General features: G+C 66.8%; 56 protein-coding genes and 1 pseudogene (2 of these 57 running past the window's edge). 12 read left to right on the top strand and 45 right to left on the bottom strand.

Annotated features, from left to right (window positions below; all coding sequences use genetic code 11):
- The 6 genes in view from AC5Y4N_RS13690 to AC5Y4N_RS13665 are tightly spaced (at most 42 nt apart) and all read right to left on the bottom strand, a layout consistent with a single transcriptional unit that may run on beyond the window.
- Positions 1–217: the 5' portion of a M24 family metallopeptidase gene (locus tag AC5Y4N_RS13690; protein ID WP_499909089.1), read on the bottom strand. It extends 923 nt beyond the left edge of the window; 217 of the gene's 1,140 nt are visible here — the first part of the coding sequence; the start codon lies at positions 215–217; the stop codon falls past the left edge of the window.
- Positions 207–1,442 carry a M24 family metallopeptidase gene (locus AC5Y4N_RS13685; protein WP_499909091.1) on the bottom strand — a complete coding sequence of 412 codons (1,236 nt, stop codon included), beginning with the start codon at positions 1,440–1,442 and terminating at the stop codon, positions 207–209. The genes AC5Y4N_RS13690 and AC5Y4N_RS13685 overlap by 11 nt, the downstream gene beginning before the upstream one ends.
- Positions 1,439–2,608: an amidohydrolase family protein gene (locus tag AC5Y4N_RS13680; RefSeq protein WP_499909093.1), complete on the bottom strand. Its 1,170-nt coding sequence runs from the start codon at positions 2,606–2,608 to the stop codon at positions 1,439–1,441. Before AC5Y4N_RS13680 ends, AC5Y4N_RS13685 begins: the two co-directional genes overlap by 4 nt.
- A gap of 42 nt (positions 2,609–2,650) precedes the next feature.
- Positions 2,651–3,892: a cytochrome P450 gene (locus AC5Y4N_RS13675; protein WP_499909095.1), complete on the bottom strand. Its 1,242-nt coding sequence runs from the start codon at positions 3,890–3,892 to the stop codon at positions 2,651–2,653.
- Between the two features lie 10 nt (positions 3,893–3,902).
- Positions 3,903–4,097 carry a ferredoxin gene (locus AC5Y4N_RS13670; RefSeq protein WP_499909097.1) on the bottom strand — a complete coding sequence of 65 codons (195 nt, stop codon included), beginning with the start codon at positions 4,095–4,097 and terminating at the stop codon, positions 3,903–3,905.
- On the bottom strand, positions 4,094–4,891 hold the full coding sequence (locus AC5Y4N_RS13665) for a TetR/AcrR family transcriptional regulator (protein ID WP_499909099.1): 798 nt from the start codon (positions 4,889–4,891) through the stop codon (positions 4,094–4,096). The genes AC5Y4N_RS13670 and AC5Y4N_RS13665 overlap by 4 nt, the downstream gene beginning before the upstream one ends.
- Positions 4,892–4,990: 99 nt before the next feature.
- Between AC5Y4N_RS13665 and AC5Y4N_RS13660 the strand changes: the two genes are divergently transcribed.
- Positions 4,991–5,962, top strand: a complete 972-nt coding sequence (locus AC5Y4N_RS13660; protein WP_499909101.1) for an enoyl-CoA hydratase/isomerase family protein — start codon at positions 4,991–4,993, stop codon at positions 5,960–5,962.
- Between the two features lie 16 nt (positions 5,963–5,978).
- On the opposite strand, the gene AC5Y4N_RS13655 is transcribed toward AC5Y4N_RS13660, so the two are convergent.
- The 11 genes from AC5Y4N_RS13655 to AC5Y4N_RS13605 are packed head-to-tail and all read right to left on the bottom strand — an operon-like array spanning position 5,979 to position 17,479.
- A complete protein-coding gene (locus AC5Y4N_RS13655; protein ID WP_499909103.1) occupies positions 5,979–6,803 on the bottom strand; it encodes an SDR family oxidoreductase in 825 nt (274 codons plus the stop codon).
- Positions 6,803–7,618 carry an SDR family NAD(P)-dependent oxidoreductase gene (locus tag AC5Y4N_RS13650; RefSeq protein ID WP_499909105.1) on the bottom strand — a complete coding sequence of 272 codons (816 nt, stop codon included), beginning with the start codon at positions 7,616–7,618 and terminating at the stop codon, positions 6,803–6,805. Before AC5Y4N_RS13650 ends, AC5Y4N_RS13655 begins: the two co-directional genes overlap by 1 nt.
- Positions 7,611–8,477 (bottom strand): alpha/beta fold hydrolase, encoded by an 867-nt coding sequence (locus AC5Y4N_RS13645; RefSeq protein WP_499909107.1) that lies wholly within the window; start codon positions 8,475–8,477, stop codon positions 7,611–7,613. The genes AC5Y4N_RS13650 and AC5Y4N_RS13645 overlap by 8 nt, the downstream gene beginning before the upstream one ends.
- A gap of 3 nt (positions 8,478–8,480) precedes the next feature.
- Positions 8,481–9,095, bottom strand: a complete 615-nt coding sequence (locus tag AC5Y4N_RS13640) for an NADPH-dependent FMN reductase (protein WP_499909110.1) — start codon at positions 9,093–9,095, stop codon at positions 8,481–8,483.
- Positions 9,096–9,101: 6 nt separating this feature from the next.
- Positions 9,102–10,091 (bottom strand): cyclase family protein, encoded by a 990-nt coding sequence (locus tag AC5Y4N_RS13635; protein WP_499909112.1) that lies wholly within the window; start codon positions 10,089–10,091, stop codon positions 9,102–9,104.
- Positions 10,091–10,906 carry a coniferyl-alcohol dehydrogenase gene (locus AC5Y4N_RS13630; protein WP_499909114.1) on the bottom strand — a complete coding sequence of 272 codons (816 nt, stop codon included), beginning with the start codon at positions 10,904–10,906 and terminating at the stop codon, positions 10,091–10,093. Before AC5Y4N_RS13630 ends, AC5Y4N_RS13635 begins: the two co-directional genes overlap by 1 nt.
- A gap of 17 nt (positions 10,907–10,923) precedes the next feature.
- Positions 10,924–12,276 (bottom strand): LLM class flavin-dependent oxidoreductase, encoded by a 1,353-nt coding sequence (locus AC5Y4N_RS13625; RefSeq protein ID WP_499909116.1) that lies wholly within the window; start codon positions 12,274–12,276, stop codon positions 10,924–10,926.
- 3 nt (positions 12,277–12,279) lie between these two features.
- Positions 12,280–14,058, bottom strand: coding sequence for an FAD-binding protein (locus AC5Y4N_RS13620; protein WP_499909118.1), 1,779 nt, complete (start codon positions 14,056–14,058; stop codon positions 12,280–12,282).
- Entirely contained in the window at positions 14,051–14,980 is a 930-nt protein-coding gene (locus tag AC5Y4N_RS13615; RefSeq protein ID WP_499909334.1) for a 3-carboxyethylcatechol 2,3-dioxygenase, read from the bottom strand. The genes AC5Y4N_RS13620 and AC5Y4N_RS13615 overlap by 8 nt, the downstream gene beginning before the upstream one ends.
- A complete protein-coding gene (locus AC5Y4N_RS13610) occupies positions 14,928–16,616 on the bottom strand; it encodes a bifunctional 3-(3-hydroxy-phenyl)propionate/3-hydroxycinnamic acid hydroxylase (RefSeq protein WP_499909120.1) in 1,689 nt (562 codons plus the stop codon). Before AC5Y4N_RS13610 ends, AC5Y4N_RS13615 begins: the two co-directional genes overlap by 53 nt.
- Positions 16,613–17,479 (bottom strand): alpha/beta fold hydrolase, encoded by an 867-nt coding sequence (locus AC5Y4N_RS13605; RefSeq protein WP_499909122.1) that lies wholly within the window; start codon positions 17,477–17,479, stop codon positions 16,613–16,615. The genes AC5Y4N_RS13610 and AC5Y4N_RS13605 overlap by 4 nt, the downstream gene beginning before the upstream one ends.
- Before the next feature lie 116 nt (positions 17,480–17,595).
- Here AC5Y4N_RS13605 and AC5Y4N_RS13600 point away from each other — a divergent pair, with 116 nt between their 5' ends.
- Entirely contained in the window at positions 17,596–18,300 is a 705-nt protein-coding gene (locus tag AC5Y4N_RS13600; RefSeq protein ID WP_499909124.1) for an IclR family transcriptional regulator, read from the top strand.
- A 26-nt stretch (positions 18,301–18,326) separates the two neighbouring features.
- Entirely contained in the window at positions 18,327–19,943 is a 1,617-nt protein-coding gene (locus tag AC5Y4N_RS13595) for an FAD-dependent oxidoreductase (protein ID WP_499909126.1), read from the top strand.
- 95 nt (positions 19,944–20,038) lie between these two features.
- On the opposite strand, the gene AC5Y4N_RS13590 is transcribed toward AC5Y4N_RS13595, so the two are convergent.
- Genes AC5Y4N_RS13590 through AC5Y4N_RS13575 form a run of 4 tightly spaced genes read right to left on the bottom strand, consistent with a single transcriptional unit; the run spans position 20,039 to position 22,428 of the window.
- Entirely contained in the window at positions 20,039–20,311 is a 273-nt protein-coding gene (locus AC5Y4N_RS13590; RefSeq protein ID WP_499909128.1) for a cytochrome C oxidase subunit IV family protein, read from the bottom strand.
- 4 nt (positions 20,312–20,315) lie between these two features.
- Positions 20,316–20,918, bottom strand: a complete 603-nt coding sequence (locus AC5Y4N_RS13585) for a cytochrome c oxidase subunit 3 family protein (RefSeq protein WP_499909130.1) — start codon at positions 20,916–20,918, stop codon at positions 20,316–20,318.
- A gap of 14 nt (positions 20,919–20,932) precedes the next feature.
- Positions 20,933–21,685, bottom strand: a complete 753-nt coding sequence (locus AC5Y4N_RS13580) for a hypothetical protein (protein ID WP_499909132.1) — start codon at positions 21,683–21,685, stop codon at positions 20,933–20,935.
- Complete coding sequence (locus AC5Y4N_RS13575; RefSeq protein ID WP_499909134.1) at positions 21,682–22,428, bottom strand: hypothetical protein; 747 nt, start codon at positions 22,426–22,428, stop codon at positions 21,682–21,684. Before AC5Y4N_RS13575 ends, AC5Y4N_RS13580 begins: the two co-directional genes overlap by 4 nt.
- 96 nt (positions 22,429–22,524) lie before the next feature.
- On the opposite strand from AC5Y4N_RS13575, the gene AC5Y4N_RS13570 reads away from it, so the two are divergent.
- Together AC5Y4N_RS13570 and AC5Y4N_RS13565 are read left to right on the top strand one after the other, a co-directional pair.
- The gene (locus AC5Y4N_RS13570) at positions 22,525–23,115 is read left to right on the top strand and encodes a TetR/AcrR family transcriptional regulator (RefSeq protein ID WP_499909136.1); all 591 of its coding nucleotides are present in this window, start codon (positions 22,525–22,527) and stop codon (positions 23,113–23,115) included.
- 71 nt (positions 23,116–23,186) lie between these two features.
- A complete protein-coding gene (locus AC5Y4N_RS13565) occupies positions 23,187–23,639 on the top strand; it encodes a universal stress protein (protein WP_499909138.1) in 453 nt (150 codons plus the stop codon).
- A gap of 6 nt (positions 23,640–23,645) precedes the next feature.
- On the opposite strand, the gene AC5Y4N_RS13560 is transcribed toward AC5Y4N_RS13565, so the two are convergent.
- From AC5Y4N_RS13560 to AC5Y4N_RS13545, 4 genes and pseudogenes are all read right to left on the bottom strand, one after another.
- Entirely contained in the window at positions 23,646–24,014 is a 369-nt protein-coding gene (locus AC5Y4N_RS13560; RefSeq protein ID WP_499909140.1) for a hypothetical protein, read from the bottom strand.
- 100 nt (positions 24,015–24,114) lie between these two features.
- Positions 24,115–25,662, bottom strand: a complete 1,548-nt coding sequence (locus tag AC5Y4N_RS13555; protein WP_499909336.1) for an acyl-CoA synthetase — start codon at positions 25,660–25,662, stop codon at positions 24,115–24,117.
- Between the two features lie 93 nt (positions 25,663–25,755).
- Positions 25,756–26,550 (bottom strand): annotated as a pseudogene (gene meaB, locus AC5Y4N_RS13550) (methylmalonyl Co-A mutase-associated GTPase MeaB); the annotation flags it as partial.
- 26 nt (positions 26,551–26,576) lie between these two features.
- On the bottom strand, positions 26,577–27,716 hold the full coding sequence (locus AC5Y4N_RS13545) for a thiolase family protein (RefSeq protein ID WP_499909142.1): 1,140 nt from the start codon (positions 27,714–27,716) through the stop codon (positions 26,577–26,579).
- 77 nt (positions 27,717–27,793) lie between these two features.
- Between AC5Y4N_RS13545 and AC5Y4N_RS13540 the strand changes: the two genes are divergently transcribed.
- A complete protein-coding gene (locus AC5Y4N_RS13540; protein WP_499909145.1) occupies positions 27,794–28,558 on the top strand; it encodes an SDR family NAD(P)-dependent oxidoreductase in 765 nt (254 codons plus the stop codon).
- The gene (locus AC5Y4N_RS13535) at positions 28,555–29,298 is read left to right on the top strand and encodes an SDR family NAD(P)-dependent oxidoreductase (protein WP_499909147.1); all 744 of its coding nucleotides are present in this window, start codon (positions 28,555–28,557) and stop codon (positions 29,296–29,298) included. Before AC5Y4N_RS13540 ends, AC5Y4N_RS13535 begins: the two co-directional genes overlap by 4 nt.
- A gap of 93 nt (positions 29,299–29,391) precedes the next feature.
- Here AC5Y4N_RS13535 and AC5Y4N_RS13530 read toward each other — a convergent pair whose 3' ends face one another.
- Genes AC5Y4N_RS13530 through AC5Y4N_RS13515 form a run of 4 tightly spaced genes read right to left on the bottom strand, consistent with a single transcriptional unit; the run spans position 29,392 to position 33,405 of the window.
- Complete coding sequence (locus tag AC5Y4N_RS13530; RefSeq protein WP_499909149.1) at positions 29,392–30,159, bottom strand: enoyl-CoA hydratase/isomerase family protein; 768 nt, start codon at positions 30,157–30,159, stop codon at positions 29,392–29,394.
- A gap of 1 nt (position 30,160) precedes the next feature.
- Positions 30,161–31,249: an acyl-CoA dehydrogenase family protein gene (locus tag AC5Y4N_RS13525; RefSeq protein ID WP_499909151.1), complete on the bottom strand. Its 1,089-nt coding sequence runs from the start codon at positions 31,247–31,249 to the stop codon at positions 30,161–30,163.
- Positions 31,236–32,051: an acyl-CoA dehydrogenase family protein gene (locus AC5Y4N_RS13520; RefSeq protein WP_499909153.1), complete on the bottom strand. Its 816-nt coding sequence runs from the start codon at positions 32,049–32,051 to the stop codon at positions 31,236–31,238. Before AC5Y4N_RS13520 ends, AC5Y4N_RS13525 begins: the two co-directional genes overlap by 14 nt.
- Positions 32,029–33,405, bottom strand: coding sequence for a class I adenylate-forming enzyme family protein (locus AC5Y4N_RS13515; protein ID WP_499909155.1), 1,377 nt, complete (start codon positions 33,403–33,405; stop codon positions 32,029–32,031). Before AC5Y4N_RS13515 ends, AC5Y4N_RS13520 begins: the two co-directional genes overlap by 23 nt.
- A 71-nt stretch (positions 33,406–33,476) precedes the next feature.
- On the opposite strand from AC5Y4N_RS13515, the gene AC5Y4N_RS13510 reads away from it, so the two are divergent.
- Entirely contained in the window at positions 33,477–34,478 is a 1,002-nt protein-coding gene (locus AC5Y4N_RS13510) for a 2Fe-2S iron-sulfur cluster-binding protein (protein ID WP_499909157.1), read from the top strand.
- On the opposite strand, the gene AC5Y4N_RS13505 is transcribed toward AC5Y4N_RS13510, so the two are convergent.
- The 4 genes from AC5Y4N_RS13505 to AC5Y4N_RS13490 form a co-directional block, all read right to left on the bottom strand.
- Positions 34,469–35,521, bottom strand: coding sequence for a CaiB/BaiF CoA transferase family protein (locus tag AC5Y4N_RS13505; RefSeq protein WP_499909159.1), 1,053 nt, complete (start codon positions 35,519–35,521; stop codon positions 34,469–34,471). The genes AC5Y4N_RS13510 and AC5Y4N_RS13505 overlap by 10 nt on opposite strands.
- Positions 35,518–36,477 (bottom strand): LLM class F420-dependent oxidoreductase, encoded by a 960-nt coding sequence (locus AC5Y4N_RS13500; protein ID WP_499909161.1) that lies wholly within the window; start codon positions 36,475–36,477, stop codon positions 35,518–35,520. Before AC5Y4N_RS13500 ends, AC5Y4N_RS13505 begins: the two co-directional genes overlap by 4 nt.
- 103 nt (positions 36,478–36,580) lie before the next feature.
- The gene (locus AC5Y4N_RS13495; protein WP_499909163.1) at positions 36,581–36,982 is read right to left on the bottom strand and encodes a cobalamin B12-binding domain-containing protein; all 402 of its coding nucleotides are present in this window, start codon (positions 36,980–36,982) and stop codon (positions 36,581–36,583) included.
- Positions 36,982–38,559: a methylmalonyl-CoA mutase family protein gene (locus tag AC5Y4N_RS13490; protein ID WP_499909165.1), complete on the bottom strand. Its 1,578-nt coding sequence runs from the start codon at positions 38,557–38,559 to the stop codon at positions 36,982–36,984. Before AC5Y4N_RS13490 ends, AC5Y4N_RS13495 begins: the two co-directional genes overlap by 1 nt.
- A 121-nt stretch (positions 38,560–38,680) precedes the next feature.
- Between AC5Y4N_RS13490 and AC5Y4N_RS13485 the strand changes: the two genes are divergently transcribed.
- Genes AC5Y4N_RS13485 through AC5Y4N_RS13470 form a run of 4 tightly spaced genes read left to right on the top strand, consistent with a single transcriptional unit; the run spans position 38,681 to position 42,727 of the window.
- Positions 38,681–39,511, top strand: coding sequence for an SDR family oxidoreductase (locus AC5Y4N_RS13485; protein WP_499909167.1), 831 nt, complete (start codon positions 38,681–38,683; stop codon positions 39,509–39,511).
- Positions 39,512–39,531: 20 nt separating this feature from the next.
- On the top strand, positions 39,532–40,020 hold the full coding sequence (locus AC5Y4N_RS13480; protein ID WP_499909169.1) for a MaoC family dehydratase: 489 nt from the start codon (positions 39,532–39,534) through the stop codon (positions 40,018–40,020).
- A complete protein-coding gene (locus tag AC5Y4N_RS13475) occupies positions 40,017–40,823 on the top strand; it encodes an HpcH/HpaI aldolase/citrate lyase family protein (protein ID WP_499909171.1) in 807 nt (268 codons plus the stop codon). The genes AC5Y4N_RS13480 and AC5Y4N_RS13475 overlap by 4 nt, the downstream gene beginning before the upstream one ends.
- Positions 40,820–42,727: an acetoacetate--CoA ligase gene (locus AC5Y4N_RS13470; protein ID WP_499909173.1), complete on the top strand. Its 1,908-nt coding sequence runs from the start codon at positions 40,820–40,822 to the stop codon at positions 42,725–42,727. Before AC5Y4N_RS13475 ends, AC5Y4N_RS13470 begins: the two co-directional genes overlap by 4 nt.
- Here the strand turns inward: AC5Y4N_RS13470 and AC5Y4N_RS13465 are convergent.
- The 12 genes from AC5Y4N_RS13465 to AC5Y4N_RS13410 form a co-directional block, all read right to left on the bottom strand.
- On the bottom strand, positions 42,715–43,431 hold the full coding sequence (locus tag AC5Y4N_RS13465) for a dienelactone hydrolase family protein (RefSeq protein ID WP_499909175.1): 717 nt from the start codon (positions 43,429–43,431) through the stop codon (positions 42,715–42,717). The two genes, AC5Y4N_RS13470 and AC5Y4N_RS13465, sit on opposite strands and share 13 nt — an antisense overlap.
- Positions 43,432–43,521: 90 nt before the next feature.
- Complete coding sequence (locus AC5Y4N_RS13460) at positions 43,522–44,664, bottom strand: thiolase family protein (protein ID WP_499909177.1); 1,143 nt, start codon at positions 44,662–44,664, stop codon at positions 43,522–43,524.
- 12 nt (positions 44,665–44,676) lie between these two features.
- Positions 44,677–45,093: a Zn-ribbon domain-containing OB-fold protein gene (locus AC5Y4N_RS13455; protein ID WP_499909179.1), complete on the bottom strand. Its 417-nt coding sequence runs from the start codon at positions 45,091–45,093 to the stop codon at positions 44,677–44,679.
- 45 nt (positions 45,094–45,138) lie between these two features.
- Complete coding sequence (locus tag AC5Y4N_RS13450) at positions 45,139–45,948, bottom strand: SDR family NAD(P)-dependent oxidoreductase (protein WP_499909181.1); 810 nt, start codon at positions 45,946–45,948, stop codon at positions 45,139–45,141.
- Positions 45,948–46,868, bottom strand: coding sequence for an LLM class F420-dependent oxidoreductase (locus tag AC5Y4N_RS13445; RefSeq protein ID WP_499909183.1), 921 nt, complete (start codon positions 46,866–46,868; stop codon positions 45,948–45,950). The genes AC5Y4N_RS13450 and AC5Y4N_RS13445 overlap by 1 nt, the downstream gene beginning before the upstream one ends.
- 36 nt (positions 46,869–46,904) lie before the next feature.
- A complete protein-coding gene (locus tag AC5Y4N_RS13440) occupies positions 46,905–48,341 on the bottom strand; it encodes an aldehyde dehydrogenase family protein (RefSeq protein WP_499909185.1) in 1,437 nt (478 codons plus the stop codon).
- 16 nt (positions 48,342–48,357) lie between these two features.
- Positions 48,358–50,064 carry a thiamine pyrophosphate-binding protein gene (locus tag AC5Y4N_RS13435; RefSeq protein WP_499909187.1) on the bottom strand — a complete coding sequence of 569 codons (1,707 nt, stop codon included), beginning with the start codon at positions 50,062–50,064 and terminating at the stop codon, positions 48,358–48,360.
- A gap of 15 nt (positions 50,065–50,079) precedes the next feature.
- Positions 50,080–51,153: an acyl-CoA dehydrogenase family protein gene (locus AC5Y4N_RS13430; RefSeq protein ID WP_499909189.1), complete on the bottom strand. Its 1,074-nt coding sequence runs from the start codon at positions 51,151–51,153 to the stop codon at positions 50,080–50,082.
- A complete protein-coding gene (locus AC5Y4N_RS13425) occupies positions 51,153–52,331 on the bottom strand; it encodes an acyl-CoA dehydrogenase family protein (RefSeq protein ID WP_499909191.1) in 1,179 nt (392 codons plus the stop codon). The genes AC5Y4N_RS13430 and AC5Y4N_RS13425 overlap by 1 nt, the downstream gene beginning before the upstream one ends.
- A complete protein-coding gene (locus AC5Y4N_RS13420) occupies positions 52,328–53,245 on the bottom strand; it encodes an acyl-CoA dehydrogenase family protein (RefSeq protein ID WP_499909193.1) in 918 nt (305 codons plus the stop codon). Before AC5Y4N_RS13420 ends, AC5Y4N_RS13425 begins: the two co-directional genes overlap by 4 nt.
- Entirely contained in the window at positions 53,242–54,378 is a 1,137-nt protein-coding gene (locus AC5Y4N_RS13415) for an acyl-CoA dehydrogenase family protein (RefSeq protein ID WP_499909338.1), read from the bottom strand. Before AC5Y4N_RS13415 ends, AC5Y4N_RS13420 begins: the two co-directional genes overlap by 4 nt.
- 20 nt (positions 54,379–54,398) lie before the next feature.
- On the bottom strand, positions 54,399–55,361 hold the 3' portion of the coding sequence (locus AC5Y4N_RS13410; RefSeq protein WP_499909195.1) for a CaiB/BaiF CoA transferase family protein. Its footprint extends 219 nt past the window's final position; 963 of the gene's 1,182 nt are visible here — the last part of the coding sequence; the start codon falls outside the window, past its right edge; the stop codon is at positions 54,399–54,401.

Below are 55,361 nucleotides of genomic sequence, written 5' to 3'. Positions count from 1 at the left end.
TCAGATAGATTTCACCGGTGGCGCGGACCACAGTGCAGATCGGTCCGAACGGCCGCGTACCCGCCACCCAAAGTTGAGGCGCCCCAGTGAAATACCGGACGTTGGCTTGTCGACCCAACACCAGCACGTCGAGCTCGTGGGCCGCCATCGCGGCGAACGCCCGCTCTCGGCGGCTGATCCGCAATGCCCGCGCATCGGGCAGGATTTCAGTCGCCATACGGCGCATACGGGTAGTCGGTGAGCGACATCCAGCCGTCGTCGGTGATGACCACGATCTCCTCGCTTCGGTAACCGCCGGTGCCGTCCTTCCACACCACCGGCTCCAGCACCAGGACCATGCCGGCCGGGAACACGAAGTTGTCGTCGAACTCCTCGCCGAGGTCAGTGCCGATCATCGGAGTTTCGGCCGCGTTGGTGCCGATGCCGTGGCCCAGGTAGAAATGCGGCAACCACGGTTTGCGCCCGCCGTTGGCGGCGATCGCTGCTCGGGCCAAGTCTCCTGACGTCGCGTCGGCTTTCGTCACGTCGAGGACCGCCTCGAGGATGTGCCGCCACCGGTGGAACTGCTCGGCCTGCCGCGGCGTCGGCTGCTCGCCCACGAGCCAGGTCCTGCCGAAGTCCGAGCAGTATCCGGCGTAGGTGATGCTGACGTCGGTCCAGAGCACATCGCCCTTCCTCAGCGCTCGCTCCGTGGTGAGCAGCGGCAGCGCGAGGTCGCCGTGGGTGGTCCAGACGCCGTCGGCTTTGGTGCCGGGCATCACCTGCCAGATCGCCTCGAGCATGTTGGTGGTGGCGCCGAGTTCGAAGGCGCGGCGCACGAACCTCGCCGACAGGTCGATCTGCCGTACCCCCGGCACCAACTCCTTCTGCACCTCGGCCGCCGCCCGCTCGGTGATGCGGCAGGCGGTGCGAATACAAGCGATCTGGTCGACGGTTTTGACCAGCTTGGCTGCCCCCACCACCGACGCCGCGTCCGACGGCGCGCCGCCGGGAAAAAGCCTGCCGGCTGCGCGACGCATCGCACCGGTCAGCTCGTCGACCGCCATCGTCGCTTCCGGCGGGACGAGCTCGGCCAGCACCCGCGCCAAATGCTCGATACCCTCGTCGAATTCGAGGTAGAGCGGCGGGTGGAGGTGATCGGCCGGAACCTGCGACCAGAACGAGGCTCCTTCCCGGAACGGCATGAACAGGTGAGGATGCTCGTCGGCGGCCAGCACGATGGCCACCGGCCGTTCGACATGCGACAGACCGGCGTCCAGCAGCGGCCAGGCGGCCCCGGTCGCGTAGACGACGTTGCCGTTGCCGAGCAGAAGCAGCGCGTCGATACCGCTGTCGGCCATCGCCGACCGGAGCCGGGCGCCGGTTTCGCGGTACATCCGCGCGAAGTCCGGTTCGACCGGAATCTGCAAGCCAGACGACGCCGGGGAGACGGAGGTGGTCATGCGAGACTTAGGAACTCCTTGATGTTGCCGCTGCAGATTCGCGCGGCGTTCTGCGGCCCCACCGCCTCCACGACCGCGGCCAGCGACTTCTCCGAGTACCCGAACGTGCTCTCGTTGTGCGGATAGTCCGACGACCACATCACTTTGTTCACACCGATCCTGTCGATCAACTGGAGTCCCAGCGGATCGACCATGAACGACGCGCTCATGTGGGTGTCCCAGTAGTACTGGATGTCATGATCGAGTTTGTGGTTGAACATGTGCTGATATGAGGCCAGCAGATGTTCGGCATCCTGCAAAGCCCATGGCACCCAGGCGATCCCGCCCTCGAACCAGCCGATCCGCAGTTTGGGGTGCCGGTCGAGAATGCCGCTGAAGATGTACTTGGAGAACACCTCGCGGAAGCCGTCGACGTTGACCATCATGCCGACGACGACGCTGTTGAACTCGCACGGCGTCTTCGGCGGAGTCTCGCCGATGTGGTGCGATACCGGTAAGCCGGCTTCTTCGATCTCGTCCCATACCGGTGACATCGCGGTGCTGCCGTAGTCGATCACGTTGCCGTCGTCGTCCTTGCCGGGATTGACGGGCATCAGGAAAGTCTTGAGTCCCAAAGACTTCAGCTCGGCGAGCGTGCGGCGCGTGCCATTGGCATCCCACCAGTTGATCAGTCCGACGCCGTAGAAGTGACCGTTGGACCGCTCCTGAAGATCGGCGATGTACTCGTTGTAGATGCGAAACACACGTTCCCGAATCTGCTTGTCGGGGAAGTGGAACAACGCGAGCACGGCGTTGGGGAACGCGAGCTCCTTGTCGACGCCGTCTTCGTGCAGTTCGCGGATTCGCGCCTGGATGTCCTTGGTGGCCGCGCCCGGCAGGTCGTCGTACTGCATGAGCACGCGGCTGAAGTCACCCGGCAAGAAGTTCTGGCCCTTGCGGCCGACCATGTAGGCGCCGTCCTCGTACCAGATCCGCGGCGCCTTGTCTTTGAGGTCGTCGGGGAAGCGCTCGTAGAAGATGTCGTCGGCCAGCGAGATGTGGTTGTCCGCCGAAAACACCTCGGTACCTTCGGGAAGACCGACGGACCCGGCCGCGTGGCCCCGGCGGTCCTTGGGCGCGCCGAAACCGCCCGGTGGATACAACGTGGCGGTAGTTGAAGGGGACATCTGTTTGACCTCCGTTGTCGAAATCTCGGGAACGTCGCCGGATCACCAGACGACCGGCAGTTCGTAGACGCCGTATGCAAGCCGGTCGTGCTTGAACGGGATTTCGCCGATCGGCTTGGCCAGCCGCAGCGTCGGAACCCGCCGGAACAGCGTGGCGAAGACGATCTGCAGCTCCGCGCGGGCGAGCTGCTGGCCGACACACTGGTGCCGGCCGTATCCGAACCCCAATTGTGCGGCGTCGGACCGCCGCAGATCGAGCTTGTCGGGTTCGGGAAAAGCCTTGGGATTCCAGTTCGCCGGCGCGAGGTCGATGATGATGCCCTCGCCGGCTTTGATGACTTCGCCGCCGATCTCGATGTCCTCGACGGCGACGCGCCGCTGCCCGTTCTGGATGATCGACAGGTAACGCATCAGCTCCTCGACCGCGGCCGCCACCACGCCTGCGTCGTCGGTGTCGCGGATGACCGCCAGCTGGTCCGGGTGTTCGAGCAGGGCCAGCACGCCCAACCCGATCATGTTCGCGGTGGTCTCATGGCCGGCGATCAGCAGGCCGGTGCCCAGCTGAGCAGCCTCCCGGACGCTCAGCTCGCCTGCCTTGACCCGCTCGGCCAGATCGGATACCGCGTCCTCGGCGGGGTTGTCGATCTTGGCTTGCACCAGATTGGCCAAGTACTTGGCAAGTCCCGCAGCGCCTTTCGCGGTGTCCTCGGCGGTGGCATAGCGGGCCAGCCCGATGTTGGCGTGCTGCTGGAAGAACCCGGCGTCTTCGTATGGCACCCCGAGCATCTCGCTGATCACCAGCGACGGGACGGGCAACGCGAGCGCCGTGACGATATCGGCCGGCTGCGGCCCGGCGAGCATCGCGTCGATGTGGTCGTCGGTGATCTTCTGGATCGCCGGCCGCAGACCCTCGACGCGCTTGAACGTGAACGGTTTGGACAGCATGCGGCGAAAGCGGGTGTGCTCCTCGGCGTCGGACGTGAACACCGACCGCGGCCGCCTGTGGACGGTGGCGAGCATGCCTTCGTTCCAGTGCGGGAAGCCGGGGCGCCGGTCGTCGACGCTCACCCGCGAGTCGGCGAACAACGTGCGTGCCTCCTCGTAGCCGGTGATCAGCCACGGTGTGCTGCCGTCCCAGATCTTGACCCTGCTCAATCCTTTTCGGGCGGCGAGTTCGCGAACTCCTGGCGGCGGAGCGAACGGGCACGCCGGCGAGCGCTCCATCGGGTAGTCGGGAATCTCGGCGGTCGTGCCGGCGGCCGTCGCGGTCAGCGTGTCAGACATGGCACTGTTCTCATTCCTCGATGGCGATGGCCTGCGCCGGACACGCGGCGGCCGCCTTGCGGGCGTTCTCTTGCTGATCGGCAGGCGGGTGCTCGGTCAGCAGCACCACCACCCCGTCGTCATCGCGCTGGTCGAACACGATGCTTGCGTTCAGCACGCACTGGCCTGATGACACGCACTTGTCTTGATCGACAACAACTTTCATCGTCCCCGCCTCCCGGTGTTCGTCACCCGCGCCAGCCACAGGCCCACGATCGCGTCGATAAGACCGGATGCGGCCGCCTGCCAGCCCGGCCGCGCCAGCGGCGCGTTCTCCGCCATCGCGCGTTCCCGTTCAGCGCAGGTGTGCATCAACAGGTTTCGCGCCATCACGCTGCGTTCGGTGTGTACGTGTTTGGGAAGGTCGGGAAGGCAGCGGTTGATCCGGCCGATGACCTGCACCAGCGACGGCGAGCTGAGCGCGTCCTTGACGACGATCTTGTGGTAAGCAGGGTCGGCCATCACCTGTGCGGCGAACCGCGCATACCAACTCGGGTTGCCGAGCTCGGCGAGATGATCGGTGAGCGGGCACACCAGGCACGCCACCCAGTCGCGCAGCTCGGCGGAGTCGCCGGTCTCGGCGACCATCTGCTCGCGGAGCCGTTCGATGGGCACGCGGTGCCGGTGCTCGATCTCGCGCACCAGATCGGTCTTGGTGCCGAAGTGGTAGCCCACCGCGGCGTTGTTGCCCTGGCCCGCAGCCTCGCTGACCTGACGATTGGACACGGCATACACGCCGTGCTCAGCGAACAGCCGCTCCGCGGCAGTCAGAATCGCTTCGCGGGTGCCGTTGGCGCGATCACTGCGCAGCGCTCTGGGCGTGGTCATCGCGACGACGCCCGCGAGGCGGTACTCATGGCGCTCAGTCCAGCACGCCCGGCCAGTTAAGTCAAGCGACTGATTTAACGGGTGGGCAGCCGAGCTCTCGCGTGCTAAGCGGAGAGTAGAAACAGCCCGCATGGGCAGCCGACGCTGAGACACTGACGGCGGCTCCCGCCGCATGCGCCGAGATCGACGACATCGACGACGTCAACGCAAACCATCTGACCGGAGAGGGATATGCCTGATTACGACTACGAAGAGATGAAGCGCGAAGCCGCTCAATACATCAAGTTCGAGAAGGACGTCGAGAACAGGATCGCCTACATCACCTTCGACCGCCCGGAGGCGCAGAACTCCACCACGTTGGGCATGCGTCACAACTACGCCGACCTGATCCACAAGTGCAACGTCGACGACGAGGTGAAAGTCGTCGTCATCCGGGGCGAGGGCGATGATTTCGGCAGCGGCGGCGACCTACCCGAGCAGCGCGACATGCTGGAGAACCCGGGCATGCCGCTGTTGCACGAACTCGCGATCAACGACGACAACGTCAAATACCCGCCGGGCGGCTCGTACCGCTATCTGTCCACCGTCACCGACTTCTACGCGAAAGCCCGCGCAGGCAATCGGCCGCTTCAAGAGTTGCGCAAGATCAGCATCGTCGAAGCCAAGGGCTACTGCTACGGCTGGCACTTCTATCAGGCCGCCGACGCGGACCTGGTGGTCTCCTCCGACGACGCCCTGTTCGGTCACCCCGCATTCCGCTACGTCGGCTGGGGACCTCGGCTGTGGTGGTGGGCCGAGACCATGGGATTGCGCAAGTTCTCCGAAATGTTGTTCACCGGACGGCCTTTCAGCGCCAAGGAGATGTACGACTGCGGCTTCGTCAACAGCGTGGTGCCGCGCGAGAAGCTCGAGGACGAGACACTCAAGTACGCGATGGCGTGCTCCCGTTCGCGCCCGACGGACACGGTTGCGGTGCAGAAGACGTTTCTGGAGCTGTACAAGCAGTACAAGGGCGAATACTTCGGCAGTCTGCTGACCGGCATGATCGAGGGAATGCTGCCGTTGATCGCCAATGATCAGGACGACGAAGTCGACCTCACCGAAGGGACATTCGGCAAGGGCCTCAACAACGTGGTCAAGGACAACGACCTCAACTTCCCGCCGGAGTGGCGGCTCAGCCGATCCGGGCGCAAGAAACCATAACCCGCTTGACAACGAATCACCCGAGGGCGCCGGACCTCATCGCCGCGACGACCCCGCCGTCGACGAGAAGGTCGGTCCCCGTGACGAACGACGATTCCGGGCCGAGGAGAAACGCCACCGCGTTCGCGATGTCGAACGGCGTACCGACCCTCGCCGTTCCGGACGCGTCGACCATCGCGCGCATGACTTGGCCGCTTTCTCCTTCGAGTTCGGCGCGTCCCATCGGCGTGGAGATCACCCCGGGACTGACGGAGTTCACCCGGGCGCCGCGCTTGCCCCATCGAACGCTTTCGGCCATGACACGCAGGCGGTTTGCGTACTTGGCGAGCGCATAGGCGTGTCCTGGCTGCGAGATGTGGTCGGATTGCAGGTAGGGAAGCGTCAGCAGCCGGTCCGGGGGTGCGGTGGCCAGCTCCTTCTGCTGGTCCGGCGGAAGTTCTCCCAGCATGTGGCCCGCCATGCTGGCGATCACCACCCCGGTCCCCTGCGGTGCGATCACGTCGCCGAAAGCCGCCAATACCGCCGCGACACCGTAGAGGTCCACGCGCAGAATGGCTTCCACGCTCGCCTGCACCGGCGACAGACCCGCGGTGTGGACGACCTGACTCACCGCTCCCTTGGACGCGGCGGTGTTCACGAGCGCGGCGACCGAGTCCGCGTCACCGACGTCGACCCGCTGGGCCACGACGTCGTACCCGTCACCCTCGAGGCTCGACGCCACAGCGTCCAGCGCAGTGGTGTCGAAGTCGGCGAGCAGCACGGTGCGGCCGGTCCCCTGCCGCCGGGCGATCGCGTCGCCCATGCCGCCCACGCCGATGACGACAACGACGGACGATGTCATCACCCATCTCCTTTCAGCCGGCGCCGAATCGGCGTGCCTGCGACGGTGCCGCCGTCGACCGGTAACACGGTGCCGGTGACGTAGGCCGAGCGGTCACTGGCGAAATAGAGTGCCGCCTCGGCCACGTCCTCCGGTGTGCCTTCGCGCTGCAGCGGCCGGTTGTCCCGCATCCTCTGTCGCGACGCCTTGACGAACGCCTCGCGTGCCCCTTCGCTGAACTGCTTGGCCGACGCCGCGAGAATGGGTGTCGGAATGCTGCCCGGCGCAAGGCAATTGACGCGAATTCCGTACGGGGCCAGTTCGATCGCCGCGCACTTGGTGAAGTACAACACCGCAGCCTTCGACGCTCGGTACGTCATCACCCCACCCCCGGCCTGGATGCCGCCGATCGATGACACGTTGACGATCGACCCGCCGCCGTGCTGCGACATGTGCTTGCCGGCTTCGCGGGTTCCGATCATGACACCCAGCAGGTTGACGGCCATCACTCGCTGGAAGTCCCCGAAATCGTCGTGCAGCAGGCTCTTGTGCATCCGGCTCGGGATTCCGGCGTTGTTCACCATGATGTCCAGACCGCCGAACGTGTCAACGGCGGTCGCCACCAATGCGCTCACCTGCTCGCCGTCGGACACGTCGACGCGCCGGAACACGGCTTGGTCGCAACATTTGTCTGCCAACGCCGCACCGTTGTCTTCGTCGAGGTCGGCGATCACCACTCGTGCCCCCTCCGTGATGAATTTCTCCACGGTGGCATACCCGAGTCCTGAGGCACCGCCGGTGACGATGGCCACCTTCCCCGCCAGGTCGCTACTCATCGCGCTGTCCCTTCGCGTCGGCCGGTACACCGAACTTGCTTGCCTCGCAGAAGAACTGCAGAAGAAGCGAGTTGACCACTTCGGGTTGCTCGATCTGCGGGCAGTGACCGGCGGCCTCGATCACCGCGGATCGGCCGTGCGGAATCTGATCGGCGATTTTCGCCGCCCAGCCCGGGGCAAGCAGCTTGTCGCATCCGCCTTCGACGACGAGCGTGGGCACCGCGATGCGCTCGTAGGCACGGGCACTCGACGGCGACGGCGGCGGCTCGAGCCCGGGACGCCGAAATCTGGCCGCCGCCAGCGCTTCCCATGCACCGGGCGCGATGCTCGACTCGTAGCGCCGCCGCACGTAGTCGTCGTCAGCGGGGAACGACGGGTCGAAGAACAGTGCCTCGACGATGCGGCGCATGCCCTCCAATGTCGCGTCGTACTCGTACAGCGCATCGACGTAGGAGTTGCGCTCGATGTCCCCGCCGCCGCAGATCGCGACGATGCTGCGGGCAGGCAGCACCGGTGCGTCGGACGTCGCGTCGACGAGCAGGTTGATGGCGCCCATCGAGTTCCCGACGAAATGTGCTGACGCGGCGCCTACTTCGGCGCAGAACCGGGCGATGTGCCTGATCCGCATGCCGCGCCCGTCGGTGAAGTCGACTACCTTCGCCGACTGCCCGAAACCCAGCATGTCCGGGGCCAGCACGCGGTAACGCTCGGCCAAGGCGCCTATGTTGCGCTCCCAGCCCAGTTCGGCGCTCGCCCCGAATTCGCCGCCGTGCAGCAGCACCACCGGATCGCCCTGTCCGGCTTCGAGATAACTGGTGGCAAGCCCACCGACGTCGACGGTTTTGCGCTGCGCCGGCACTGCTCAGCTCGCCCCGCCGGCGGACTGAGCGAAGGTCAGCACCTGGGTGGCCATCAATTCGAGCTGGCTCTTGATGGTCTCGTCGATCAACTCGCCGTTCTCGTCGAAAATCTTGTCCGCTGAGTTGATCGCGACGCCCAGCGGGGTAGGCCACGCGCGCAACGCGTGCCCGATGCTGCGCAGGTGGGTGAGCGTGCCGACGGCGGCCTGCCAGCCATAGGCGCATGTGATGCATCCCCACGGCGTGTTGTCCAGGTACACCCGCTCGTCTTCCCGCAGATCTTCGATGTAGTCCAACGCGTTCTTGATCAACCCCGACACGCTGCCGTGGTAGCCGGGCGAGGCCACCACTACCGCGTCCGCGTCACGCAGCGCGTTGACCAGCTCTGCGGCCTTCGGTGTGCGGGACAGTTCGTGCGGCGCGTACATCGGCAAATCGATGTCGCGCCCACAGAACAGCCTCGTGCGGCCGCCTTGCCGCTCCACCGCCTCCAGGCAGTACCGCAATGCCCGCTCGGTCGACGAGTTCGCCCGCAGGGTGCCACCGAGCCCCACGATGAGGGGCCTACGCCGGTCGTCGTCGAAGGTTCCGCTGGCGGTTGTTGAGCTTGCCGTCATGTCCACCTACTTGATCGCAATCGGATTGAGTGGAGACCCGACGCCTCCGGTAACACGCAACGGCGGTGCGACGAGCTGGAATTCGTAAACGCCGTCGGCAGCGCAGTCCTCGGCCAGCGCGGTGAGGTTCCAGTACTCGCCGAGCATCAGACCCATGTCGCGAAGGCACAGCATGTGCATGGGCAGGATCGCGCCGTCGACACCGGACACGGGATCCTCGACCATCAGGTTGTCGGCGGCCACCGCCGCGACGTCGTGGTCGTGCATCCACGACGCGCAGCGCCAATCCAGACCGGCTCCCGGCTCCGATCCGTCGCCGGTTTCGAGAAACCTTGCCCACCAACCGGTTCGGACCAGCACAATGTCGCCGCGTTGCACCGTGACGCCCTGAGTGCGAGCCGCTTGGTCGAGCTCTTCCGGTGTGATCGGATCGCCCAGTTCACAGAACGTCGCGACACCGCGCAGCCGCACGATGTCCAGCAGGACGCCGCGCGACGTGATGCCCTTGACGTCGACCTTGTCGATGCCGCAGTGAAACGCTCCCAGGCTGGTCACTGAACTGGCCGGGAAACCGTTGTAGAGCTGGTCGTCGTAATACACATGCGACAGCGCGTCCCACTGGGTGGCCGCTTGCAACGGCATGATGATCATGTCGTCGTTGAATCGCATCGGCCCGCTCTCGGCGTAGCCGCTCAACTGCACGGCCGTCGGGTTTCGCAACCATTTGGGCCCGTACTCCACCAGTGTGCGGGCGTCCCCGCCGTCGACGGTCATCACGTGCAGCGGGTTGGGCCGGTAGTGGAATGCGCCCTGCGGACCCGACGAGCCGAAGTCGACGCCGAGCGGGAACACCTTGCCGTGTTTGACCAGACTGGCGGCCTGCTGCACCTTCTCGGCGGTGATGAAGTTCAGCGTGCCCAGCTCGTCGTCGTCACCCCAGCGGCCCCAGTTGCGCACGTCGTCGGCGATGCGGCGGAAGTCGTTGAGAGTGGCCACTATTCGCGTCCTGCCAAGGTGGCGGCGATGCGGCTGGCGACGTTGCCGCCGTCAACCCACAGCACCTGACCGGTGATGTAGCTGGCGGCAGCGCTGTTCAGGAACACCAGCACCGCCGCCTGTTCGGACGGCCCCGACACCCGGCCCAACGGCTTGGCGATGGTGTCGAGGTACGCCTGCCCGTACGACGCGCGCAACTGGTCCAGGATCGGCGTCTCCGTCACCCCGGGCGCGGTGCAGTTGATGCGAATGCCCCGGGCGCCCAGCGGGGCGGCGTTGGTCATGCAGTACAAGATGATCGCTTCCTTCGACAACCGGTATCCCCCGTCGGCCAGTTCCTCCGGGTGGCGCCGGCACCAGTCCAGCCCGTCCTCGAACGATCTCGTCCGCACCAGCCCGGCGGTGGCCTGTCGGTGGTCCAGATAGTCAGCCGCGGCCAGCGACGAGACGCACACGACCGACGAGCCGGCGCGCATCGCGGGCAACAGCGCCTCGGTGAGGTGGCGAGTCCCGAGGAAGTTGATCGTGGTGACCAGCAGCGGGTTGCCGATACCCGACGACACGCCGGCGACGTTGAACAGCGAGTCGACGTGGGCGCCGACCGCCGACGCTGCACGGTCGATCGACACCGGTTCGGCGAGGTCGACTTCGTGAAACTCGTTGAGCTGCAGGGCCGGCCGATGCCGGTCGAGGCCGACGACCTCCGCCCCGAGCTGTGACAGCTGCCGCGCGACGTGCTCACCGATCCCAGAAGCACAGCCGCTGACGACGACCCGCTTGCCGTCGTAGCGCCACAGCTGCTCGATTTCTTCCATCGATCACGAGTTTTGCACTAGACCTGTTGTCCTTTGCGGGTCCGGGTATCGGCATCCGGGTTTCTGCTGGTCCAGCCCTCCCCTGACTTGAGCTTCTTGGCGGCCTCCTCGATGCCGGCGGTCATCTCGTCCATCGCCAACGACACCTCGTTGGCGGTGTAGCTGTTGCGGCCGGTGGGCAGTCCTCCGAATGCATAACTCTCGTCGAACTCCGGAGCGGTGGCGGCAGGCCGGCGCGCTTCGAGCTTCTCGATTATCGGTTCCAGTCGCTTGGCCTTCTCGGCCCTGGCCTTCTCGTCGCGCTCGATGAACTCCGGCAACACCTGCTTGCCCATCAGCTCGATGGATTCCATCGTCGCCTCGTGCGTGCGCGGTGTCAGCAGCAAGATGAGTTCGTCGACCCCGCTCTCCTCGTAGCCGCGCAGGAACTCACGCACCGTCGCGGGACTTCCGATTGCCCCGCGGCCCGGGCCGTACGCGACCGTCGGATCCTTCTCGATCTCCTCGAGGTACCGCTTCCAGACGCCGGTCCGACCGGGCGTGTGCATTCCGGTCATGTAGTAGTGCATGATTCCGAACGCGAAGAATCCGCCGCCTTTGCCTAGGCGTTGCACGGCCTGCTCGTCGGTCGGCGCAACCATCATCGACAGGTCGCCGCCGATGGCGAGGATGTTCGGGTTGACCTGCGGCGTGACAGGAACGCCGTTCTCCTCGAGCTCCTTGTAGTAGCCGTTGACGCGTTCGGCGAGAGGGCCGGGGCCGGTGTAGGCGAAACTCAGTGCGCCCAAGCACTTTTGGGCGGCCATCTGCACCGACGCCGGCCGGGTGCACGCCACCCACACCGGCGGGTGAGGCTTCTGCAGCGGCTTGGGGATCACGTTGCGGGGCGGCATTTCGACGTGCTGGCCTTTGAACCCGCTGAACGGCTCTTCGATCATGCAGCGAATCGCAACCTCGAGGGCTTCCTCCCACATGGCACGCTTGTCTGCCGGGTCGATCCCGAAACCACCGAGCTCGCCGACGGACGACGACTCACCGGTGCCGAATTCGACGCGGCCGTTGGACAGCAGATCGAGCGTGGCGATGCGCTCTGCCACCCTCGCCGGGTGGTTGACCGCCGGGGGAAGATGCATGATGCCGAAGCCCAGGCGGATGTTCTTGGTGCGCTGACTGGCGGCGGCCAGGAAGATCTCCGGCGCCGTCGAATGGCAATACTCCTCGAGAAAGTGGTGCTCGGTCAGCCACACCGTGGAGAAGCCGGCCTTGTCGGCCAGCTCCACTTCGTCGAGCCCGTCTTGAAACAGCTTGTGCTCGTCGTCCGGCGCCCACGGCCGCGGCAAGGGAAACTCGTAGAAAAGCGATATCTTCATGTGCTACCTCCGGTTGAGCGTCGAATCGCTAGTCGCACTGGTGTTTTGGTGAGCCGGTAGATGAGCCGCGATGTGCTTGGCTGCCACGTAGCCGAATGTCATGGCCGGACCGATGGTGGCACCGGCGCCGGCATAGCTGCGTCCCATGACGGCAGCCGAGGTGTTCCCGGTCGCATACAGTCCGGGAATCGCGGTGCCGTCGTCGCGCAGCACCCGGGCGAATTCGTCGGTGCGCAGCCCGCCCGACGTGCCGAGGTCGCCGAGGATGATCTGGAACGCGTAGTACGGCGGCTCGCCCAGCGGATACAGATTCGGATTCGGCAGTGTCGGATCGCCGTAGTAGTTGTCGTAGGCGCTGTCGCCGCGGTTGAAGTCGTCGTCGTGGCCGTTGCGCGCCAGCTCGTTGAATCGCTCGGCCGTCCGGCGCAGGTTATCGGGCGGCACTCCGATCTTGGCGGCCAGCTCCTCGAAGCTGTCGGCTTCCTTCACCACGCCCGAGTCAAGCCATGCCCGAGGCACGTTGCGGCCGGTGGGTACCGGCGCGAACGGCACTTTCGGTATCGGCAGGTGCCCGGCCACCACATAGCGGCGAAACGACCTGATGTCGGTGATCAGCCAGCACGGGATGTGCCTGACGCCCGACTTCTCGCCCTCGATCATCGCGTGCGCGAAATCCATGTACGGCGCGGCCTCGTTGACGAACCGCTCGCCGTCGCCGTTGACCACGAACTGCGACGGCATCATCCGCTCGTTGAGCATGAACTGCAGCCGGCCATCGGGCCAGCAGATCGCCGGAAACCACCACGCCTCGTCGAGCAGATCCGTTGCGCCGCCGACCTTTTCACCGGCGCGGATGCCGTCGCCCAGCGCCAGCGGGTTGCCGAAGCTCCAGTCCACCTTGTCGCCGCTGACCTCGCGCACGCGGTCCAGCACCGGCAGGTGCTGCCTGCGCCAGGCCATGTCGTGGTCGAAGCCACCGGCGGCAAGGATCACCCCGCCGCGGGCGCCGATCCGCAATGCCCGGCCGTTGCGCTCAACGACCGCGCCCACCACCGCACCGTCAGGACCGGTGATGAGCTCCGTCATCGGCGCACCCAGCCACAGCGGAATGCCGCGGTCCTTCATCGCCAGACGCATCCGGGCCGCCAGCGACTGGCCGATCGCGGCCATCCGCTCCCCGAACACGCGCGCCCGAAACACGCGCCAGATCAGCTTGACCAGAACGGCTTTGCCGCGCCACGACTGGCGCACCTGGTAGAACAGCCGCAGATCCTTGGGTCCCAGCCAGATGCCTCTGGGCGCCAACGCCAGTGGCTGCAGCAGGTTCTGTTCGTCGTCACCGAGCTTGCGCAGATCGATCGCCGGCACATTGATGGTGCTGCCCCGTTCGGAGCCGCCGGGAAGTTCGGGATAGTAGTCGGCGTAGCCGGGCTTCCAGACGAACTCGAACCACGGGCTGAGCTTCTCCAAGAATTCCATCATCTCCGGCGCGGCGTCGACGTACTGGCGCAGGCGGGCATCGCTGACGAGGCCGCCGGTGATCTGGCGCAGATAGTCGAAGACTTCGTCCGGTGAGGGTCGATAGCCTTGTCGGCGCTGCGCCGGAGCGCCCGGAACCCAGATGCCGCCACCCGACAGGGCGGTGGATCCCCCAAAGCAGTGCGCTTTTTCGACCACCAGCGTGTCGAGCCCGAAGGCGTCGGCGGCCAGCGCCGCGGTCATTCCGCCGCCGCCGGAGCCGACGACGAGGACGTCGACGACGCGGTCGAAGTCCTCACTCATCGGCAGCCCTGCCGACTCCCGTCCGCACCGCGAAGCCCGCGATCAGGTCGGGTGCCGCACGGTAGTAGCGGACCTGCGTCTGGTACGGCCCCTGGCTGGCGAGTGCCGCGAAAGCCGCCAGCCATGTGCGGATCTCGTGGGCGGAGTTGCCGGCCTCGCGCGCGATCCAGTCGTTCGACCAGCTGTCGAGCTCGATCAGGTCACCGCGGTCGAAGATGTCCAGGAGGCGTTGATCCCATTGGGGATTCAGCGGGTGCATCGGGCCGCGGCCCGCAGCGAACTCTTGGGAAAGGCCGATCACCGCGGTCTGCCGCGCCTGGCGTTGTTCGGTCGTCATCGGCCGTCCGTGCAGGATGCGCTCCAACGCAGGGGCGGGCGCCGTTGCGAGCGTCGGGACCGGCGGATCATGCGACAGCCCACCGGATCCCACGATCAGCACACGCTTGCCCAGTGTGGCGGCGAACCGGCCGACGGCGGTACCCAGCGCGCGGGCGCGCTTGACCGGCCCGAGCGGCGTGGCGACCGAGTTGATGAAGATCGGCACCACCGGGCGGCCCGTGGCATCGCCGAACAAGATCTGCAGCGGCTGCACGGTGCCGTGGTCCACGTCCATGCTCGCCGAGATCGCGACGTCCACGCCCGCGTCGAGCACGGCTTGGGCGCAGTCCGTCGCGATGTCGTCGGGTACGTCGAGCGGACCGGCCTGGGTGCCGAAGTCGCCGACGCCGGTGGCCGCGGTTCCTATGCAGAACGGTGGCATCAGCTTGTAGAAGAAGCCGTTGTAGTGGTCCGGCGAGAAGATCACGACGAGCTCTGGATCGAACTGCCGCACGAACTCTCGCGCAGCCGACAGTGCGGTGTTGACGTCATCAAGGAGATCTTGCGACGGTCCGGGAAGGTTCAGCAGCGGGCTGTGCGACATACAGCACAGCGCCAGAGTCGCCTTCATGGAATCCTTTGCCTCCTCTCTGCGTCAGACCGAGGACGTCGAACAGGGCGGTGCTGATCTCGGGTGCTCGCTGCGCAATGCACGCTCCGGCGATGCAGCGGTCCGGGCGCAAAAACAGCACGGATTCGGTGTGCGCGTCGAACCACGCCTTCAGCCCGCCCGTACGGTCTCCGACGACCACGACGTCGGGGTGATCGTGCCCCGGCCAGTGCAGCTGGGTGAGCGGACGTCCTTCGACGAACCTGGTGCCCAGCGTTTTCCAGCGCTCGAACGCGTCGGCTCCGAGCAGCGCGCGGGGATCGTTGTTCCAGCACAGCACCGAGAATCGGGGCCCCAGCACGTCGTCGAGCAGCACATCCCGGCGGTCTCTGGTGTCCACCCGCGGCTGCACGAACAGGGTGCCCACCGGGGAAGCCGCTGAGCGCGGCTCCTCGTGGTACACCGCCCCCTGCTCGTAGCGCGGCATCGGCTTGAACCGCATCTCGAGGACGTAGCGCTTCAGCGTGGGCACCACCGAGGCGGCTCGAATCACGTTGTCGCGCAGGCGCGCAACGCGGCGGTTGGTCGGCGAGATCACCCGGCCCACCATCGTCGACAAGTCGATCATGGCCCTGGCGTGCTTGCGGCGCTCGACGTCGTAGGTGTCCAGTAGCGCGTCCCCGGCTTGGCCATTGACCACCGCGGCGAGTTTCCAGCCCAGATTCGCTGCGTCGCGGATGCCGCTGTTGTAGCCCTGTCCTTGCCAGACCGGCATCAGATGGGCGGCGTCACCGGCCAGCAGGAGTCGTCCGCTGCGGAACGCGCCGGCGATGCGCGAGTGGTGGGTGTAGACCCGGTGGCGGATCACGTCGACCCGTTCGGGGTGCGGTACCAGTCGGGCCAGCATGCGTCTGATGAACGCGCGGTCCTCGGCGACGTCGTCGGATTCGTCGGCGTGGATCATGAACTCGAAGCGCCGAATGCCGTGGGCAATCGAAATCGACGCGTAGGGTCGCTCGGGGTCGGCGCCGACCTCGCTGTTGGGATGGCCGAGCGGGTCGTTGGCGACGTCGACCACCAGCCAGCGCGTCGACGACGTGGTGCCGTCGAAAGAGACACCCATCAGCCGGCGGGTGGCGCTGCGACCGCCGTCGCAGCCGATCACGTACTGCGCGTCGACGTTCGACGATCCGGCGCTCGACACGAGGCGGACCGTGACACCGTCAGGCGACTGTTCGCAGCCCTCCATGCGGTGCCCCCACCTCAACTGCACGTGGTCGAATCTGTCCAATCCGGCGAGCAGTTCGGCATCGACCATCGGTTGCACGAAGCCGTTGCGCTTGGGCCAGCCGAACCGCGCGTCGGGTGGCGCCATCTCGGCGAGCAGCCGACGTTTGGCGTCGAAGAACCGAAGGATCTGGTTGGGCACGGTGTGCGGAAGAATCTGATCCACCAGGCCGATCGACTGGAACGTGCGCAGTGCTTCGTCGTCGAGGCCGACGCCGCGCGGATAGTCGATGAGCGTGTCGCGCTCCTCCACCACGAGGGTCCGAACCCCTTGCAGCCCAAGGATGTTCGCCAACGTCAGGCCGACCGGGCCGGCGCCGACGATCACGACATCCGGATTCATTGCCGCCCCAGCAAGAACTCGATGTGCAGCCTGTTGAACGTCTTGGCGTCCTCGTACTGCGGCCAGTGGCCGCAGCCCGACATGACCTCGAAGCGCGCCCCGGGAATCATCGACGCGATCCGGCGCCCCTCGGTCACGTCGGCGGTGGGGTCGTCACTGGTCCACAGCACAAGCGTCGGCGCGGTGATAGACCCGTACTCGTCGGGACCGAGGATGTTGCGCGCGCGGATTCTCGGATCCTGCAACGCCATGATGTCGCGCATCGCGGCGACGAACCCGGGCTGGCGGTACACCCGCTGCCGGCTCGCGACGAGGTCGTCGTAATCCTTCGACTTGTCGGCCATCAGCCATTTGATCCGCGCCTGCACCGTCTCCCAGCTCGGGTTCTCGGCCGCCGCCATCGACAGCGTGATGATCCGGTGCATCACTGCGGGATCGGCTTGCGAGCCGCCTGCGGTGTTGAGGACCAATCGGTGCACACGCTCGGGATGGTCGATGGCGATGCGGGCGGCCACCCAGCCGCCCAGCGACTCCCCGGACACATGCGCACGGTCGGCACCGATCGTGTCGAGCACCGCGACCAGGTGGTCGACATAGTGGCGCACCTCCAATGGGTGGCCGGGCTTGTCGGTATAGCCGTGGCCGAGCATGTCGATCGCCCACGTCGAAAAGTGCTCCGCGTGCGCCTCCAAGTTGCGGACGTAGGCCTCGGCGTGGCCGCCGGAACCGTGCAGCAGCACTAGCGCCGGCTTGGCCCGGTCACCGACGTGCAGGTAGCGCGTGCGTACGCCGCGCGCGTCGAGGTAGCCCTGTGAGAACGGGACGCCCTGGAGATCGCTCCAGATGCTCTCGTAATCCGCCACTTGCCACCTCGCCGTCGCCCCGCGCCCATCGCCGCGGAAATCTTGTTCTCGCGATGCGCGAACCGAATGTGCTAAAATCGCACATTGATGTGCACTATGCATAGAGCATCATCCTCATGACCAGGTCTGTCAAGCAGCCGGGCGACGAGCGAATGACCGCTGGATCGCAGACCCTGGCCCGCGGGCTCAGCGCCCTGCAGGCAGTGGCCACCGCCCCGTCGGGAGTCACGGTCCAGCAGGTCGCCGACTACGTCGGCGTGCACCGCACCATCGCCTATCGCCTGCTCGGCACGCTGACGCAATTCCGCTACGTCACCAAGGGGGAAGACGGCAGGTACCGGCCGGCGGCGGCGCTCGCGGTGCTGGGCGCCGCGTTCGACAACAACGTGCGTCAGCTCAGCCTGCCGACGCTGCGCGCGCTGGCGGACAATCTCGGCGCGACGGTGTCGCTGCTGGTCGCCGAGGGTGACCAGCAGGTCGCTATCGCGGTCATCGTCCCGACACACGTGATGTATCAGCTGTCGTTCCACGAGGGCAGCCGATACCCGCTGGACCGCGGCGCCGCCGGTATCGCGTTGCTGGCCAGCATGCCGCCGCGGCCCGGTGAGCGCGAGCTGGTGGCGCAGACCCGCAACGAAGGGTGGGTGGTGACCCACGGTGAGATCGAGCCCAACACCTACGGGCTCGCGGTTCCGGTGCGCCGCCGGCCGCCGTCGCCGCCCACGTGCATCAACCTGATCTCCCACCGGGAAGACGTCGTCATGGCCGGCCGCGACGCAGTCGTAAAGGCAGCGCAGGAACTGTCGGCGATCCTCAGCTGAGGACCGGCCGGCGAGAGGAGACTCCGATGAGCACGTGGGACCACGTGGTCGACGTCGTGGTGCTCGGCAGCGGAGGCGCCGGCCTCACGGCTGCCCTGACCGCCGCGGTCAACGGCGCCTCGGTCGAGGTGTACGAGAAGGCCCCGACGGTGGGCGGAACCACCGCGGTGTCCGGCGGCATCGTCTGGATACCGGCGCATCGCCGCGCGCCCGACGGTGAACTGACGGTCGACGACGCGATGAGATATCTGCGCGCGCAGTCTCTCGGCTATATGGACGACGATCTCGTCGAGACGTTTGTGCGGACCGGCGCACCGATGCTCGATTTCGTCGAGGCGTACAGCGAGCTGCGGTTCGAGATCGCCGATGGCTTTCCCGACTACAAGCCGGAGCTGCCGGGTGGGCGGCCAGGAGGCGGCCGGTCGCTGAACGCAAAGCCGTACGACTTATCGCAGCTCGGCGAATGGAGCGACCGCATCACGTCGTTCCCGGCCGACTTCAGCAACGTCGGGATCGACGCCGAGACACGCGCGAGGATCCACGCGTCGGTGGATGACGCGGCCGGCGATCTATGCGTCGCCGGCACGGCATTGATCGCCGGGCTGCTCGAGGCATTGCTCGACCGGGACGTCACACCACGCACGAATGCCCGTGCGGTGGAACTGGTTTCGGACGGTAACGCCATCACCGGTGCCCGAATCAGCCTGCGCGGCAGCGAGGTCCGGGTGCGCGCCCGTCGCGGCGTGGTTCTGGCCACCGGCGGCTTCGAATGGGACGACCGACTGGTCGAGGCCTACCTGCGCGGCCCGATGCACGGCGCGGTGTCGCCACCGAACAACACGGGCGACGGGCTGCGAATGGCCATGGCCCACGGCGCCGACCTGGCCAACATGGGTGAGGCGTGGTGGGTGCCGATCGTGCAGATTCCCGGCGACACCATCGGGGGCAAGCAACGCAGCCGAAGCGTGCGACTGGAACGCACACGACCCCGCAGCATTATCGTCAACCGCGCGGGCAGACGCTTCCTCAACGAGGCCGGCGAGTACAACTCGATGGCAGGCGCGTTCCAGTACCTCGATCCCAAGGACGGATACTTCAACGACCCGGCGTGGATCGTGTTCGACGCGCTCCATCTGAAGCGTTACGGATTCCTCGGCGTCACGCCGGGAGAGGCTGCGCCGGAATGGTTTTCGCCGTCGTCCGACATCGCCGAGCTCGGCGCCAAGACCGGAATCGACCCTGACGGGCTGGCGCGCACGCTCGAGGACTGGAACAAGAACGTCGCACAGGAGCGAGACCCGCAATTCGGTCGCGGCGCGAGCGCCTACGACGGCTACTGGGGCGACGACAAGGCCGCCACCCGGGCCGGCAGGACACTCGGGCCGATCGACACGCCGCCGTACTACGCGGTGCCGGTGAAGATCGGCGCGATGGGGACCAAAGGCGGGCCGCGCACCGACCGCGACGGGCGGGTCTTGCACGTCAGCGGGGCCGTCATCCCCGGGCTGTATGCAGCCGGCAATGCGATGGCCGGTGTGACCGGCAAGGCCTACGGCGGCGCAGGTGGAACGCTGGGCCCCGCAATGGTTTTCGGCTACCGCAGCGGCTATACCGCGGCCACCGGCCGATCGTTGAAGGTGTAACGGACCTCCGAGCGATCCCCCTCGCCGAGCGTGAGCTCAGTGCGACATTTCGGCCCATTTTTCGCAGTGCCCTCACGTTCGGCGCACATGGCGGCTCAGTACAGGTAGATCCCCAGGATCGCGCCGAAGAGCACGACGAGCCAGACGTCGGTGAACAGCCGTAGCCACCGTGGGGCGGTGCGCACCTCCATGAAGTGCTGAATGATCAACCGCACCTTGACCAAGGCCATCGCCAGGACGCCAATGGTGATCGACGCGCTCGCGTGTACGCTGCCGTGTACTCGTCCCGGCGCGAAGAACCACGACAGCACCGTGATCGCCGAAAGCGCCAGCCATACATAGGTGGTCCGGGCGGTGGCGGTGTTCATCGGTTCACCTCATCACGTACAGCAGCGCGAAGATGACGACCCACAGCAAGTCGACCATGTGCCAGTAGGTGGCCCCGGTTTCCGCGACGACGACGTGGCGGGCGTGCGGCCTTCGGAGCTCGCGCAATACGATGCCCAGAATCACCAGACCGAGCAGCACATGGCCCAGGTGCACACCGGTCAGCATGTAATAGAACATGAAGAAGTCGTTGCTCGGAAATGTCAGCCCCGCAACCACTTTCGAAGTCCACTCGTAGGCCTTGACGGCCGCGAAAACCAGCCCGCAGACGCCGCCCAACACGGTCAACCGCACCGCGCGCGGACGGTTGCCGTCTCGGGTGGACTGCACACCGAGCGCGACGAACCATGAGCTGGTGAGCAACAACAGCGTGTTGACCAGACCGATGGTCAGGTCCAGATGCTGTTGCGATTCCAGAAACAGCGCCCGCTCCTGGGTGCGGTGGACCATGAAGATGAGGAAGTATCCGGAGAAGATGACCAGGTCGCCGATGACGAAGACCCACATGCTGCTTTCGCCGGGCAGGTGTGGGGCAGGACCTGGTACGGCCTCGTCCCGGGCGGCCACGGCGTTGTCGGTGTTCGTCATGAAACTCAAAGTCCTTAATCTGCAAGCACTTCACCAGCCGGCTGGCGCGCGACTGCCCTGCGCAGCGTGACGATGATGCAGGTCTGCCAGAACGCGAAGATCGCCGTGCCCATCCAGAAGCTGATCGACCCGTTCCAGGACAGCGGTCCCGACCTGAAGACGAACACCGGTGCCGCAAGCACTTCGGTGACGATCTGCCAGACCGTCACGTACGCGAGCCATTTCGGGAAGATGCCGTTGCGGTCCAACAGGATCGCCAATGCGAACACCAGGTACGCGGCGGAGAAGCACCCCAGCGAGCCGACGAACGACAGCAGCGCGGTGTCATAGAGCAGAGCCTGAAGCTGTGGGTCGCGGTCCGGCCGAAACGCCGCAGCCAGAAAGCAAAACGCCGCGAACAGACAACCCGGCAGCGCGCCCACGTTCAGCGCACCAATATAGGCGTAGGCGAACGCCGGGCTCACCGACATCCGGCGCATCTGATACGCGACGATGCCGTTGGCCACCCCGGCGAACCCGATCACGACCATCAACATCCCGAAACCGATCTGGATGGTCAGCGCGTGCGCGTGAAAGAACGCCACGATCTCCTCGGTGGTGCGGTCGGGTCTCGGCGGTGGCATCACCCGCGCCAGCGGAACGAAGATCACGCCGAACACCATGTAGAAGATCGGCACCACCCACCAGCAAATCCAGAGATCGCGCTTTGATCCGGGGCCGCTCTGATCCCCTTGGGCGACAACCGGTTCTGCGGGAGCCAGGCTCATGAGTGCGCCCGTTCCTCCGCGGCTTGGCGGTTGATCGCTGCGCGGACGACGAAGAACATGACCACGACGAAGACGGCGAAGGCGCCGATCCGCAGCCAGAAAGACACGGCGCCGTCCCACGCCAACGGTCCGGTCTTGACGACGGCTGCGCACGCGGCGGGTGTCATCGCGAACGCGGTGAGCACGCTGAATGGCGCCACCCAGCGCGGAAAGATCGGCTCGGCGCTGCGGTCGAGATACACCGCCAGCGCAAGGCAGAGGTTCTGCACCACCAGCATGCCGACCGGCGCGACGAACGTGATCCACGCCAAATCGTTGAGCAGCATGGTCAATTCGGGATTGCGCTCGGGGCGAAACGCCGCGATGAGCCAGAAGAGATCGGCAAGAGCGAACAGCGTGGCGCCACTCACCAGCGCGGTCAGGTAGCTGTACGCAAGCACCTGGGTGGGCGTGCCCATGCGCTTCATCTGCGCGACGATCAGCGCGAAGAACGGAACCAGCATGATGCCGAAGAGGTTGTAGGTCACCATGCTGAACCGGATCATCGTCGTGTTCTCGGCATAGAACGACGCCACCTGCTGCGGCGTCAGCCGCGGCGACATCGGCGGGAAGAACCCGGGAAATGACACGAACGCGACGAGCAATACGGCGGCCGCAACCGGTGTGATCCAGAGGATGAGCGACTGTCCGTTGACACGGGCGGACACCACGGTTTCCGCCTCGTTGTCGGCGACGCTGGTCATGTGAACTCCCGGATCGCGGTAACTAGCCGATTGGCTAGGCGCGAGGCTATCCGCCGGTTCGGGCACGGTCAATAGCCGATCGGCTACCCTCAGGGCATGGCCTCGTCGGCGCCGTCGATCACGTCGGGACTGGCCGATATGCGGCGCAGCGCCGCGCAGATCCGCATCTTGGATGCGGCGCTCGAGTTGATCGCCATGCACGGCGTCAGCGGAACGTCGTTGCAGATGATCGCCGACGCGGTCGGAGTCACCAAAGCCGCCGTGTACCACCAGTTCAAGACCAAAGACGAGATCGTCATCGCGCTGACAGAACGTGAACTCGGCCGGCTGGCGGCCGCGCTGGAGGCCGCCGAGGCCGAGCAGTGCAAACCGCGGGCGCGCGAGATGCTGCTCACCCGGGTGGTCGACCTGGCCATCGAACGGCGCGGGATGGTGAGCACGTTGCAGTTCGATCCCGTGGTGGTGCGGCTACTTGCCGAGCACCAGCCGTTCCAGCAGTTCATCGGCCGGCTTTACGCGGCGCTGCTGGGCGAGGATACGGGCGCCGAAGCCAGGATCGAGGCCGCGATGCTGTCAGGCGCGATCAGTGTTGCGGTGATGCATCCCTTGGTCGAAGACATCGGCGACGACGAGTTGCGCCGGCACCTGCTGCACTACATGCGGCGGCTGATCGACCTGCCCGGATAGCCGCCGAATCGGGCCGCGGACGTGCGTTCGCACGTTAGGGTCTGGCCAATGCCGAGACCCTGGGAGGCCCGATGAACACCTATCGAACCGTGGTGGTGGGAACTGACGGCTCGGAGTCGTCACTGCGTGCGGTCGACCGGGCGGGCGAGATCGCCGCTGAGAGCGACGCGACGCTCTACATCGCGACCGGCTACTTTCCTCAGCGAGAAGACTTGCGGGCCGCCGACATCCTCAAAGACGAGGGCTACAAGATGCACGGCAGGGCACCAATTTTCGCGATCTTGCGCGAGGCGCACAGCAGGGCAGCCGCCGCCGGGGCCAAGAACATCGAGGAGCGGCCGATCGAAGATGCGCCGGTCGACGCGCTCGTCGACCTCGCTGAACAGGTCAAAGCCGATTTGCTGGTGGTCGGCAACGTGGGCCTCAACGCGCGGTCGGCGATCCTCGGGCGGGTGTTCTCGATTCCGGGAAGCATCGCGAGCCGCGCCCAGATCGACGTGCTGATCGTCCACACCTCCGGCTGAGCGCGCTTACTGCGGTGCGGTGTCATTGCCGGCGGCTTTGACCTCGCGCTCGTCGGCGGCGCCGTCCTCTGCGGCTTCCTCGATGTCTTGGTCATCGAAGGTTTCGTCGTAGGGCACGTCGGGCTCGAACTCGTCGGGTTCCAGCGCGGCTTCGTGTGCTACGTGCGGATGTTCGGCGACGTCCTCGGCGCGCTGCGCCTCGATAGGAGGCTGCTCGGGGCGGCGACGTTCGGCCAGCCAGTCGCGCGCCAGCAGGACCAGGCCCACCGCGGCCAGCGCAATGGCGGCCAGCGCAATGATTGTGTTCTCGGTCAGCACCGCCGCGGCCAGCAGGGCGATGCCGACGACAGCCACTGCGAGTACGACGGTCAGCATCGATCGTCCCTTCCTGAGGGGCGGCTTTCGTAGGCGCCTCTTCTTGGTTACCCCGGTTGCATCGCCGAATCGCAATTCGACGGGAAAGTCAGCGAATGCCTCAGATGACCCGGGACTCGTGCCCCTGCCAATACCGCTCACGCAGAAGCCGCTTGTACAGCTTGCCGCTGGGGTCGCGCGGCAGTTCGTCGACGAAGTCGACGCTGCGCGGGCACTTGTACGTCGCCAACTCGGACCGGCAGTAGGCGATCAATTCGGTTTCGAGGTCGTCGCCGGCGGCCGCCGGGTCGGTCGGCTGCACCACGGCCTTGACCGCCTCCCCCATCTCGTCGTCCGGCACGCCGAACACCGCGACGTCGGCGACGGCGGGATGAGCGGCCAGCACATTCTCGGCCTCCTGCGGGTAGATGTTCACGCCTCCCGAGATGACCATGTGGGCCTGACGATCAGTGAGGTAGAGGTATCCGTCCGCATCGAGGCAGCCGATGTCGCCGAGGGTTCGCCAGCCCTGCGCATTGGTCACCGACGCAGTCTTGTCCGGGTCGTTGTGGTACTCGAACGCGCGGCCGCCGCCGAAGTACACGACGCCGACCTTTCCGGCGGGCAGCTCCTTGCCGTCAGGGCCGACGATGTGGCACTCCTCGAACGGTCGGCCCACCGAGCCGGGATGGGCCAGCCACTCTTCGGCGGCGATGAACGTGGAGCCGATGTCCTCGGTGCCCGAGTAATACTCGTCGATGATCGGACCCCACCAGTCGATCATCTGCCGTTTGACCGCAACCGGGCACGGTGCCGCGGCGTGGGTGACGCGGCGCAGACTCGACAAGTCGTAGCGGCGGCGCTCGGCTTCGGGCAGCCGCAGCATGCGGATGAACATCGTCGGGACGAACTGTGCATGGGTGACGCGGTAGCGCTCGATCAGCTCGAGGCACTCCCGTGGATCGAACCGTTCCATCAGTACCACCGTGGCGCCCAGCCTCTGCCAGGACATCGAAAACACAAGGGGCGCAGAGTGATACAGCGGAGCCGGGCACAGGTACACCGAGTCGGCGCCTGCGTCGCCGTTGGTGCCGAGCAGCCCCCGCGCGATCTGCACCGGTGCGCAACTCGGATCACCCAGCGGGGTGGCGGGCAGTGGCTTACGCACACCCTTCGGTCGGCCGGTAGTGCCCGACGAGTAGAGCATTTCGCGGCCCTCGCACTCGTCGTCGAGGGGCGTCGCGGGCTCCGCGGCAACCACGTCGGCGTAGCGTTCGAATCCGCCGAGCCCCGCTCCGACCGCGATACGCACCGGTATCCGCGAGAGGTCCAGATCGGCGGCCACCTGCGCCATCGTGTCACTGGCCACCAGTGCCTTGGCGCCGCAGTCGTCGAGCACGTACTGCACTTCACCGGCGCGCAGATGCCAGTTGACTGCGGTGTAGTACAGCCCGGACCGCTGTGCGGCCCAAGCGGTTTCGAGGAATTCCGGCCTGTTCTCCACCAGGAGCGCAATGTGGTCGCCAACGCGCAGCCCGCGCGATCGCAGCGCTCGCGCCAGCCGGGTGGAGCGCTCCTCGAGTTCGCGGTAGGTCACCACGTCGCCGCGGGTCCCCATTACCAGCGCGGGGCGGTCCGGGGTGCGGGCGGCATGGAAACCAGGCGTCATCTCGGCCGGGGCGGCCGCCGTGTCAGAACCGCTGAGCAGCTTGCCCGCGGCGGTGTAGGCGTCCTGGCGTCCGTCGGCGACGGCCGCGGCAAGGCGATCGAGGTTGTGGTGCGCGCGCAACATCGTCTGCGCCAGCGACAGGATCTGCGCGCGCGCCCGCGCGGCCCTGCGGGCCGGGGTGTCGTTGCGGAAGTGGGCGTCAATGGTCTCGACCAGTTCAGGCACGCCCTCACCTTGTGCCGCGACCAGCAACACGATGGGGGCATCGGTCTCGGCCCGCAGGTCGCGAACCGTCTGCTTTGCGCCTTCCCGGTCGGCCTTGTTGACCACGACGATGTCGGCGACTTCGAGCAGTCCCGCTTTGGCGGCTTGGACGGCGTCGCCAGCGCCGGGATTGAGGATGACAACGGTCGGATCGGCGACCGCGGCGATCTCGATCTCCGACTGGCCGACACCCACGGTCTCGAGCAACACCACGTCGTAACCCAATTCGGCGAGCACCCGAATCGCGGCCGGCACCGCCGCCGCGAGTCCGCCGAGGTGGCCGCGGCTGGCCACCGAGCGGATCAGGACGCCGGGATCGTTGATGTGGGCGGCCATCCGGATCCGGTCGCCAAGCAGCGCTCCGCCGCTGTACGGCGACGACGGGTCGACCGCGAGCACCGCGACGCGAAGTCCCTGCTGCCGGTAGGCGCCGACCAGCGCCGCGATCGTCGTCGATTTCCCCGCCCCCGGCGGTCCGGTGATCCCGATGACGCGCGCCGTCGAGCTGCCCAGCGCGGCCAGCACCTCGTCGCGGCGCGCGCTCTCGACGAGGGTGAGCAGCCGGCCGGCGGCCCGAGTGGAGCCACCTCGGGCGGCCGCAATGAGCTCCTGAATATCCCGCATCGAGAAGAACTTACGGCCGAATGCGCTTACGGCGCGGGAACTTCGATCACCGTCGCCGAACCCATACCGCCGCCGGCGCACATTGCCGCCACGCCGATGCCGCCGCCGCGGCGACGCAGTTCATGCACCAGCGTGACCAGCATCCGCGCGCCCGTCGCGGCGACCGGATGGCCCAGCGAGCAGCCGCTGCCGTTGGGATTGACTTTGTCCGGATCGATCTCGAGCAGCTTGGCGGTGGCCACGCACATCGACGCGAATGCTTCGTTGATTTCGAACAGGTCGACGGCGTCAAGCGAAAGGCCAGCGCGCTCAAGGGCTTTGGGAATCGCCTCCACGGGCGCCAGCCCGGTGATGGCCGGATCGACGCCCACCGACGCCCACGCCCGCACGGTTGCCAGTGCAGGAAGCCCGAGGGCATCGCTGGCGATCGCGAGCACCGCTGCGCCATCGTTGGCGCCGCACGCGTTGCCGGCGGTGATCGAGAACCCCTCGATCTCCGGGTGAAGCGGCTTGAGCGCGGCCAGTTTCTCCATCGTGGTGTCGCGGCGGGGATGCTCGTCGACGGCGAACAAGCCGTGCGGGGTCTCGATGGGGACGACCTCTTGCTTGAAGCGGCCCTCGTCGATCGCCTGCACCGCCTTGCGGTGCGAACCCAGCGCCCACGCATCCATCTCCTCGCGACTCACGCCGGCCTTGACCGCGGCGTTCCACCCGACGGTGATCGACATGTCCATGTTCGGAGCGTCGGGCCGGTCGGGATGGGTGGGCGGGAACCAGGCAGCAGGCTCGCCGCCGATAGCCCTGGTGAAGCGCGGGGACGTCGACGCGGAGTTGACCCCGCCGGCGATGACGAGTTCGTCCATGCCGGCTTTGATGCTGGCCGCGGCGCTCTGGACGGCGGCCTGACCCGCCGCGCAGTGACGGTTCTGGGCGAGGCCCGGCACATTGGTGAGCCCTGCGGTCAGCGCGGCGTGGCGGGCGATCACCCCGCCGCCGTAGAGTCCCTCGCCCAGAACGACGTCGTCGACGGGGTGGCCGTCGAGCTCGCCGGCGATTGCGCCTACGACGTGATTCGCCAGGTCGTACGCGTCGGTGTCGCGCAGCGTGCCCTTCATCGCGGTGCCGATGGGGGTGCGCAGCGCGGACACGATGACGGCTTCAGGCATGACTGGTCTCCAATGTGCTTCGGGTGAGAATGTTATTCTCTCAAGCTGAGAGTGCCAGTTGCAAGAAGGGGAATCAGATGCAGATCAGCGGAAGCTCCGCGATCGTCGTCGGCGGCACCGGCGGGTTCGGTGAAGCCACGGTCCGCCGACTGCACGGAGCCGGCGCCAAGGTCGTGGTCGCCGATGTCGCCGATGACAAGGGCAAGGCGCTGGAAAGCGAGCTGGGAATCCGCTACGTCCGCACCGATGCGACCAGCCCCGAGGACGTGAACGCCGCGCTGGCAGAGGCGGAATCTCTCGGACCCCTCCGCATCTCGGTCGACTGCCACGGTGGGCCGGCCAGCGGCGGGCGTCTCGTCGGCAAGGACGGGTCACCCCTGGACCTCGACGGCTTCAAGACGACGATCGAGTACTACCTGACCGCCGTCTTCAACGTCATGCGGCTCTCGGCGGCAGCGATCGCCCGCCAGGAGCCGCTCGACAGCGGCGCGCGCGGGGTCATCGTCAACACCGCGTCGATCGCCGGTTACGAGGGCCAGATCGGCCAGATCCCCTACGCGGCGGCGAAGGGCGGCGTGATCAGCATGACGTTGGTCGCCGCACGTGATCTCTCTCCGCTCGGCATTCGAGTGGTCACCATTGCGCCCGGGATGTTCCTGACGCCCGCGTACCCGGTTCCGGCCGAGCAGCTCGAAGCGCACTGGGGCCCGCAGGTCCCGTTCCCGAAGCGGATGGGTCAGCCGTCCGAGTACGCGGCGATGGTGGCGAGCATCGTCGAAAACGACTACCTCAACGGCGAAGTCATTCGCCTGGACGGGGCGCTGCGATTCGCCCCGAAGTGACCGGTTCGCTGGCCGGCAAGGTCGCGTTCGTCGCGGGGGCCAGCCGCGGCATCGGTGCGACGGTGGCGTGCGCGTTGGCGGCGCAGGGCGCTGCTGTTGCGGTGGCCGCTCGCTCTGAGTCCGAAGGGCGGATTCCCGGCACGATTCATTCGGTGGCTACCCGAATCGTTTCGGCGGGTGGTCGCGCGCATGCCGTGCGGTGTGATGTCACCGACGAGCAGTCGGTGAATTCCGCTGTGGCCGAGGTGGTTTCGGTGTTCGGCGGGATCGATGTGCTGATCGCCAACGCTGGTGTGCTGTGGCTCGGCCCGATCGAGTCGACGTCGCTCAAGCGCTGGCGGTTGTGCCTCGATGTGAACCTGACCGGAACGTTCTTGGTGACGCGCGCGGTGATCCCGCACGTTCGGGCGCGCGGCGGCGGCTCGCTGGTGGCGATTACGACGACGGGTGTGACGATGCCCGGCGCCAACGCGTACTGGGTGTCGAAGGCTGGCGTCGAGCGGCTGTACCTCGGGCTGGCCGCGGACCTCAAGCCGGACAACATCGCCGTCAACTGCCTGAGCCCGTCACGCGTGGTGCTCACCGAAGGATGGGCGGCGGCTGGCGACCACGACATCCCGCCGGAGATGGTGGAGCCGCCGGAGGCGATGGCCAAGGCCGCCGTGGTGCTCGCCCGTCAAGACGCCGGCGGTATCACCGGCACCGTCCAGCGCTCGGAATCCCTCCTGCCGCCGAGCTGATAGCTCCTCGCTCACCTTGGCGCGACCGTGCGTGTCGGTACGGCAACACGCCGGTGACCTGTGTACAAGGGTGCACGCTCACCGAAGGGCGGGTCAGCTCTTCGGGGCGTTGAGGCGCTCGACGATCCGGCGGAAGTCCTCGGTCTGAAAGGACTGGTCTTCCGCGGCGTTGGCGTAGTCGAGGGTGTTCAGCACCGCTCGCTCCACGTGCATGTTGAGCATGCGCTTGGTGCTCTCGACGGCTTGCCGCGGCAACTCCATGATCTTCTTGGCGCACGCGACCGCTTCTGAAAGCGGATCAGCGACAACATGGTTCGCCAAGCCGATCTCGACGGCGCGCTGCGCCGAGATCCGGGCTCCGGTCAACGCATACTCCTTGGCCTGCAGCACGCTGATCTGCAGCGGCCAGGTCAGCGGCCCCCCGTCGGCGGCGACCAAACCCACCTGCACATGCGGGTCCGCGAGGTAGGCGCTCTCGGCCATGTAGACGATGTCGGATAGCGCGACCAGGCTGCAGCCCAACCCGACCGCCGGGCCGTTCACGGCAGCCACCACAGGAATCCTGGTGCGCACCATGCCCAGCACGATTTCGCGCCCGTGCAGGATCGTCTTGGCGCGGAGGTCGGGATCCTGCCGAATCTCGTCGAGGTAGGCGAAGTCGCCGCCCGCGGAGAACGCCCGGCCGTTACCGGTGATCACCGCAGCCCGCGCGTCGCGGTCTTCGTTGAGCCGCGGCCACAGCTCAGCCAATCCGACGTGCAACGCGTCGTTGACCGCGTTCAGCGCGTCGGGCCGGTTGAGCCGGATGATGCGCAGCGCACCGTCGGCTTCGACCTCGATTTCCGGTGGCATGTCGTACACGTCAGACTCCTAACCCGAGGATGCGCGAGGCGATGATGTTCTTCTGGATCTGCGACGTGCCGCCCATCACGCTTTGGGCCCGGCTGTAGAGATAGGCCGACAGCAGTTCGGGGTCTTCGGTCCCGCCCACCGCGAGCGCGGCATGGCCGACCGACTGCTCGGTCCAGGTCATCAGCAGTTTGTCCAGCGAGCCGCTGGGACCATGAGTGAGCCCGTCGAGCTGCTCCGACAGCCGGCGGCGCACGTGCAGCCGCAGCATCTCCGATTCCACTGCGGCCCATACCAATTCGTCGGGTATCTCACCGTCGATCCGCTTGGCCATCTGCCGAACCAGCTTGCCGTAGCGCGCCGAGTAGCCGAGCGTCGACGGCTCACGCTCGTGGCTGACTACTGTCATCGCCAGCGCCCAGCCGTGCCCCGGTGCACCGACCATCTGGTCGGCGGGAACGACCGCGCCGGCGAACTCGACCTGACCGAATTCCGTGGTGACGCCGTTGATCATCTTCAGCGGCCGCTGCGTGATGCCGGGTTGGTGCATGGAGATGATGAACGCCGAAATCCCCTTGTGCCGCGGTGCGTCGGGATCCGTGCGCGCAAGAAGCAGGCACCAGTCGGCGACATCGGAGTAGCTGGTCCAGATCTTGTGGCCGTCGATGACGTAGTTGTCGCCATCGCGAGTCGCCTTGGTGCGCAGCGAGGCGAGGTCCGAGCCGGCCCCGGGCTCCGAAAAGCCTTGGCACCAGCGCTCGGTGCCGTTGATCATGCCGGGCAGGAACCGCTGCTGAAGTTCTTCACTGCCATGTTCGCCGAGGCCGACGACGAGGTACCCGAGGCTGGGCCGCGGCGGCGCGCCCGCGCGCGCCAACTCTTCGTCGACGATGACGTCGTAGACCGGTGGCAGTTCGTGTCCACCGAACTTCTTCGGCCACGACAATCCGAAGAAGCCCGCCGAGTACAGCGCCTGATGCCACTCACCTTGGCGCGCCCAGTAGTCGTCACCTGATGCCGCAAACGCTCCGGCCTTATCGCTCAGCCATGCCCTGAGGCGCTCGCGGAACGCGGCCTCCTCCGGCGAATCACGAAAGTCCAAGATCGATCTCCTTCAGTCTCACTGGGAACAGTTCTGTCGACGTCAGGGCGCGGCGCAAGTAGACATGCGCCAGGCATTCCCAGGTGTTTCCGATGCCCCCGTGCACTTGAATCGCGGTCTCACACACCGTCCGCGCGGCCCGCGCGCAGTACACCTTTGCGATCGACGCGGCCCGCACCGCTTCGGCGGGCTCGAGTTCGTCGACGGCCCAGGCCGCGTGGCGCAGCACGCTGATCGAGCCTTCGACCAGCGCAAGCCCTTCGGCGAGCATGTGCGCGACGGCCTGATACGAGCCGATCGGCTTGCCGTACTGCTCACGCACTTTCGCGTAGTCGGTGGCCAGCGCGTGCGCACCCCTAGCCGTGCCGAGGATGTCGGCCGTGGTGGCGGCAATCGCCAGTGCCGTGAAGCGTTCGCGCTCTTCCCCGGCAAGGCGTCCGATCGCCTGCGGTCCCGGGGTCCCGGCCATCGCCTGGGTGAGATCGGCTGAGGCGACAGGCTGTTCGTCGTCACCGCCGTCTACGGTCACTCCCATCCGGCGCAGCTCGTCCGCCAGCACCGGCCCGACGAATGGGACATCGACCAGGCCGCGTCCGAACTCCTCGGCCACGATGGCCACTTCGACACCGGATGCGCCGTCGGAGCGCAGCGAGCGCCACCCGGTGGCGTCTACTACCTTTTCCAGACGCGCGACCCGGCCCTCGTCGGCCAGCTCGGCGACCGAACCGGGCCCCAGATCATCGGCCAATTTGGCTGCAGCGTCGCGCAATTGGCGCTGTTCACTGTTCAGACGGACATCCATAGCTCTCCTTCAGAACTCGGCGCAGCACCTTGCCAGAGGGTAGTCGCGGAATCTCCGGTACGAACACCACGGCGGCGGGCTGCTTGTAGGACGCCAGCCGCTCACCCACGACTGCGGTGAGCTCCTCGGCGGTGACCGGGCTGTGAGCGGCGACCGCTGCCACGATGGCTTCACCGTTCACCGGATCGGGCACGCCGAACACCGCGCAGTCGTGGACGGCGGGGTGGCCATGCAGGACCTTCTCGATCTCCGCCGGAGCGACCTGGAATCCGCGGACTTTGATCATCTCCTTGGAGCGGTCGGTGATCCGCAGGTAGCCGTCGTCGTCGAGGGATCCCACGTCGCCGGTGCAGTACCATCCGTCGCGGAACGCGCCGGCGGTGGCTTCGTCGGGAAGGTACCCGGCCATCAGCGATTCCGAGCGGGCTTGGATCTCACCGTGTTCACCGATACGGACGTCGACACCCGGAACCGGACGGCCCACGGTGTCGAGCCGGACATCGTCGAGCGGGTTACAGGCGATCACCGGCAATTCGGTTGTGCCGTAAGCAGTCAGCCACCGCGCGCGTGTCCGGCGGGTGACGGTCTCGGCGACACTCGGCGTCACCGGGGTGGCACACCACATGATGTAGCGCAGCGACGACAGATCGACGTGTTCCAGCCCTGGGTGAGCGGCGAGCGCCAATGCAATTGGCGCGACGGCCATTTCGATGGAGATGCGGTCCGCCTCGATGTGACGCAGCATCAGGTCGATGTCGAAGCGCTGATGCAGCCGAACCCACGCACCGGTGTCAAGAGCCGTCATGATGTTCAGCAGGCCGAGGATGTGCGATGCCGGCGTGACCACCTGCATCCGGTCGTCGGACGTCATCTGCAGCGCGTCGCGCCAGTGCCGGACCGCAGCGTTGAACGATCGATGGGTGTGCCGAACGGCTTTGGGCATGCCCGTGGTTCCCGAACTGAACACCAGGAGCGCGTCGGTGTCCGGGCTCGGCGCTGGGAATGGCCCCCCCTGCGCGCTCCTGGGCTCGTCGAGATGCAGCATCGGCATAAGGCCGGCCAGCACAGGGTGGTCGCCGACAGCGTAGCCGGGCTCGGTGACCGCCAGAGCGTGCTCGACGTCGCCGGCCTTCCACGCCGGACTGAGCAGCACCACCGCGGCGCCCAGCCGCCAGATGGCCAGCACCGCCGCGACGAACTCGGGCCGGTTCGACGACATGAGCGCAACCCGCTGGCCGCTGCGCACACCGCGGTGACGCAGCGCGCCGGCCAGCCCGTCGGCACACGCGTCGAGCTCGGCGCGGCTGTACTGCCACTCCCCGAACGCGAGCGCGGCGAGGCTGCGTGAGGGCATCAAGAGGATCCTAGCGTGATTGAGAACCTGATTCTCTTATTGATAGAATCTTAATACCAAAGGGAGGTGGCATGGCGATCACCCACGTGTTCCACCGAGCCACCGTGGCACGGATCATCAAGGAAACGCCTGACGCGAGCACCTTCGTGCTGGTCCCCAACGAGCCGTTCACCTATCGGGCCGGCCAGTACTGCACCTTCCGCGTCACCGTCGACGGCGAAGAGCTGTACCGCTCGTATTCGATGTCGAGCGCACCCGAGACCGACGCCGACCTGGCCACCACGATCAAACGGGTGCCCACCGGCAAGGTCTCGAACTGGATGCTCGACAACCTCGCCGAGGGCGACGAGGTCGTGCTCACCCGGCCCGCGGGCACGTTCTGCCTGGACTCCAGCGCGGCGCCGCTGCTGGGGTTCGCGGGGGGCAGCGGGGTGACGCCGATCTTGTCGCTGACGAAGAGCGCGTTGGCCACGACGAAGCGCAAGGTGCGGCTGCTGTGCGCGGACCGGGACCGGCAGTCGGTGATCTTCGACGGCGTGATGGCCGAACTGGTGGACCGCTACCCCGACCGCCTCGAGGTGGTGCGCCACATCGACGCCGAACGCGGCTTGCTCGACGCGGCGACGGTGCGCATGTTCGTCGGCCCAGATGTCGACGCCGACTGCTACGTGTGTGGCCCGGAGGGCTTCATGAACGTCGTGAAGTCGGCGCTGTCCGGGCCGGGACGGGTGTTCGTCGAGGACTTTGAAATCGAACCGAAGGTCGCCACCCCTCCCCCCGCGGAGTCATCGGCGAAGACGGGCGGCACCGTGACCATTCACCTGGACCGCAAAAAGGTGACTGTGCCGCGGATCGCCGGCGAGACGCTGCTGGAAAGCGCGCGCCGCGGTGGGCTGGCGCCGCCGTTCTCGTGCGAAGCGGGAAATTGCGGCACCTGCATTGCCAAGCTCACCGAGGGACAGGCGACCATGCGCAACAACGACGTGCTGGAGGAGGACGAGATCGCCGACGGCTACATCCTGACCTGCCAGGGTGTTCCCGACAGCGCGTCGGTGACCGTCGTCTACGAGTGAGACAGCACGTCGTTGTGCTCGCCGAGGTTCGGCGGCGGACGGTATTGCGGCATGTAGCCGACTATGCGGACCGGACACCCGACGAGCTTGAATTCGCCTGCGGTGACGATGATTCCGGGGTCGGCGTCCAACGCTTCCGGCAGTGTGCGCACCGCTGCGGCGGGAATGCCGAGCGGACGCAGCCGGGCCTCCCATCCCTTCGCGGTGTCGTGGGCCAGGGCCTGCGTGACCACGGCGAGCACGTCGTCACGTCGTGACACCCGCTCGGCCATCGTCTCGAACCCGGAGATGCCGGCTTCGGTCGCGAAGAGTTTCCAGAACGCGTCATGGGTGACGAAGAGCGCCAGATAGCCGTCGGCAGTAGGAAACAGTTGCGCCGGAACGTAATACGAGTGTGCGCCGAACGGATATCGGCGCGGCTGCACGCCGTCGTTGAGGTACGCCGACGCGCGGTAGTTCAGCTGCGACAGCATCACGTCTTGGAGGCACACGTCCACCTGGCCGCCCCGGCCCGAGACGATCTGCGCGAGCAGGCCCAGTGCGGCGGTCAAGCCGGTCGAGTTGTCGGCCGAGGAATACCCCGGCAGTGTCGGCGGCCCGTCGGGATCGCCGGTGAGAGCGGCGATTCCGGTGGCGGCTTGGACGACGTAGTCGAAGGCGGGTTCGTCGCCGCCGTCCAGGCCGAATCCGGTGAGCGCGACGCAGACGATCTTCTCGTTGTGCCGCTTGAGCGCGTCATACGTGAGGCCCAGCCGTCGTATCGCCGACGGCTTGAGGTTGACCAGCAGCGCGTGCGCGTCTTTGACGAGCTCGCCCAACTGCCGTTGTCCCGCTTCGGTATTGAGCTCCAGCACGACGCTGCGCTTGTTGCGGTTGAGGCTGGCGAAGTAGCTGTCGCCGACCTGCCGCGAAATCTCGCCGCCGGGCGGTTCGATCTTGATGACCTCGGCTCCGAGGTCGGCCAGCATCATCGTCGCGTACGGTCCGGCGAGCATGGTGCCGACCTCGAGAATGCGGATACCCGCGAGTGGACCTGGGATCATTGACGGACTTGCGTAGCGAGCTCGGCGATGACCTCGCGCGTGCGCTGCTTGGACGCGATCAGCTCGTCACGGTTCTCGCCGATGGGCAAGAGCCGCACAGAAAGATCCGTCACGCCCGCATCGGCGAACCTCTTGAACCGCGCCAGGATCGACTCTTCGTCCCCCGCGGCGCACAGGTCACCGACGTCGCGGGCATCGCCACGCTCCAGCAGCTTCTGGTAGTTGGGCGACGTCTCCGCCTCGGCCAGAATGCGATTCGCGCGCTCCTTAGCGGCGTCGATCTCGGAGTTCGCACACAAACACACGGGGATGCCGGCGACGATGCGCGGTGCCGGGCGGCCCGCGTCGGCCGCGGCCTTGGTGATCTTGGGGGCGATGTGGTCAGCGATTGCCTTCTCGTCGGCCATCCACAACACGGTCCCGTCGGCGAGTTCCCCCGCGATCTGCAGCATCACCGGCCCCAGCGCCGCGACCAGCACCGGCAATGGCGGGTCGGCGCCTAGCACCGTCGGGTTGTGCACCGTGAACGTGTCGTTCTCGACGTCCACCGGGCCCGGGCCGGCCAGCGCTGCATTGAGCACCTCGAGGTAGTCGCGCGTGTAGGCAGCCGGCTTCTCGTAAGGAATGCCGAGCATGTCGCGCACGATCCAGTGGTGGGAGGGGCCGACACCGAGCACCGTGCGGCCCCCCGCGATCGCGTGCACCGAAAGTGCTTGCCGCGCAAGGGCAATTGGGTGCTGCGCTTGCAGCGGCACCACCGCGGTGCCCAGTTCGATGCGTGAGGTGTGTGCCGCCATCAGCGCCACCATGGCCAACGCGTCGAAGTCGTTGGGTACCTGGGGCATCCAGGCGGTGTCCAATCCGGCCGACTCCGCCCATTCGATATCTGACACGAGTTTTGAGACCTTGCGCGACATGTCGCCGCGTTCGGCCCCGATCATCACGCCCAGTCTCACTTCACGCCTCACTTCTCGCGGCGCTGCCCGCCGAACGTGAACCCATTGCGAAAAATCGGCCGAAAATACGCACTGAGCTCACGCTCGGCGAACGCCAACTCATCTAGTCCGCCACCTTCTGCCCGGTCAGTGAACGCACCTCGCGTACAAGCACATCCAGCGGCGTGCCCGTCGGGAATACCGCCGCAGCGCCGGCGTCCAGAAGCTTCGCCACATCGCCCTGCGGGATCGTCCCGCCCACCACGACCGGGATGTCGGCGGCGTCGGCGGCTCGCAACGCCTCGACGGTCCGCCTGGTCAAGGCGACGTGCGCGCCGGACAGGATGGAAAGGCCCACCAATGCGACGTCTTCCTGCAAGGCGATCGACACGATGTCCTCGATGCGCTGCCGAATGCCGGTGTAGATCACCTCGAAGCCGGCGTCGCGCAGCGTACGCGCGACGATCTTCGCGCCGCGATCGTGTCCGTCGAGACCCGGCTTTGCCACCAGCACACGAGCCGGCATCAGAACACCACCGGTTGCTGGAATTCGCCCCAAACCTTCTTCAACGCCGAAACCATTTCGCCCACAGTGCAATACGCATTGGCGCAGTCGATCAGGTAATGCATCAGGTTGTCGGTGCCCTCCGCTGCGCGTGACAGCGCGGCGAGTGCGTCGGCGGCGGCCGCGCCGTCCCGTTCGGCCTTCACCTTGCTGAGGCGTTTCAGTTGCAGGTCACGCCCTTCCGCGTCGAGTTCGTACATCGTCACGTCCGGCGGCGGCTCGTCGGAGACGAATTTGTTGACGCCCACCACCGGGCGCTTTCCCGACTCGATGTCCTGGTGCAGCCGGTACGCCTCGTCGGCGATCAACCCCTGCAGATAGCCGTCTTCGATGGCCCTGACCATGCCGCCATGGCTTTCCAGATCCGCCATGATCTCGACGATGCGTTCCTCGGTGGCGTCGGTGAGCGCCTCGACGAAGTACGAGCCGCCGAGCGGGTCGGCGACCCGGGTCACGCCGGTCTCGTAGGCAAGGATCTGCTGAGTGCGCAGCGCCAGCGTCGCGGACTCCTCGCTGGGCAGCGCAAACGGCTCGTCCCAGGCGGCGGTGAACATCGACTGCACACCGCCGAGCACCGACGCCATCGCCTCGTAGGCCACCCGCACGAGGTTGTTGCGCGCTTGTGGCGCATACAAAGACGCCCCGCCGGACACGCAGCCGAACCGGAACATCGACGCCTTGTCGGTCTTTGCGCCGTAGCGTTCGCGCACGATCGTCGCCCAGCGGCGGCGGCCCGCCCGGTACTTGGCGATCTCCTCGAAAAAGTCGCCGTGGGTGTAGAAGAAGAACGAGATCTGCGGCGCGAACTCGTCGATGGTCATCCGGCCGCGCTCGACCACGGTGTCGCAGTACGTCACCCCGTCGGCGAGCGTGAACGCCATTTCCTGCACCGCGGTGGCGCCGGCGTCGCGGAAGTGTGCACCGGCCACCGAGATCGCGTTGAACTTGGGCACCTCGGCAGCACAGAACTCGATCGTGTCGGCGATCAGCCGCAGCGACGGCTGCGGCGGCCAGATCCACGTGCCGCGAGACGCGTATTCCTTCAAGATGTCGTTCTGGATGGTGCCGGTGAGCTTGGCGCGCGGCACACCTTTGCGTTCGGCGGCGGCGACGTAGAAAGCGAGCAGGATCGCCGCGGTGCCGTTGATCGTGAAGCTGGTGCTGATCTTGTCGAGCGGAATCTGGTCGAACAAGATCTCGGCGTCGGCGAGCGTGTCGACGGCGACCCCCACCCGCCCGACCTCTTCGGCCACCTCTGGGTCGTCGGAGTCGAAGCCGCACTGCGTCGGCAAGTCCAGCGCCACCGACAAACCCGTACCGCCCTGGTCCAGCAGATAGCGGTACCGGCGATTGGACTCCTCGGCGGTGCCGAAGCCGGAGTACTGGCGAAACGTCCAGAGGCGGCCTCGGTAACCGGACGAGAAGTTGCCCCGCGTGAACGGAAATTCCCCGGGGTCTGGCGGCTCGGTGATCCGGTCAGCCGGCCCGTACACCGGCTTAAGAGGAATCCCCGAAGAGGTCTGTACCTGCTCTTCCATCAATGAATACCGTACTTGCAAAAAATGAGAATGCCAATACCATTGCGTGATAACGACACGGGCCGACGACGTGTGGCGTGCCGCTGTGCGCGCGAATTCCCGCGGCGACAGAAGGAGACGGATGCCTCGTCAGTTGAACGCGCTCGCCGACCGTACCCTCGTGATCTCCGGCGCCAGCCGCGGCATCGGCCTGGCCATCGGGCTCTCGGCCGCGCGCCACGGAGCCAACGTCGTCTTGTTGGCCAAGACCGACCAGCCGCACCCCAAGCTGCCGGGCACCGTGCACACTGCCGCGGCGGAGGTCGAGGCCGCGGGCGGCAAGGCGAAGGCCGTGGTGGGCGACGTGCGCAACGCCGACGACGTGCGCCGCGCCGTGGACATCGCGGTCGAGACGTTCGGCGGCGTGGACATCTGCGTGAACAACGCCAGCGCGATCGCCACCGAGCCCACCGAAGCGCTGCCGGTGAAGAAGTTCGACCTGATGTCCGACATCAACATCAAGGGCACCTTCTTGATGACGCAGGCGTGCGTTCCCCACTTGCGCGACTCCGTCAATCCGCACGTGCTGACGATCTCGCCGCCGCTGAACATGAACCCGCGCTGGCTTGGCGCGCACCCGGCTTACACGCTGTCGAAGTACGGGATGACGTTGCTCTCACTGGGTTGGGCGGCCGAATTCGCCGACGCCGGCATCGCTTTCAACTGCCTGTGGCCGCAGACCTACATCGGCACCTCGGCGGTGGCGAATCTGCCGGACGGGCAGAAGTTGCTGGAGGCGTCTCGCAGCCCGGAGATCATGGGCGACGCCGCTGCCGAGATCGTGTCGCGGCCCGCGCGGGAGACCACGGCGAACTGCTTCATCGACGAAGACGTGCTGGTGGCGGCGGGCGGCTACGACCTGTCCCGCTACGGCGGCGGACTGCAGCCCATCCCGGATCTGTTCATCGGCTAGCGGTCACAGAGAATCTGGCTATGACGCAAGACGCGACGGAACGCACGGTCGAACAGCGCGGCCTGTGGTACGAGGAATTCGAACTCGGCGTGCGGTATCTGCACCGGCCGGGCCGGACCATCACCGAGGCCGACAACGTGCTGTTCACGACGTTGACCATGAACACCCAAGCGCTGCATCTGGATGCCGCCTGGTCGGAAGCTCAACCCCCGTTTCACCAGCGGCTGGTCAACTCGATGTTCACGCTGTCAACGCTCGTCGGGCTGTCGGTGACCCAGCTGACCCAGGGCACGATCGTCGGCAACCTCGGCTTCAGTGAGATCGCCTTCCCCAAGCCGCTGTTTCACGGCGACACGCTGTATGCAGAATCGGTGGTGACCGACAAGCGGTTGTCGCGCAGCCGTCCCCGCGAGGGCATCGTGACCTTCAGCCACGTCGGCCGCAATCAGCACGGCGACATCGTCGCCACCGCGACCCGCAAGACCATGGTCAGGACGCAACCCGCATGACGCTGCAGCTCGGACCCGCATGGCTGTTTTGTCCGGCGGATCGCCCGGAGCGGTTCGCCAAAGCGGCCGCAGCAGCAGACGTCGTCATCCTCGACTTGGAGGACGGCGTTGCCGCCTCGGACCGTGACGCCGCACGAAAAGCGTTGGTGGACAACCCCTGTGACCCCGCCAAGACCGTCGTGCGGGTCAACGCCGCCGGGACGTCCGATTACTGCGCGGACCTCGAGGCGCTGGCGCGCACCTCCTACACCACCGTGATGCTGCCCAAATGCGAATCACCCGAACAGGTTGCGGCGCTGGCACCGCGCGAGGTGATCGTGTTGGTGGAGACACCGCTGGGGGCGGTCCGGGTCGCCGACAGCGTCCAGATGGACAACGCGGTCGGCGTGATGTGGGGTTCGGAGGACTTGTTCGCCGCATTGGGCGGCACCGCGAACCGCACCGCCGACGGCACACTGCGCGACGTCGCCCGCCATGTGCGGTCGGCGTCATTGCTTGCGGCGAAAGCGTTTTCGCGTTTTGCGCTGGATTCGGTCTACCTGGACATCAAGGACCTCGACGGGCTGAGGGCGGAGGCTGACGACGCGGTCGCGGTGGGGTTCGACGCGAAGGTTGCGATCCATCCGAGCCAGGTTCCGGTGATCCGGGCCGCCTACACCCCGGAACCGGAGCAGGTCGAGTGGGCGCGGCGCGTGGTGGCTGCGGCCCGCGACAACCGCGGCGTCTTTCAGTTGGACGGCAAGATGGTCGACATGCCGATCCTGCGACGCGCTCAGCACATCGTGAGGCTGAGCGAGCGATGACACGACCGCGGTGGCGCGAGTTCGCGGACTTCGCGGCGCAGCACCACGGCGCGCCGGCCGGCGAGTACGCGCAGTTGTGGCAGTGGTCGGTCGACCACCTGGCGCGGTTCTGGCGGGCGATCTGGGAGTTCTTCGACGTCCGCGGAACCGAGCCCGCCGACGGCGACGCCGGCATCCTGCCTGATACGTCGATGCCTGGGGCGCAATGGTTTCCGGGTGTCGAGCTCAACTACGTCGAGCAGCTTCTGCGGTACACCCACCAGGACGGGCCGGCGATCGTCGGCGTTGACGAGGCCGGCGCCCGCACCGAGATCGGCTGGTCTGAGCTGCCGGGGCAGGTCGGTGCGGTGGCAGCCGAGCTGCGCCGTCTCGGAGTGGGCCGCGGCGACACCGTCGCCGCCTATCTGCCCGACGTCGCCGAGGCGATGGTCGCGTTCTTGGCGACGGCGTCGCTGGGCGCCATCTGGTCGTCGTGCGGGCAGGACTACGCCCCCGAGGGAGCGGCGTCGCGGCTCTCGCAGCTGCGCCCGAAGGTGTTGTTCAGCGCCGACGGATACCAGCTCAACGGCCGGTGGATCGACAAGACCGCGCACACTGCGGAGTTGCTCGGCTTGCTCGACAACCCGGCGTTGGTGGTCATCGGCGGCGACGCATACCGCGACCTCGTCGCCACCCCGTCTTCCCTTGATGTGACGGCGGTTCCGTTCGACCATCCGCTGTGGGTGCTGTTCAGCTCGGGCACCACCGGCCGGCCTAAGGGAATTGTGCACGGGCACGGCGGGATCGTGCTCGAGCACCTGAAAGCTGTTGGGCTGCATGCCGATCTAGGTCCGGGTGACGTGTTCTTCTGGCAGACCGCATTGAGCTGGATGATGTGGAACTTCCGGCTGTCGGGGCTGCTATGCGGGTCGACCGTGGTGTGCTACAGCGGTCACCCGCTGTGCCCCGACGCCGACCGGCTGTGGCAGCTGGTGGCCGACGAACGGGTCACATACTTCGGCACCAGCCCCGGGCATGTGCTGGCCTCGCGCAAGGCCGGGCTGGATCCTGGCTCGTCGCATGATCTGAGCCGGCTGCGCACGGTCGGCAGCACCGGATCGCCGTTAGCCGCCGACCTTTTCGAGTGGATCGGCAACCACGTCGGGGACCAGGTCATGGTGTCATCGATCAGCGGCGGAACCGATGTGTGTACCGCGTTCGCCGGCGGCACGCCCGGTGTGCCGGTTCGAGCCGGCGAGCTGCCCGCCCGCTATCTCGGTGTGGCACTGGATTGTTGGTCACCCAGGCGCGAACCCCTGCTCAACGAGGTTGGCGAACTGGTGATCACACAACCGATGCCGTCGATGCCGATCGGATTCTGGAACGACGCGGACGGGTCGAAGTACCGTGCCGCCTACTTCGATCACGAGTGGGAGGACGGCCCGGCGCCGAGCGTGTGGCGGCACGGCGACTGGGTGACGCTGACGGAGCGGGGCTCGCTGGTGATCCACGGCCGCAGCGACGCGACCCTGAATCGGCACGGCATCCGAATGGGCTCCGCCGACATCTACGAGGTGGTCGAGGGGATCGACGAGGTCAGTGAGGCCTTCGTCGTCGGCATCGACGGTCCAGACGGCAAGTACTGGATGCCGCTGTTCGTCGCAATGGCACCGGGCAAGCAGCTGGATGACCAGCTGAAGGCCAAGATTCGCAACGAGATTCGCGCGAAGCTGTCGCCGCGACATGTGCCTGAGGAAATCATCGAGGCGCCGGCGATACCGCACACGCGTACCGGCAAGAAGCTCGAGGTGCCGATCACCGGCATTCTGGCCGGGCGCACCGACGTCGCCGTCGACCCACGGGCGATTGACAACCCCGATCTACTGGAGTGGTACCGCGAGCAGGGCAAACGTCACGTGTGGTGACTGCGCCCAGCGCCGAGGTGGGTTCCGAAGAACGCGAGGATGCGCTGCCAGGCGTCCTCGGATTGAGGCTCCGAATAGCCAAGGCCCGCAATCTTTTCGACAGGTTCAAGCAGTGACGGAGTGCCCCAGTCGTTCATGAAGCTGTGCCCCACATCGGGGTATTCCTTGACGTCGTGCGGGACGTCGGCGAGCAGCGCCTCGAGTTTGGCCGCCGCGCCCGGCAGCAGGCGGTCCTTCGCGCCATAGCTCGCTACCGTCGGACACGACTTCCGCAGCGCCTCAACGTCTTTGGGCCAGTTACCGTAATTCGGTGCGGCGGCGTCGAACCCGCCTCGCGGCGCCAGCAGCAGGCAAAAGCCACCGCCCATGCAGAAGCCGACCACGCCTACCTTGCCGGTGCATCGACCGTCGGCGACAAGGTGTTCTCGAGCCGCGACCAAGTCGTCGACGGCGGTTCCGCTGCCGGTCTGCATCGCCCTCAACGTGCGGACCACGCACATGGGCTTCGCGCCGCGCCGGTACAGCGCCGGCGCCAGGGCCAGGTAGCCGTTGGCCGCGAAGCGGTCGGTGATGCGACGGATGTCGGCCGTCAAGCCGAACGCGTCGTGCACGACGACCACGCCCGGCCACGGCCCCGCTCCTGACGGCACAGCGAGATAGCCAGGCAGGGGCCCGGCGGGACAGTCGTATTGAATGTCAGGCATGCGACGCTCCTTCGACCCGCCGCGAGCGTGCACGCTTGCACGTCTGGGGCGGCGTGTCGCTGATCAGACACGCACGCTCGCCGAACGAGGCTAGAGCGTCAGGATAGTGGCCGCGGCAGTTCCGGGGGCGCCGTAAACCTGGGCGAATCCGACCCGCGGCTCGCCGGGCACCTGGCGGTCGCCGGCCTCGCCGCGCAGCTGGCGCACCAGCTCGTGCACCTGACGCAGACCCGACGCGCCGATCGGCTCGCCGTTGGCGATCAGCCCGCCGTCGGTGTTGACCGGCATCGGGCCGCCGATCTCGGTGGCGCCGTCGGCCAGCAGCTTCTCTTGGTCGCCGTCGGCGCAGAAGCCCGCCTCGGCCATGTGGATCACCTCAGCGCCGGCGTCGGTGTCCTGCAGCTGGATCACGTCGACGTCGTCGGGCGCCACGCCGGCCGCCTCGAACGCCGCCTTCGATGCGTACACCGTCGGCGACACGTCCTCGTCGAGCGGGGCCGACGTCGCATGCACCTCGTAGGCGCCATAGCGGCGCGTGCGAATCTCCGCCGCCCGCAGGTACACGGGCTTCGAGGTGAAGCGGTGAGCGATGTCCGCGCGGCACATGATCACGGCGGCCGCGCCTTCGTCGGGGGCGCAGAACATGTACTGGGTGAGCGGGTAGTTCAGCACCGCGGAGTTCAAGATCTCTTCCTCGGGAATTGGCTTGCGGCGGAACGCATTCGGGTTCAGCGCGCCGTTGCGGAAGTTCTTCGCGGCCACTTTGGCCAGCGTCACCTGCGAGATGCCGTGGTCGTGGATGTAGCGGTTGGCCTTCATGCCGAAGAACTTGGTGGTGACGAACTGTCCGTTCTGCGCGTACCACTGCGGCAATGCCAACTTGGCCGGGTCGTCGGTGAACGCACCGCGGGGATGCTTGTCCATGCCGATCGCGATGCCGATGTCGTATTTGCCCAGCCGGATCGTGTCCGCGCACACCTGGGTGGCGGTGGCTGCGGTGGCGCATGCGTTGAACACGTCGGTGAACGGGATTCCGGTGAGGCCGACGAGCCGAGTCACGGCGTCCGGGTTGGACACCTCATAGCTGCCGCCGACGCCGAACTGGACGTCTTTCCAGTCCATCCCGGCGTCGGCCAGTGCGGCCTGGATCGCCTCGGCGCCCATCTGCATCGCGGTCTTGTCGAAACGGCCGAATGGATGCAGGCCCACGCCGATTATCGCCACGTCGTTCATCGCAAACCTCCTCTAACTCACCGGCCGGAAGGCGAACGTCACCACTTCGTTGCCCTCCTCGTCGGTGGTGAACGGAACCATGGTCAGCTCGACGTCCATGCCGAACTCCAGCTTGCCCGGGTCGTTCTCGGTGAGCCGGCCCTCGACCCGGATCACGTCGTCGAGCTGCACCAGCCCCACCCCGAACGGGACGAAGTCCTTCCCGGTCGGTCCCGCATACGGCGGCCCGGGCGGAAAGCCCTGCGTGGTCCACGCGATCAGCGTGCCGCGGCGCGGCAGCAGCAACTCCGACATGTCAGCGGCACTGCAGCGCGGACAACGGTCCTGGCGCGGGAACGTGGCGGCAGCGCAGGCGCCGCATTTGCTACCGATGAGCTGCGGATTGTCGTCAGGCCAGGTCGAGATCTCGGGAGCGAGCGCCTTCTGCATGCGGTGATCGTACAATGGCATTACCCAAAAGCGGAAACCATGTTCTCATTCGCCGCGGCCCAACACGTAGTGGCCGTCGTCGGGATGGTGGTACCAGCCCCCGGCCGCAGCCGTGCCGCCGTCGACATGAACCGTTTGACCGGTGACATATGAGCTGAGCTCGGACGCCAAAAACACTGCCGCGCCGGCTACTTCGTCGACGTGGCCAAGCCGGCCCATCGGGACCATCAGGCTGGTGCGCTCCCGAAAGCCCGGAGAGGCCATGGCCTCGATACCCTCGGTGACGGTGACGTCGGGAGCCAGCCCGTTCACCCGGATGCCGTGCGGCGCGAGTTCGAGCGCGGCCGTCTTGGTGAAGTTGACGACGCCGGCCTTGGCGGCCGCATACGCGGCGTAACCGGGTGCGGCACGGAATCCCTCGATCGAGGTGACGTTGACGACGCTGCCGCCAAGGCGCGCGTTTACCATGGCCCGCGCCACGCGCTGTGTGCACAGCAGCACATGGCTGAGGTTCGACCGGATCAACGCGTCCCAGCCGCCGGGCGACGTGTCCAGCAGGCCGGACCAGAACACTCCTCCTGCGTTGTTCACCAGAATTGTTGGGACGCCGAGCGATTCGAGAGTGGCGGCCAGCGCCGCGTCCACCTGCCCGGCGTCGCGGACGTCGGTGACGCACGCCAGCCCACCGGCCTCGGCCGCTGCCGACTCGGCCGTGTCCGGATCCTTCTCCCAGATCGCGACGCGCGCGCCGAACGCAGCGAAGCCCGCCGCAATGCCCCTGCCGATGCCTGCACCGCCGCCGGTCACCACCGCAACTCGGCCCTCGAGCGACACCGCGTCGCGGCTCAGTGCCATCAGGTTCTCTCGATCACCTGCTCGCGGAACACTTCGATCGCCTCCAGCGCGTGGGTCAGCCCGTCGCCGGGCAGCCCGACCTGCACCCAGGTCACGCCGATGGCCCCCAGCTTCTCGAGCCCGGACAGGTAGGCGTCGGCGTCGAAGCCTGCCTGCCCCGGGCTCCCCCCGGCGAAATTGGTGAAGCTGATGTCGATCGACGACCAGTCCTTACCGGCGGCGTCGAAGCGGCGCCGCAGATCGTCGACGGCCTGCGCGAGCCGGTCGATGGTGTCCATCGCCGACGTTCCGGCCGTGCTGGCCAGCCCCGCCGGCGCGGCGAATGGGCACCAGCCGTCGCCGTGGTCGACCACTCGCTGGCGCGCGGTGCCGGTGTTGCCGCCGATCCAGATCGGCGGATGCGGCGTAGTCCACGGCCGCGGGTGTGCGGTGATGCCGCGTGCGGTGAAATGCTTGCCCTCGACGGTGATGTCGTCCGTGGTCCAGATTGCCCTGATCACTTCGAGCGCCTCGTCGAACAGCTCGTTGCGTTCGTCGAAAGTCACTCCCAGCGCTGCGAATTCGCGTTTGAGGTAGCCCGCACCCACCGCAAGCGTGAACCGCCCCTCAGACAGTAGGTCCAGCGTGGCCCCGGCCTTGGCGACCAGGAACGGGTTGCGGTACGGCAGCACGACGATGTTGGGGATCAGCCGCAGGGTCGTGGTGCGCGCGGCAGCGAAGCCCATCGCGACGAACGGGTCAAGTGCGTCGTGACCGCCCGCCTCGAGCCAGCGCTGCGTAGGCGCCGGATGATCGGTGAAGCCGTAACCATGGAAACCCGCGGCCTCGGCCGCGGCGGCAAGTTCGCCGACGCCGCGCCCGGACACCAACTCCGGACGGCAGGGGTGGCTGATGATCGGGTGCGTGATCGCGAAGCGCATCTGTCCGTGCCTGGGCAGAACTGGTGCTCGGACCCGCTAGCCGGCCGCCTTCTCCGGCGCGTAACCCATCGTGGACTTGATTTCTAGGTATTCGTGGAAGCCGAACTCGCCCCACTCGCGACCGTTCCCGCTGCGCTTGTAGCCGCCGAAGGCGGAATTCAAGTCGAACGCGTGGTTGATCGCGACGCTGCCGGCGCGAATCTTGCGCGCGACCTCGCGGGCCTTCTCGACGTCGGCGCCCGAAACATACCCTGCCAGACCGTAATCCGTGTCGTTGGCGATTTCCACGGCCTGGTCGAGGTCGTCGTAGCCAATGATGCACAGCACCGGCCCGAAGATCTCCTCGCGGGCGATCGTCATGTCATTACTCACGTTCGCGAACACCGTCGGTTTGACGTAGTAGCCCTTGTCGAGTCCATCCGGGCGGCCCGGTCCCCCGGCGACCACCGTGGCCCCTTCTTCGATGCCCTTCTCGATCAAGCGCTGGATCTTATCGAACTGAGCCCTCGACGCGACCGGGCCGATCGCGGTCTTCTCGCCGGGATCGCCCACCTTGATTTGTTCGGCGACCTGCTTGGCGATCGAAATGGCTTCGTCCATGCGGGCATTCGGCACCAGCATTCGCGACGGCGCATTACAGCTCTGCCCGGAGTTGGGCATCATCGCGGTCACGCCTTTGCGGACGCTTTCCTCGAAGCTTTCGTCGTCGAGCACGATGTTGGGGCTCTTGCCGCCGAGCTCTTGGGTTACCCGCTTGACCGTCGGCGCAGCGTTCTTCGCGACGTCGATGCCGGCGCGGGTGGACCCGGTGAACGACACCATGTCGACGTCGGGATGGCTCGAAATCGCCGCTCCCACAGTCGGTCCCTCGCCGAACACCATGTTGTAGACACCCGCGGGCACGCCTGCGGCGTCCATGATCTCAGTGAAGATCTGCGCCGAATACGGCGCAACCTCGGACGGCTTGAGCACCATCGTGCAACCGGTCGCCAGCGCCGGGTACACCTTGCAGGCGATCTGGTTGATCGGCCAGTTCCACGGGGTGATCAGGCCGCACACACCGACGGGTTCTTTGACCACCAGCGTCGAGCCGTGCTGTTCTTCGAATTGGAAGTTCTTGAGCACGTCGATGGCCGTCATCAAATGTCCCATGCCGAGCGCGACCTGCGGACCCGATGCCAATGAGGGCGGGGCGCCGATCTCCTCGTTGACCGCGTCGGCGAGGTCACCGGAACGCTTCTGGTACTCGGCGAGGATGGCTTGCAGCAAGTCCAGCCGCTCTTCGCGGCTGCTCTGCGACCAGGTGGCGAACGCCTTGCGGGCCGCCTTCACGGCCCGGTCCACGTCGGCGGCCGATCCCACCGCGATCCGGCCGGACACCTCTTCGGTGGTCGGGTTGTCGACGTCCAGAGTTTTCGGTTCGGCCGGGTCCACCCACTGGCCGTCGATGTAGAACTTCAGATATTCGCGCATCGTTGTCGCCCTTCGCCTATTGCGTGCCTTCTGCATACCACGTCCGGAACTCCCCGTAGTTAGGCATTTCCTCCGAATTGGCCTTCGGGTCGATACACACGTGCACCACCGCGGTCCGCCCGCTCGCGTACGCCCGCTTGATGGCCGGGCCGATTTCCTCTTCCTTGTCGACGTATTCGCCGTGGCAGTCCAGGCCCTCGGCGATTTTGTCGAAGCGCACGTTTTTGCTCCAGTGCACGCCGGGCTGCGGCGACGGCTGGGCGAACGTGCGTTTGTAGACACCGACCTCCAGACCCCACTGGTTGTCGACGCCCACCACGCACACCAGTGGCAGCTTGAGGCGGGCGGCGGTCTCCAGTTCGGCGATGTGGAAAAGGAACGACGAGTCGCTGGTGAGCAGCATGACCGGCCGGTTGCCGCCGTCGGCCACCGATGCGCCGACCGCATACGGCAGCCCGGTGCCCAGATGGCCGAAGTTCTGGTTCCAGATCACGTCGTGGGGCTTGGCCTGCGAATAGGTCCACTGGAAGATCACGGTGGCGCCGCCGTCGCGCACCATGATGCCGTCGGCGGGGAAAGCTTTGGTGGCTTCGACGACGAAACGCGCGGGATGTACCGGCGACCGGCCGCTGGGCGCGCCCTCGGCGAGTTCCGCCAGCTGGTCGGCATCCTGTTTGATCCAGCGGTCCAGATCGGCCGACGGCTGGCGCGGGGTGTCTTGGAGCGCGTCGACGAGTTGTGGCACCACCCCGCGAAGGTCGCCGACCAGCGGCACGTCGATGGGCCGGTTCACGCCGATCGCCGTCGGGTCCTGCTCGACGTAGATCCACTTGCGGTGCGCGTCGTTGTCTGCCCAGTGCCGGGTCTTGCCGTAGTGCACAGGCTCGCCCAGTTCGGTGCCGAGCGCGACGCACAAATCCGAGCCGACCACGGCCTCGACCGCGGCCGAGGAAAACCCGTACGGAAACGTGCGGTCCTCCAGGCCCGCAATGAACGACGTGCCACCGGAGGTCTGGATGACCGGGCATGCCATCACATCGGCGAGTCGCTTCACGGCGGCGCCCGTGCGCGAGGTGTGCACGCCGTGTCCGACGAGCAGGATCGGACTCTTGGCCTGCCGGATCAGCTCCGCTGCCTGCGCGACCTCACGAGCGCCTGCCGTCTGATCGACCAGCCGATACGCGCTGGGCGGCAACGGGTCTGCCACGTCGAGCTCTTCGAGGATCACGTGCGAGGGGTACTCGATATAGGCCGGTCCCGGTGTGCCGGACATGGCACGGCGGATCGCCTCGTGCACGATCTCGTCGGTCTGGTCGGCGTACTCGATCGACGCACTGTACTTGACGGACGGCGCGAAAAGCGCCTCCTGACGGACGAATTGGATGCGGCCGCGCCGCACCCGCCGTTCGGTGATCCGGGCGCGCTGCCCGCCGAGGAAGATCACCGGCGAGTTCTCCACCTTCGCGCACATCATCGCGCCGGCGATGTTCGCGACGCCCGGACCGAGCGTGCCAATGCAGAGGCCAGGCTTGCCGGTCATGCGCGACACGGCTTCGGCCATGAAGCCGGCACTCTCTTCATGGTGCGGCGCAACCACTTTCCACCCGCGCGCCTCCGCCTCGGAGAACATGTGCACGAAGTTGGGGTCGGGGATGCCGAACAGCGTGTTGATGCCCTCGGCCTCGAACAGGTCGAGGATTCTCTGGTAAACCGGCACAGCCATTTTCGATACTCCTGGTTATTGATACCGCTGGGCGAGGTGTTTTCGGTGGGCGGCGGGCGAGCCGAACAACGACCGGTTCAGCACGACACGTTTGAGGTAAGTGTGGATTCCGCTCTCCCACGTGTAGCCGATACCGCCGTGCAGTTGCATTGCCTTACCGACGATGTCGACGGCGGCGGCGCACGTGTAGGCCTTAGCCATCGAGGCGGCGATGCCCGCGTCGGGCGCTTCTTCGGCCACCGCTCCTGCGGCCGCTTCTACGAGCCGGCGAGCCACGGTGGTGTGGACTGCCATGTCCGCGCACGCGTGTTTGACCGCCTGGAACGAACCGATCGGGCGGCCGAATTGGTGGCGGACCCCCGCGTAATTCACCGTGGCCGCCAGCATCGCTTCGGCGAGGCCGAGGCTGTCGCACGCGACGGCGACCGCGGCGCGCTCGTGCAAGCTGCGCACCCGCGCTGCTGCGTCACCGTCGAACCGCGCGAGCGTCGACTCGGCCACCGCGACGTTCGCCGCGGTGACCGCCGCGAGGCATCGTGTCTCGTCGATGACCGGTTGTGCGGTGATCGTGAGACCGGGTGCATCACCAGGCATGTCGACGATCACCGGCTCGCCAGCCGGGTCGCGAGCGAGCAGCAGCAGCCGCTCGGCGTCTGCGGCATCCGGTGCGAACAGCGACCGGCCGTGAAGTGTCAGGCCGTCTGCGGTTCGAGTGATCTCGAACGGCGGTTCACCGACGAGGCTTTCGTGATCGCTCGAGAGCACGACCGCACTTCGGATTGCCCCCGACACCACGTCTTTGAGCAGAACATCGCGAAACCCGCTGGGCTGCAGCCACTTCAGCGCGGCAACGGTCAGGACGGCACCGCCGAGATAGCCACTGCGCGCCGCGGCTCGGCCGAGTTCTTCGGCCACGACGGCCACCTCGCAGAAGGTGACCCCCGCTCCCCCGGCGTCCTCGGGCGCCTCGAGCCCCAGCCAGCCGGCCTGTGCCAGCAGCGCCGAATCCGGTTCGCGGTTCTTCGCCAGCAGCTCTCTGGCCACCGAGCGAAGCCCGTCGCGGACGTCGTCGTCGTGGACCCAGGACATCAGATCGCCGCCGGTTCCCGCGGTAAACCCAACCCGCGTTCTGCGATGATGGTGCGCTGGATCTCGCTCGCCCCGCCGGGAATCGTCCACTCCCACGAGCCGATGAAGTCGAGCACCCAGTTGCCCGACTCCCAGCCGCTCGACAAAGGTTTGGCCAGCTGCGTGTGGGCGGCCAGGCCGCCCACCTCGGCTCCGAAATCAGTGAGCCGTTGCAGCAGTTCGCTGTAGAACAGCTTGACCATCGAGGCGTCGGCCGGCCCGGCAGTACCTGCCTCGGTGCGCTTCACGAGATCTCGGCACAGCGCGCGCAGCCCGGTGATCTCGGTGTCGAATTGCGCCAGGTGATCGGCGACCCGACCGTCGTCGAGAAGTTCCGCTTTCTTGCACGCCTCGACCAGCCACCGGAACCCGGCGTGGCCGAGACGCTCGGCCAATTCGAGCATCGTGAGCCCGCGTTCGGCGCCCAGCGTCGCCTGGGCCACCTGCCAGCCGGCGTTCTCGGCGCCCACCAGGTTGGTCGCCGGGACCACGACGTCGCTGAGAAAGATCTCGCAGAAATGGGCTTCTCCGGTGGCCTGCCGGATGGGACGCACATCGATGCCGGATGTGGACATGTCGAGCAGGAAGTACGAAATGCCGTGCCGCTTCGGCGCATCGGGATCCGTGCGGGCCAGCAGCAGGCACCAGTCGGCATGCATCCCGCCGCTCGCCCAGAGTTTCTGTCCGTTGACGACGTAGGTGTCGCCGTCCTTGCGCGCGGACGTGCGCAGGCTCGCCAGATCCGAACCGGCTTCCGGCTCGGAAAAGCCCTGCACCCAGATCTCGCCGTCGAGGATCGCCGGCAGGTGCCGGCGCCGCTGCTCGTCGGTGCCCGCTGCGAGCAGGGTGGCTGCGGCGTGGTGGATGCCGACGAACGCGAGCACCAGCCGCGGGGCGTCATGGGCCGCCAGCTCCTGGTACAGGACGATCTGCTGGTCCACCGGCATCCCGCCGCCCCATTCGCTGGGCCAGTGCGGCACCGCGAAACCGGCGCTGCGCAGCTCTTGAAACCACCACTTCTGGAAGCTGACGAATTCGTGGTCGCTGACTTCTGTCTGGGAGCGCCGCCAGTCCGCGGGTATGTGGTCGCGGCACCAGGCGCGAACGCCGGCGCGGAAGTCGTCGAGGCCGGGGTTCACGAGAACAGGCCCGTCAGCCCGTGCCGGCCCAGCCGCCCGGTCAGCAGGTCGCGAGTTGCGGAGAGCCCGAAGGGAAGTCGGCGCAGCGGCTGGCTGTACCGCGACAGCCACGACAGCGTGGTCTCGTCGCAGAATCCGACCGCGCCGTGCAGCTGGTGGCAAACCCGGAACACCACGTCTGCCGCCTCGATTGCGGCAACGCGCAGCGCAAGCGCGTCGTCGAGCGCGTCGGCATGGCCCCGACCGGCGCTGAACAGCGTGTACTTGGCGAGCATCTCGAGCCCGCTGCGTTCGACCTCGGCGTCGGTCAGCTGGAACTGCACCCCCTGAAACGACGCGAGCGGCTGGCCGAACTGCTTGCGCATCTTCACGTGTGCGACAGTCAGTTCCATTGCCCGGTCCAGCATTCCCAGCAGCGTCCAGCACGGCAGCACCAGCGCGAGCACGACATCGCCGGGGCTCGCGTCATCGACAGATGTCAGCTCGAGCTGTGCGACGAACGCTTGACCGGTGGGCCGTGCGCCACTCACCAGCCCGCGATTTCCGGCCAAACTGGTGGTGGCCCAGCGCTTTCCAAGGCCGGCGACGGCAGCGGCCGGATCGTGGTCGGCCACCACGATCAACCCGTCCACGTCGAGGTCTGCCGGTTTGGCCAGTCGTTCTGCGACCGGATACGGCACCGCCCAGTAGCCCGCGCTGCGGCACAGTGCCGCGGCCGCTTCGCAGCCGTCGGGATCGGTGCGCGGGTCGAGTTCCCACGCCCCCAGCTCGGCGAGCACCGGAGCGACCAGCGCTTCGCGCGTCTCGGGCTTGGCCTCCGCCTGTTGCACCAACTGGTCACCGCCTGCGGCATCGAACGCTCGACGTGCTTGCCGGCCGTACTCTTTGGCGTCGTCGCCCAAATCGAGGATCATGACGCCGCCAACAGGCTGCGCGCCAACAGGATTCGCTGCATCTCGATGCTGCCCGATGCCACGGTGGCGGCTTGCGAATACCGCCAGTGGTCCTCGACTTCGCTGCGGAAATAGCGCGCGTCGGCGTCGTCATGCGGCACGGCCGCAATGATCTCCATGAGCACCTCGGCGCTGTCCTGGTCCAATCGTGTGACAGCGATCCGGTAACCCGCGGTGTCGACGGGCTGAACCTGTTCGGCGCTCTGCAACGACACCACGCGGTAGGCCAGCAATCGGGCCCGGCGGCAGTGGATCAGCATGCGTGCCCACCGGCCCCGCAGTTCAGCGGGCAGAGTCTCCCACCGGTCGCCGAGCACATCGGGTGCTGCCTGCAGCAGCCGTTCGCAGCGGGCGTAGCGGGCGATACCGACCCGCTCGAAGGACAGCACGTCATGCACAATCGACCAGCCGCCGTCCACCTGGCCTAGAACGTCGGCCTCGGTCACCCGCAGCTCGTCGAAGAACACCTCGTTGAGATGGTGCGGGCCGAGCATGGTGCGGATGGGCCTGACCTGTATCGCGGGATCGTCCATCGGCACCAGGAAGATCGTCAGGCCCTGCTGCTTCTTTTCACCTCGGGACGTCCGGGCGAGCAGAAAGCACCACTGCGCCATCGTGGCGTAGGACGTCCAGATCTTCTGGCCGCTGACCCGCCAGCCGTCACCGTCTCGGCGTGCCGTGGTGCGCAGCGACGCGAGGTCGGAACCGGCCTCCGGTTCGGAAAAGCCTTGGCACCAGATCACTTCGCCGCGCGCGATCGGCGGTAGATGCGTGGCCTGCTGCTCGGGGGTGCCGTGCCGCATGATCGCCGGGCCGACCCAGTTCACACCCATGTACTGGGCGCCGCGGGGTTCGTGATGCGCCCACATCTCCTCGCGCACCACAGTCTGCTCCCACACCGACGCGCCGCCGCCGCCGAACTCTTCCGGCCAAGACAGGCACAGCAAGCCCCGCTCGGCGAGCAGCCGGCAGAACCGCTGCGCCACTTCGAGATCTGCTGGATCGTCGGTGAATGCGCCCAGAAAATCCGGTGGCACATGGGTTTTGACGAGCTCGCGCAGCTCCGTGCGAAGCTGTGCGGCTTGCGGTCCCATCTCGAAGTCCACGGCCGCTCCTACCCTGACCCCAACACGGGTTCGGCGTCGGCCCCGACACCGAGTTCGTCGAGAACCTCGGCGGTGTCGGCACCCAACTCGGGAGCGGGGCCGGCCACCCGGCCCGGGGTGCGGGAAAACCACGTCGGCACACCGGGAAACCGCACGGGGCCCTGCGAAGTCTGCACCGTCTCGAACAAGCCGACCGCGTTCAAGTGCGGATGGTCGAACAAGGAGTCCGGCGTGTGGATAGGCGCGGCCGGGATCTCCAGTTCGGCGAACAGCGCAAGCCATTCGTCGGTGGTCCGTTGCGTCATGGTCTCGGCCACCAGCGCGTACACCGTGTCGATCTGGCGTGCGCGCCGCTCGAGCGTGGCGTACAGGTCGCTGGCCCACGGCGGCTTCACCGCGGCCACGAACGCGTTCCAGTGCTTGTCGTTGTAGATCAGCGCGGCGATGTAGCCGTCGCTGGTGCGGTACGGCTTGCGGTTGGGCGCCACGGTGCGTGGATAGACGGCAGGCCCCAGCGGCGGGTCGAACATCGCGCCGTTCGCATGCTCGACGAGGATGAACGAGGCCATGGTTTCGAACATCGCGACCTCGACCTCCTGGCCCTCGCCGGTGCGCTCGCGGTGAAAAAGCGCCATCATCGTCGCGTAGAGCGCGGTGAGCCCAGCAACCTTGTCCGCCATGATCGTTCCGACGTAGTTCGCTTCTCCGGTCAGCTGCTGTTGTACGGCCGGCAGCCCGCATTCGGCCTGGATGGTGTCGTCGTAGGCGGGACGGTCACGGTCCGGACCGCGGCGGCCGTAGCCATAGCAGTTGGTGTAGACGACGGCCGGATTGATCGCGGCGACGTCTGGATAGCTGAAACCGAGCTTGGCGATGGCCTTGGCGCGCATCGAGTGGATGAACACGTCGGCGGTCTCGATCAGCTTGCGCAACGCGCGTTTTCCGTCGTCGGTGCGCAGGTCCAGCACTAC

This window comes from Mycobacterium sp. NGS19, assembly GCF_059813155.1.
The sequence above is the reverse complement of the archived record's forward strand: the minus strand, read 5'-3'. Positions and strand labels throughout refer to the sequence as shown.

Bases quoted from the DNA above. Each gene is read 5' to 3' on its own strand.
- AC5Y4N_RS13490 (WP_499909165.1), bottom strand. From the start codon at position 38,559: ATGGAAGAGCAGGTACAGACCTCTTCGGGGATTCCTCTTAAGCCGGTG.
- AC5Y4N_RS13465 (WP_499909175.1), bottom strand. From the start codon at position 43,431: ATGCCTGACATTCAATACGACTGTCCCGCCGGGCCCCTGCCTGGCTAT.
- AC5Y4N_RS13665 (WP_499909099.1), bottom strand. From the start codon at position 4,891: ATGCGGGCTGTTTCTACTCTCCGCTTAGCACGCGAGAGCTCGGCTGCC.
- AC5Y4N_RS13565 (WP_499909138.1), top strand. From the start codon at position 23,187: ATGAACACCTATCGAACCGTGGTGGTGGGAACTGACGGCTCGGAGTCG.
- AC5Y4N_RS13485 (WP_499909167.1), top strand. From the start codon at position 38,681: ATGCCTCGTCAGTTGAACGCGCTCGCCGACCGTACCCTCGTGATCTCC.
- AC5Y4N_RS13510 (WP_499909157.1), top strand. From the start codon at position 33,477: ATGGCGATCACCCACGTGTTCCACCGAGCCACCGTGGCACGGATCATC.
- AC5Y4N_RS13470 (WP_499909173.1), top strand. From the start codon at position 40,820: ATGACACGACCGCGGTGGCGCGAGTTCGCGGACTTCGCGGCGCAGCAC.
- AC5Y4N_RS13420 (WP_499909193.1), bottom strand. From the start codon at position 53,245: ATGATCCTCGATTTGGGCGACGACGCCAAAGAGTACGGCCGGCAAGCA.
- AC5Y4N_RS13640 (WP_499909110.1), bottom strand. From the start codon at position 9,095: ATGACGGCAAGCTCAACAACCGCCAGCGGAACCTTCGACGACGACCGG.
- AC5Y4N_RS13620 (WP_499909118.1), bottom strand. From the start codon at position 14,058: ATGAGTGAGGACTTCGACCGCGTCGTCGACGTCCTCGTCGTCGGCTCC.
- AC5Y4N_RS13575 (WP_499909134.1), bottom strand. From the start codon at position 22,428: ATGACCAGCGTCGCCGACAACGAGGCGGAAACCGTGGTGTCCGCCCGT.
- AC5Y4N_RS13560 (WP_499909140.1), bottom strand. From the start codon at position 24,014: ATGCTGACCGTCGTACTCGCAGTGGCTGTCGTCGGCATCGCCCTGCTG.
- AC5Y4N_RS13615 (WP_499909334.1), bottom strand. From the start codon at position 14,980: ATGTCGCACAGCCCGCTGCTGAACCTTCCCGGACCGTCGCAAGATCTC.
- AC5Y4N_RS13545 (WP_499909142.1), bottom strand. From the start codon at position 27,716: ATGCCTGAAGCCGTCATCGTGTCCGCGCTGCGCACCCCCATCGGCACC.
- AC5Y4N_RS13555 (WP_499909336.1), bottom strand. From the start codon at position 25,662: ATGACGCCTGGTTTCCATGCCGCCCGCACCCCGGACCGCCCCGCGCTG.
- AC5Y4N_RS13415 (WP_499909338.1), bottom strand. From the start codon at position 54,378: ATGGGACCGCAAGCCGCACAGCTTCGCACGGAGCTGCGCGAGCTCGTC.
- AC5Y4N_RS13540 (WP_499909145.1), top strand. From the start codon at position 27,794: ATGCAGATCAGCGGAAGCTCCGCGATCGTCGTCGGCGGCACCGGCGGG.
- AC5Y4N_RS13670 (WP_499909097.1), bottom strand. From the start codon at position 4,097: ATGAAAGTTGTTGTCGATCAAGACAAGTGCGTGTCATCAGGCCAGTGC.
- AC5Y4N_RS13505 (WP_499909159.1), bottom strand. From the start codon at position 35,521: ATGATCCCAGGTCCACTCGCGGGTATCCGCATTCTCGAGGTCGGCACC.
- AC5Y4N_RS13445 (WP_499909183.1), bottom strand. From the start codon at position 46,868: ATGCGCTTCGCGATCACGCACCCGATCATCAGCCACCCCTGCCGTCCG.
- AC5Y4N_RS13430 (WP_499909189.1), bottom strand. From the start codon at position 51,153: ATGTCCTGGGTCCACGACGACGACGTCCGCGACGGGCTTCGCTCGGTG.
- AC5Y4N_RS13650 (WP_499909105.1), bottom strand. From the start codon at position 7,618: ATGAGTAGCGACCTGGCGGGGAAGGTGGCCATCGTCACCGGCGGTGCC.
- AC5Y4N_RS13590 (WP_499909128.1), bottom strand. From the start codon at position 20,311: ATGAACACCGCCACCGCCCGGACCACCTATGTATGGCTGGCGCTTTCG.
- AC5Y4N_RS13595 (WP_499909126.1), top strand. From the start codon at position 18,327: ATGAGCACGTGGGACCACGTGGTCGACGTCGTGGTGCTCGGCAGCGGA.
- AC5Y4N_RS13655 (WP_499909103.1), bottom strand. From the start codon at position 6,803: ATGACATCGTCCGTCGTTGTCGTCATCGGCGTGGGCGGCATGGGCGAC.
- AC5Y4N_RS13585 (WP_499909130.1), bottom strand. From the start codon at position 20,918: ATGACGAACACCGACAACGCCGTGGCCGCCCGGGACGAGGCCGTACCA.
- AC5Y4N_RS13450 (WP_499909181.1), bottom strand. From the start codon at position 45,948: ATGGCACTGAGCCGCGACGCGGTGTCGCTCGAGGGCCGAGTTGCGGTG.
- AC5Y4N_RS13495 (WP_499909163.1), bottom strand. From the start codon at position 36,982: ATGCCGGCTCGTGTGCTGGTGGCAAAGCCGGGTCTCGACGGACACGAT.
- AC5Y4N_RS13680 (WP_499909093.1), bottom strand. From the start codon at position 2,608: ATGTCCCCTTCAACTACCGCCACGTTGTATCCACCGGGCGGTTTCGGC.
- AC5Y4N_RS13515 (WP_499909155.1), bottom strand. From the start codon at position 33,405: ATGCCCTCACGCAGCCTCGCCGCGCTCGCGTTCGGGGAGTGGCAGTAC.
- AC5Y4N_RS13480 (WP_499909169.1), top strand. From the start codon at position 39,532: ATGACGCAAGACGCGACGGAACGCACGGTCGAACAGCGCGGCCTGTGG.
- AC5Y4N_RS13675 (WP_499909095.1), bottom strand. From the start codon at position 3,892: ATGTCTGACACGCTGACCGCGACGGCCGCCGGCACGACCGCCGAGATT.
- AC5Y4N_RS13625 (WP_499909116.1), bottom strand. From the start codon at position 12,276: ATGAAGATATCGCTTTTCTACGAGTTTCCCTTGCCGCGGCCGTGGGCG.
- AC5Y4N_RS13610 (WP_499909120.1), bottom strand. From the start codon at position 16,616: ATGAATCCGGATGTCGTGATCGTCGGCGCCGGCCCGGTCGGCCTGACG.
- AC5Y4N_RS13630 (WP_499909114.1), bottom strand. From the start codon at position 10,906: ATGGAAGAAATCGAGCAGCTGTGGCGCTACGACGGCAAGCGGGTCGTC.
- AC5Y4N_RS13570 (WP_499909136.1), top strand. From the start codon at position 22,525: ATGGCCTCGTCGGCGCCGTCGATCACGTCGGGACTGGCCGATATGCGG.
- AC5Y4N_RS13660 (WP_499909101.1), top strand. From the start codon at position 4,991: ATGCCTGATTACGACTACGAAGAGATGAAGCGCGAAGCCGCTCAATAC.
- AC5Y4N_RS13475 (WP_499909171.1), top strand. From the start codon at position 40,017: ATGACGCTGCAGCTCGGACCCGCATGGCTGTTTTGTCCGGCGGATCGC.
- AC5Y4N_RS13440 (WP_499909185.1), bottom strand. From the start codon at position 48,341: ATGCGCGAATATCTGAAGTTCTACATCGACGGCCAGTGGGTGGACCCG.
- AC5Y4N_RS13460 (WP_499909177.1), bottom strand. From the start codon at position 44,664: ATGAACGACGTGGCGATAATCGGCGTGGGCCTGCATCCATTCGGCCGT.
- AC5Y4N_RS13580 (WP_499909132.1), bottom strand. From the start codon at position 21,685: ATGAGCCTGGCTCCCGCAGAACCGGTTGTCGCCCAAGGGGATCAGAGC.
- AC5Y4N_RS13685 (WP_499909091.1), bottom strand. From the start codon at position 1,442: ATGACCACCTCCGTCTCCCCGGCGTCGTCTGGCTTGCAGATTCCGGTC.
- AC5Y4N_RS13455 (WP_499909179.1), bottom strand. From the start codon at position 45,093: ATGCAGAAGGCGCTCGCTCCCGAGATCTCGACCTGGCCTGACGACAAT.
- AC5Y4N_RS13520 (WP_499909153.1), bottom strand. From the start codon at position 32,051: ATGGATGTCCGTCTGAACAGTGAACAGCGCCAATTGCGCGACGCTGCA.
- AC5Y4N_RS13435 (WP_499909187.1), bottom strand. From the start codon at position 50,064: ATGGCTGTGCCGGTTTACCAGAGAATCCTCGACCTGTTCGAGGCCGAG.
- AC5Y4N_RS13600 (WP_499909124.1), top strand. From the start codon at position 17,596: ATGACCAGGTCTGTCAAGCAGCCGGGCGACGAGCGAATGACCGCTGGA.